42 protein-coding genes and 1 pseudogene are annotated in these 57078 nt (G+C 37.9%); 39 read left to right on the forward strand and 4 right to left on the reverse strand.

Annotation, left to right across the window (positions count from 1 at the left end):
- Positions 1-440 precede the first annotated feature (440 nt).
- Complete coding sequence (locus IW492_RS14775) at positions 441-1211, forward strand: MurR/RpiR family transcriptional regulator (protein WP_202068546.1); 771 nt, start codon at positions 441-443, stop codon at positions 1209-1211.
- 253 nt (positions 1212-1464) lie between these two features.
- Here IW492_RS14775 and IW492_RS14780 read toward each other — a convergent pair whose 3' ends face one another.
- Complete coding sequence (locus IW492_RS14780; protein ID WP_202068548.1) at positions 1465-2619, reverse strand: ROK family transcriptional regulator; 1155 nt, start codon at positions 2617-2619, stop codon at positions 1465-1467.
- A 285-nt stretch (positions 2620-2904) separates the two neighbouring features.
- Between IW492_RS14780 and xylA the strand changes: the two genes are divergently transcribed.
- The 14 genes from xylA to IW492_RS14850 all read left to right on the forward strand — a co-directional run bounded on the left by xylA (position 2905) and on the right by IW492_RS14850 (position 24295).
- Positions 2905-4212, forward strand: a complete 1308-nt coding sequence (gene xylA / locus IW492_RS14785) for a xylose isomerase (protein WP_202068550.1) — start codon at positions 2905-2907, stop codon at positions 4210-4212.
- A gap of 489 nt (positions 4213-4701) precedes the next feature.
- Positions 4702-6210, forward strand: coding sequence for a sugar ABC transporter ATP-binding protein (locus IW492_RS14790; protein WP_202068551.1), 1509 nt, complete (start codon positions 4702-4704; stop codon positions 6208-6210).
- Between the two features lie 341 nt (positions 6211-6551).
- Positions 6552-7520 carry an ABC transporter permease gene (locus IW492_RS14795; protein ID WP_202068552.1) on the forward strand — a complete coding sequence of 323 codons (969 nt, stop codon included), beginning with the start codon at positions 6552-6554 and terminating at the stop codon, positions 7518-7520.
- A gap of 57 nt (positions 7521-7577) precedes the next feature.
- Positions 7578-8600 carry a sugar ABC transporter substrate-binding protein gene (locus tag IW492_RS14800; RefSeq protein ID WP_202068553.1) on the forward strand — a complete coding sequence of 341 codons (1023 nt, stop codon included), beginning with the start codon at positions 7578-7580 and terminating at the stop codon, positions 8598-8600.
- 626 nt (positions 8601-9226) lie between these two features.
- On the forward strand, positions 9227-11179 hold the full coding sequence (locus tag IW492_RS14805) for an alpha-glucuronidase (RefSeq protein ID WP_202068554.1): 1953 nt from the start codon (positions 9227-9229) through the stop codon (positions 11177-11179).
- A gap of 12 nt (positions 11180-11191) precedes the next feature.
- Positions 11192-12358, forward strand: a complete 1167-nt coding sequence (locus IW492_RS14810; protein WP_202068555.1) for a GDSL-type esterase/lipase family protein — start codon at positions 11192-11194, stop codon at positions 12356-12358.
- Between the two features lie 18 nt (positions 12359-12376).
- On the forward strand, positions 12377-13702 hold the full coding sequence (locus tag IW492_RS14815; RefSeq protein WP_202068557.1) for an ABC transporter substrate-binding protein: 1326 nt from the start codon (positions 12377-12379) through the stop codon (positions 13700-13702).
- A 380-nt stretch (positions 13703-14082) separates the two neighbouring features.
- Entirely contained in the window at positions 14083-14967 is an 885-nt protein-coding gene (locus tag IW492_RS14820) for a carbohydrate ABC transporter permease (RefSeq protein ID WP_202068559.1), read from the forward strand.
- Positions 14968-15843, forward strand: a complete 876-nt coding sequence (locus tag IW492_RS14825; protein ID WP_202068561.1) for a carbohydrate ABC transporter permease — start codon at positions 14968-14970, stop codon at positions 15841-15843.
- 11 nt (positions 15844-15854) lie between these two features.
- Positions 15855-16538 carry a hypothetical protein gene (locus IW492_RS14830; RefSeq protein ID WP_202068563.1) on the forward strand — a complete coding sequence of 228 codons (684 nt, stop codon included), beginning with the start codon at positions 15855-15857 and terminating at the stop codon, positions 16536-16538.
- Between the two features lie 257 nt (positions 16539-16795).
- Positions 16796-18214: a glucuronate isomerase gene (gene uxaC / locus IW492_RS14835; RefSeq protein ID WP_202068568.1), complete on the forward strand. Its 1419-nt coding sequence runs from the start codon at positions 16796-16798 to the stop codon at positions 18212-18214.
- 241 nt (positions 18215-18455) lie between these two features.
- Positions 18456-19952, forward strand: a complete 1497-nt coding sequence (gene xylB / locus IW492_RS14840; protein WP_202068569.1) for a xylulokinase — start codon at positions 18456-18458, stop codon at positions 19950-19952.
- A gap of 234 nt (positions 19953-20186) precedes the next feature.
- The gene (locus IW492_RS14845; protein WP_236671940.1) at positions 20187-22310 is read left to right on the forward strand and encodes a glycoside hydrolase family 3 C-terminal domain-containing protein; all 2124 of its coding nucleotides are present in this window, start codon (positions 20187-20189) and stop codon (positions 22308-22310) included.
- Positions 22311-22657: 347 nt separating this feature from the next.
- Complete coding sequence (locus IW492_RS14850; protein WP_202068603.1) at positions 22658-24295, forward strand: glycoside hydrolase family 43 protein; 1638 nt, start codon at positions 22658-22660, stop codon at positions 24293-24295.
- Positions 24296-24742: 447 nt separating this feature from the next.
- Here IW492_RS14850 and IW492_RS14855 read toward each other — a convergent pair.
- Positions 24743-24838: pseudogene (locus tag IW492_RS14855) on the reverse strand (helix-turn-helix domain-containing protein); the annotation flags it as partial.
- Between the two features lie 228 nt (positions 24839-25066).
- Here IW492_RS14855 and IW492_RS14860 point away from each other — a divergent pair.
- A complete protein-coding gene (locus IW492_RS14860) occupies positions 25067-25486 on the forward strand; it encodes a YbaN family protein (protein WP_202068571.1) in 420 nt (139 codons plus the stop codon).
- A gap of 82 nt (positions 25487-25568) precedes the next feature.
- On the opposite strand, the gene IW492_RS14865 is transcribed toward IW492_RS14860, so the two are convergent.
- Together IW492_RS14865 and IW492_RS14870 are read right to left on the reverse strand one after the other, a co-directional pair.
- Positions 25569-26294: a LytR/AlgR family response regulator transcription factor gene (locus IW492_RS14865; protein WP_202068572.1), complete on the reverse strand. Its 726-nt coding sequence runs from the start codon at positions 26292-26294 to the stop codon at positions 25569-25571.
- Entirely contained in the window at positions 26295-27608 is a 1314-nt protein-coding gene (locus tag IW492_RS14870; protein WP_202068573.1) for a GHKL domain-containing protein, read from the reverse strand.
- 1195 nt (positions 27609-28803) lie between these two features.
- On the opposite strand from IW492_RS14870, the gene IW492_RS14875 reads away from it, so the two are divergent.
- From IW492_RS14875 to IW492_RS14985, 23 genes are all read left to right on the forward strand, one after another.
- A complete protein-coding gene (locus IW492_RS14875; protein ID WP_202068574.1) occupies positions 28804-30975 on the forward strand; it encodes a hypothetical protein in 2172 nt (723 codons plus the stop codon).
- A 63-nt stretch (positions 30976-31038) separates the two neighbouring features.
- On the forward strand, positions 31039-31464 hold the full coding sequence (locus tag IW492_RS14880; RefSeq protein WP_202068575.1) for a hypothetical protein: 426 nt from the start codon (positions 31039-31041) through the stop codon (positions 31462-31464).
- A 144-nt stretch (positions 31465-31608) separates the two neighbouring features.
- Positions 31609-32043 (forward strand): DnaJ domain-containing protein, encoded by a 435-nt coding sequence (locus IW492_RS18750; RefSeq protein WP_202068576.1) that lies wholly within the window; start codon positions 31609-31611, stop codon positions 32041-32043.
- Positions 32044-32046: 3 nt separating this feature from the next.
- Entirely contained in the window at positions 32047-32568 is a 522-nt protein-coding gene (locus tag IW492_RS14890; RefSeq protein ID WP_202068578.1) for an FHA domain-containing protein, read from the forward strand.
- Between the two features lie 31 nt (positions 32569-32599).
- On the forward strand, positions 32600-33127 hold the full coding sequence (locus tag IW492_RS14895) for an FHA domain-containing protein (protein WP_202068579.1): 528 nt from the start codon (positions 32600-32602) through the stop codon (positions 33125-33127).
- A 3-nt stretch (positions 33128-33130) separates the two neighbouring features.
- Entirely contained in the window at positions 33131-33946 is an 816-nt protein-coding gene (locus tag IW492_RS14900; protein WP_202068580.1) for a hypothetical protein, read from the forward strand.
- Between the two features lie 424 nt (positions 33947-34370).
- Positions 34371-36155: a PP2C family protein-serine/threonine phosphatase gene (locus IW492_RS14905; RefSeq protein WP_202068581.1), complete on the forward strand. Its 1785-nt coding sequence runs from the start codon at positions 34371-34373 to the stop codon at positions 36153-36155.
- Positions 36156-36244: 89 nt separating this feature from the next.
- The gene (locus tag IW492_RS14910; RefSeq protein ID WP_202068582.1) at positions 36245-37510 is read left to right on the forward strand and encodes a hypothetical protein; all 1266 of its coding nucleotides are present in this window, start codon (positions 36245-36247) and stop codon (positions 37508-37510) included.
- A complete protein-coding gene (locus tag IW492_RS14915) occupies positions 37507-38196 on the forward strand; it encodes a hypothetical protein (protein ID WP_202068583.1) in 690 nt (229 codons plus the stop codon). The genes IW492_RS14910 and IW492_RS14915 overlap by 4 nt, the downstream gene beginning before the upstream one ends.
- 428 nt (positions 38197-38624) lie before the next feature.
- The gene (locus IW492_RS14920; RefSeq protein WP_202068584.1) at positions 38625-41258 is read left to right on the forward strand and encodes a hypothetical protein; all 2634 of its coding nucleotides are present in this window, start codon (positions 38625-38627) and stop codon (positions 41256-41258) included.
- Between the two features lie 76 nt (positions 41259-41334).
- Positions 41335-41751 (forward strand): hypothetical protein, encoded by a 417-nt coding sequence (locus IW492_RS14925; protein ID WP_202068585.1) that lies wholly within the window; start codon positions 41335-41337, stop codon positions 41749-41751.
- Between the two features lie 89 nt (positions 41752-41840).
- Complete coding sequence (locus IW492_RS14930) at positions 41841-42251, forward strand: hypothetical protein (protein ID WP_202068587.1); 411 nt, start codon at positions 41841-41843, stop codon at positions 42249-42251.
- Positions 42252-42272: 21 nt separating this feature from the next.
- A complete protein-coding gene (locus IW492_RS14935) occupies positions 42273-42704 on the forward strand; it encodes a hypothetical protein (RefSeq protein ID WP_202068588.1) in 432 nt (143 codons plus the stop codon).
- Between the two features lie 125 nt (positions 42705-42829).
- Positions 42830-45439 (forward strand): hypothetical protein, encoded by a 2610-nt coding sequence (locus IW492_RS14940; protein WP_202068589.1) that lies wholly within the window; start codon positions 42830-42832, stop codon positions 45437-45439.
- Positions 45423-48614, forward strand: a complete 3192-nt coding sequence (locus tag IW492_RS14945) for a DUF6531 domain-containing protein (protein ID WP_330928216.1) — start codon at positions 45423-45425, stop codon at positions 48612-48614. Before IW492_RS14940 ends, IW492_RS14945 begins: the two co-directional genes overlap by 17 nt.
- A 79-nt stretch (positions 48615-48693) precedes the next feature.
- Positions 48694-49470, forward strand: coding sequence for a hypothetical protein (locus IW492_RS14950; protein WP_202068591.1), 777 nt, complete (start codon positions 48694-48696; stop codon positions 49468-49470).
- Between the two features lie 11 nt (positions 49471-49481).
- Positions 49482-50981 carry a vWA domain-containing protein gene (locus IW492_RS14955; protein ID WP_202068592.1) on the forward strand — a complete coding sequence of 500 codons (1500 nt, stop codon included), beginning with the start codon at positions 49482-49484 and terminating at the stop codon, positions 50979-50981.
- Positions 50982-51013: 32 nt separating this feature from the next.
- A complete protein-coding gene (locus tag IW492_RS14960; RefSeq protein WP_202068594.1) occupies positions 51014-51631 on the forward strand; it encodes a hypothetical protein in 618 nt (205 codons plus the stop codon).
- 1 nt (position 51632) lies between these two features.
- Complete coding sequence (locus tag IW492_RS14965; RefSeq protein WP_202068596.1) at positions 51633-53444, forward strand: hypothetical protein; 1812 nt, start codon at positions 51633-51635, stop codon at positions 53442-53444.
- A gap of 14 nt (positions 53445-53458) precedes the next feature.
- On the forward strand, positions 53459-54544 hold the full coding sequence (locus IW492_RS14970; protein WP_202068599.1) for a pentapeptide repeat-containing protein: 1086 nt from the start codon (positions 53459-53461) through the stop codon (positions 54542-54544).
- Positions 54541-55038 carry a hypothetical protein gene (locus IW492_RS14975; RefSeq protein ID WP_202068600.1) on the forward strand — a complete coding sequence of 166 codons (498 nt, stop codon included), beginning with the start codon at positions 54541-54543 and terminating at the stop codon, positions 55036-55038. Before IW492_RS14970 ends, IW492_RS14975 begins: the two co-directional genes overlap by 4 nt.
- Positions 55039-55099: 61 nt before the next feature.
- Entirely contained in the window at positions 55100-56428 is a 1329-nt protein-coding gene (locus IW492_RS14980) for a PAAR-like protein (RefSeq protein ID WP_202068601.1), read from the forward strand.
- Positions 56429-56448: 20 nt separating this feature from the next.
- The gene (locus IW492_RS14985; protein WP_202068602.1) at positions 56449-56865 is read left to right on the forward strand and encodes a hypothetical protein; all 417 of its coding nucleotides are present in this window, start codon (positions 56449-56451) and stop codon (positions 56863-56865) included.
- The last annotated feature ends 213 nt before the right edge of the window (positions 56866-57078 follow it).

Genomic DNA, 57078 nt, shown 5'->3' on the forward strand with positions numbered 1-57078 from the left:
TTCCTTTCTAGTTGGTTTTGTGGTGATTCTATTCTAGCGGAAATGTTGTGTGTCTTCCTTGTTTTTTAATGAGAAAATAGGACCGATAGATTTTTTTCTATCAGTCCAATAAATTATAGAGCCTTAACCTCTTGGGGGATCCTGATGTTCAAACAGTGAAAGTTATTGTAGATTTTGAGCAGTAAGACAGGGAAGATTTTGCAAGAAAGCATAAAAGTAATACTAATTTTTAAATCTAAATTAAGAATGGATGCCATTGGACCTTTCAGATTTGCTCCAGTCATTTTGTGTTATAAAAAATCGCATTTTAAAGCTAATTTTATTTTTCTTAGTCAGCATTTAGGGGGTGTCAAATCAATAAGTTTAACCATGTCGCTCCTATGATATATAATGAGTCTAAGCTTTATTGTCTAAAAACTCTTTTTGTTAGGGGAATTTATATGCAAACACTCATTGAACGTAAATTGGTTGAAATGTACCAAAAGCTATCTGATGGAGAACGCGAGCTGTTAAACGCACTTAATGAAGAATTAGAGATAATTCCAACGTCTAGTATTCAAAAACTAGCTGAAAAAAAGTTTGTTTCAGTTACTAGCTTGCATAGAACCATAAAAAAAATTGGTTTCCAAGGGTACTCCGATTTCAAATATCAAATTGCCAATGAATTGGCACAGAGTGAAATGGAAACGAAGGAACCACTGGCTTTTAGCGAAAAACTAATTGATGAGATGGTATGTACCCTGAAAATAAATCAAGAAAAACTAGAGAAAATTGGTCAACAAATTGCACAAACTACAGATTTATATTGTTTTGGAACTGGCTGGCGCCAAAAACAAATCTTAGACAATTTTGCTAATGACCTGCTTTATTACCGAAAACAAATAAAGATGTTACGTACAGCAGAAGATCTTTTGATTTCAACACATCATATGACTAAAAAGTCATTGGTTATTATTGCTTCGATTTATGGAAAAACAGACAATTACATAGAAGCACTAAAAAATTGTAAAGCTAAAAATGTTGCAATCATTAGTATTACGTTGGATCAAGAAAACAACCTGAGTGAAGAAGCAACACACTCGCTTTTTTTTAAAGATTCTTCGGTTGGTTCTAATAACAAACATTGGAATGCACTAACACTGTCCTTCTTGGTTGAGATGCTGATTCAGTCAATTTTAAATTTTATTCCAAATACAAAATTAGAAAAATAAAACAGAAACTATAACCTTCAGAACTGTTAAGCGGCTTTAGGGGGATCAGACATACTTATGTCACACTCCCGTTCATATGTCATGTCACTAGATATTCTTATACAGGTGAAACTGACAATCCCGCTGGTTATTCTTATACTATAGAAAATCCTTATATCTGCAAGTTTCACCTTATTTGATTCTAGATACAAACACATTTATTTAGAAAAGCGTTGACAACTCGTTTCCCCAAATAGTTTTCAGCCCGTCCTAGTTAATCAGTTAATTTTATCTGTTTTACATCTAGAAAGTGTTGCAAATTTAACACAAGTCCACCTAGAAGGGTGGACTTTTCGTTTAGCAAGGTGTTTCGGACGATTACCTTATTTGAAAATCGATTTTGCAAAATTTGTTTCAATTGTTGAATCATTTCAGGAATTTCACGATAAAGGGAACTATTTAATACTATTACTTCCGGATCATAATGAGCAATCAAATTGTTGATTCCAACACTTAAATAACGGATATTTTCTTGGACAACTTGAATAGCATCAGGATCATGATTTTGATAGTATTCTCTGAGGATAATTGCGTTGACGTAGTCCATTGATTTGGCTTGTGCAAATTTTTCAAAGCAAACTTTATTTGCTGCATACATTTCAAGACAACCGTGATTCCCGCAAAGACATTTTTTCCCATTAATCATAACAATTTGATGACCAATTTCCCCCGCAAAACCATGAGATCCTACCTGTAATAATCCATTTTGAACAATTCCGGCACCAATACCGCTATGCATATTAATACTGATTAGGCTTGAAGACTCAGAAGTAAACGTATATTCTCCTAATGCGGATAGATTTGCCTCATTCTCTAAATAAACTGGGTAGTCACTCAATTCTTCAGTGATTTTTCTAAAGGGAATTCGATCTAAATTATAATGAGGAGTAAATATGATATTTCCATCATAAACGGGTCCGTGAACAGCAACAACGATACCAATAACTCCATAATATGTTTGAGGCAAGCTTTCATTAAATGATTCGATAATTTCAGAAAAATGTTTTTTTATCGTCTCTTCATTCAATGCAATAGGTTTCTTTTGCAGAATGCTGATTTCTTCTCCGTCAAGATAGCTGAGTAAAGCATTAATATAATTGTAACCAACATCAATTGAAATCGAGAGTCCCGCTTTTCCATTGTACTGTAAATTGATGGGCTTCCGACCTCCTGCATTGCTGGATACCCCAATACCTGTTTCTAACACCAAATGATCCTCAAGCAGCTTTTTTACAATGACAGAGATCGTTGCTTTTGTAAGACCAGTCATAGTTGAAAGCTCTGCTCGAGAAAGGTCCTTATTGTTCATAATGAATTCTAAGCATAATGACTCGTTGGGTGTCCTTCTAGTGTAATTTGAATTCTCCATATATAAAAACACATCCTGTTAATTTATTTAATGAATATACTTAATAATAGTATATAGGAAACCCTAACCTTTTGCTAGTTTTTTTACATATAAAAGTTTGTTTGTAAAATAAACATATTAAATATTTATAAATTAAAAATATTTGAAAACTATAATTAATAAAGCTTTTTTTGTGAAAAAAAGCTTGACCATTAAAAGTGAAGCGTATACAATGTTATTAACATGTTAGTTTGTAAAAAGAACGAACTAACTATGAATTTATTATAATTTTAGGAGGAAACAATGATGAGCTATTTTCCACAAGTAGAAAAAATCAACTATGAAGGTATTAAAACAACTAATCCATTTGCTTTTAGACATTATAATCCAGAAGAAGTTGTGGCTGGTAAAACGATGAAAGAACATTTGCGTTTTGCAGTCGCCTACTGGCATACGATGACACAGGATGGCAGTGATCCGTTTGGTCTGCCAACGAATCAGCGAACATGGATTGGTTCTACTGAGATGGAGACAGCACGAAATCGAGTAGTTGCATTCTTTGAGATTTTAGAAAAATTAGGTGCAGAGTATTTTTGTTTTCATGATATAGATATTGCTCCGGAGGGAGACAGTTTAGAAGAATTCTATAATAATTTAGATGAGATTACTGATTTGATCAAAGATCAGATGGAGAGAACCGGAATCAAATTATTGTGGAACACAGCAAATATGTTCAGCCATCCAAGATATGTGAACGGAGCAGCTTCAACAAATAATGCAGATGTGTTTGCTTATGCGGCAGCACAAGTGAAAAAAGGATTGGATATTTCTAAAAAATTAAATGGTGAAAACTATGTTTTCTGGGGTGGACGTGAAGGTTACGAGACATTGTTGAATACAGATATGGCTTTTGAGCTGGACAATATTGCACGCTTATTCAAAATGGCAGTAGCTTACGGAGAGAAAATAGGGCATAAACCACAATTCCTAATTGAGCCTAAACCTAAAGAACCTAGCAAACATCAATATGATTTTGATTCAGCAACAGCATTGCAATTCATCCAAAAATATGGATTGGAGGGAGACTTCAAATTAAATCTGGAAGCGAACCATGCGACACTTGCTGGTCATACCTTTGAACATGAAATTGAAGTTGCTCGCATTAATAACGCATTAGGTTCATTGGACGCCAACCAAGGAGATGTTCTATTAGGCTGGGATACAGATGAATTTCCAACAAATGTATACGATGTGACGCTGGCAATGTATGGTGTATTAGAAAATGGCGGGATTGCACCTGGAGGCATTAATTTTGATTCAAAAGTACGTCGTTCAAGTTTTGAAATGGAAGATCTATTCTTGGCACATATTGCAGGTATGGATACTTTCGCAAGAGGGTTGAAAGCAGCTGCGAAATTGAAAGAAGACCGCTTCTTTGATGACTTGAAGGAAAAACGTTATGCGACATTCCAAAAAGGGATTGGTGCGTCAATTGTAGCGAATCAAGAAGATTTGGAAAGCTTGACAAATTATGCGTTGAAGTTAAAAGATATTAAGCTGGAATCAAGCCATATTGAATATGTGAAATCTTGCTTGAATGATTATTTAGTATAGCAGAGAAATAAATCTCTCTACAAAGAAATGAGAACAGGTTTGGGACATAAATAATTTCCAGAACAATACTATTTGGAAAATCCGAATAAGCGGTAGGAATAGAAGTAAGATGGTGCGTGTATCTACTTAGTGTTTAAAGCTGAGTGCTTCTGTCCCAACCGCGTTCTAGACACAAATAAACAATAGACGGAAGTAACTTGAAGCAGCCCAATCATTTACACATTTACTTTTTGGATGGGCTGCTTATTTTTAAAGAGGTGTATTTCCGGCTCGTTGCACGGTGAATGTTTTGAACATAAAAGATTGTCTAATTTTCTAGTTGTGGAGAGTGTGGTTTTTCTGTAAAATAAGAAATTCTGTTTTGAAAAGTTTTAATGCCGGTTCGTAACTTGTTCTTGAAGTTTTTTTTGACAAAGTTTTTCCTAAGACTGGTAGTATCTCTTGTTAGGAAGAGTAGACTTGTTTTTTAGTAAACAGAAGGAGGGTTCCATGGAAAATGAACTTTTATTTTCAATGACAGGTATTGAAAAAAGTTTTGGTCCTGTTCATGTTTTGAAAAAGGCAAAGCTGGAAGTTCGAAAAGGGGAGATTCATGCCTTTATGGGTGAAAATGGTGCTGGTAAATCCACTTTGATGAATATTTTAGCTGGTCTAATTGATAAAGATGCTGGAAAAATCATTTTTGAAGGAAAAGAAATTTCCAAGATGACGCCGGAGCTGGCAACAGAACTGGGAATCGGCTTTGTGCATCAAGAGTTAAATTTGGCAGAAGATTTGTCAGTGGCAGAAAATGTTTTTATTGGTCGTTTACCTTATAAGAATCAGTTTTTAGGAATCGTTGATTTTAAGAAGCTGCATGAAGAGACAGAGTACTGGTTAAATCTTGTAGGTGCAAAGGTAAGTCCTGATGCACATGTGGGGTCCCTTTCAACTGCGAATAAGCAATTGATCGAAATTGCAAAGGCATTAAGTTTAAATGCAAAGGTTATTATTTTCGATGAACCAACAACTGCTTTATCTGATAAAGATGTAGAAGTCTTGTTCATTATTATTCGACGGCTAAAAGAAAAAGGGTTTTCAAGCATTTATATCTCTCACAGAATGAAGGAAATTTTTGAGTTAGGTGAGCGAATCACAATTATGCGCGATGGTGAATATATTGCGACAGAAGAAGTCAGTCGATTATCTGAAGATCAGATTATTTCTATGCTGGTAGGTCGTGAAATCAAAGATCTATATCCGAAACAAGCAACTGAAATTGGCGCCCCATATTTGCAGGTTTGTCATTTGTACGATCGTTTTGGTCATGTAAAGGATGTCAGCTTTGAGGCTCGCCGCGGCGAGGTTCTGGGATTTTCAGGCTTAGTTGGCAGCGGTCGTACAGAGACAATGCGTTTAATTTTTGGTGCAGACCGAATGAAATCCGGTCAAATAAAAATAGGAGATCATACTGTATCTATCAAATCTCCAGAAGATGCAATTCGTAATGGTATAGGATTACTGACAGAAGATCGCAAACATCAAGGCTTGTTATTGGGACTGTCTATTAAGGATAATATCACGATGACTCATTTAGATCATTTTGTGCTGAATCATCAAGAATTGAAAGAGACCGCAAATCATTTTGTGAAAGAGGTAAACATCAAAATCAGTGATATTGAAAATCCTGTTTCCAGCCTTTCCGGCGGAAATCAACAAAAAGTAGTATTAGCAAAATGGCTAAATACAGATAATCAAGTGTATATTTTCGATGAACCGACTAAAGGAATTGATGTAGGGGCAAAATCGGAAATTTATTCAATTATCAATCAGTTGGCATTGCAGGGAAAAACAATTTTGATTGTTTCTTCTGAGATTCCTGAGCTTTTGGGAATTTGTGACCGTATTCATGTTTTTCATGAGGGCAGGATTACAGGAGAGCTGGATGTTTCGGCTTACTCAGATAAGAAAGATGAAGCACAGGAATTGATCATGAAGTATGCAACACTTGGTCAATGATGTTGAAGATTTGTTGGCAGTCCTTTGTAAGACTGTGTTTTGTAAAGAAGGCAATTCAAAATAATTTATGGAAAACTGACCGATTAAATAACTGATGCACTTGATAAAGAGCGTCCATCATTGCGTATTCCAGCGATAAAAAGGGCAGCAAAAAAGCGTGTCAGAACAACTATTACAGCTCAATACTGTTTATTGTAAAGTGTTCGATTTGCTATCTAAGATAACATAATGAGATTATTACAATAAGGGGCGAAAACAGGTTATGAATCCTTGTATATCAAGGATTTGGAGTTTTAGGTGAATATATTTTGAATTACCTAAAGAATGGGGGAGATAGAAATATGGAAAAAAGAACGAAAAGCATAGATATAAAATCTCTTTTTATGAATTATTCAGTCTATCTGGTATTGGTATCTCTGGTGATTTTTTTCTCAGTTGCGAATGGTGATTTTTTGAGTACATACAATGTTGAGAATTTTTTACAACAGATTCCGCCTGTAGGTATTTTGACTGTTGCTTATGCCATGATTTTGATTTGTGGTTATGTTGATTTATCAATTGGTTATGTGGGAATGGCTGCTGGAATGGTTGGTTTATATGCGTCTAACAGTGGCTTGCCGGCACCGGTTGTAATTTGTATTTCGCTGCTGGTTGGGGCGATATTAGGGACAATGAATGCTCTTTTGATTAAGAAATTTGATTTGCCGTCCTTTATTTTAACATTAGGGACAAGCTATGTGATTAAAGGGATGCTGGGCTTTTTTACGGATGAACAGTTCATCGGCTCGGATAAAGAATGGTTTAATAAATTAGCTAAAATGCCAATTGGTACAGAGATGGTTAAAAGTAATGCCCTAATCTTTGTTATCATTATTGTAGTTTTTGTTTTTGTAATGAAAAATACACGTCTTGGAAAATATACTTATGCTGTTGGGTCAAATCCGGAAGCTGCTCGATTATCGGGAATTAATACGGATTTGCATATTGTTAAAATTTTTATCATTGAAGGAATGTTAGCAGCGGTTGCAGGGCTGTTGATTGTTTCAAATCTAAATGGTGGCGCTTCAAAAGATGCAAATGGATTGGATCTCTTTGCAATGGCAGCCGCTATTATGGGGGGAACATCTTTTAGTGGTGGAATTGGGACAATCGGAGGTGCGGTTGCAGGTATTTTAACGTTACAGGTATTCAAAAACGGGTTAACACTTATGGGCGTTAATTCTTTCTTACAGGATACGGTGACAGGACTGGTGATCATTTTGGCTATTATCATAGATTACCTGAAACGCAGAGCAAGTCGACAATCTTAATTATAGCAATTAGTACTAGCTACTTTAAAAAATAGAAAATAAGGGAGATTGAAACGAATGTTTAAAAAAGGAAAAGTACTATTAACTGGGATGATGGTTGCAACATTGTTATTGGCTGCTGGGTGCGGCAAGGGAAGTTCTGCAAGCGAAGAAAGTGAAAAGACATTGTATTTTATTCCAATCGTTGATACAGGAGCTTACTGGAATCCAATGAAAAAAGGTGCAGAAGATGCAGCAAAAGAATTAGGCTATACATTGGTAACGAAAACTTCTCCATCAGCTGAGCCCAGTAAAAAAGAAAAGCATATTGGATTTGTTAAAGAAGCAACGGCAAAAAATGTTGCCGGAATTGCTATTGCACCGATTGAGAAAAAGGCCTTTGTTGATCCGATCAAAGCGGCTATGGATAAAGATATTCCTGTAATAACTTTTGACGCAGATTTGGAGAACCCAGAAGATCGAACTGCTTATGTTGGAACAGATAATGTATCTGCTGGGAAGGAATTAGGAAAACAAGCGGCAGAAGAGATGAAAGAAAAAGGGATTACAAGCGGTTCTATCGCTATCGTTTGTGTAGACGTCGCTCAGCCGACTATGATTGACCGTGAAAAAGGATTAAAAGAAGGCTTTGAAGAAGTTTACGGCTCAGATGCAAAGAATTTTAAATTTTTAGCTACTATCCAAGACAACGATCAACCTTCTGAATCTAAGAAACAGTTGGAAGGCTATATTTCTGCAAATAAGGATTTGGTGACAGTATTTTCATTGGGCTCTGAGGGTCCGGATGTAGGTGTGATGAGTGCTATTGAATCACAAAGTAAATCTGGAAAAATTCTTCATTATGGATTTGATTATACAGATACTTGGTTAAAAGGAATTGATGATGGTCGGATTACAGCAATTGTTGATCAGGATGCATATCAAATTGGATATCAGGTGATAGAAAATCTGGTGAAAACAATTGATGGCGAAACTATCGATCCAACTATTCCAATTGATGTGAAATATGTTCCAGCAGCAGAATTAGAGGCTTATGGAAAAGAAAAGAGTAATATAAAAACAGATTCTGTTGAAGATTAACTATAAATAGTACTATTAGCAGAATATGTTAAAGAAAAAGAATATTGAAAAGATACTTCCTAGATTTACAAGCTTTGGAAAATTGGAATAAATGGCGAGACAGAAGTAAAAAGCTTTTTGTTGTCTGCGATTACTTGGTGCAGTTAGGAACTTACCCGTGCACCGAGTAATTGCAGAGGCAACTTCTTTGATAATAAACCGAAATTGTTGAGAATCATTAGTATATAAAAATAGATGTTTCTTCGTGGGACATTCGTCACAGGCCAGGTTATATACAAGTACTTCTGCGACTGCTCGAAGCATAGCAGTTAGTCCCCTATGGACTATGATGAACAATACCTGCGTGGGTACTGAAAAGTTGTAAAGCTTCAAGTAGGAATAAACTCCCTCGCATCTGCGGTTCTCATACATTGCGATCCTCGATACATGCCGTCTAGTTCCTGCAAGGCATCCTACAAGGTATTCTCCGGAACTTTCTGCAATTCTTCTTGTCATTTTTGTAAATTTCGGTTTATTACTGAGAAATACAGTGAGGTACGAGCTGATCTTGAATAGTACCTGCTGGGTGTTTGAAGCTGAATGCTTCTGTCCCGACCTCTAGGAAAGAAGTGGAAGGTAAAGTTAATATGCGTGATAAGTGTTGGCTGCGAAAAAAAATAATGGATTCAACATTGACATCTTTTAAAATAGAAAGTAAAGACAAAATAACTGAAACAATTATTTATGAAATGAATGAATTGTTTCCAAACTGTAAACGAAGTGATCATCCGTCAGCTTCATTACAGTTTCAGTTGATAACGGACAACGCATTAGGCACAGAAGGATTTGAGATTTTAAGAAAAGAGAAGAGTCTCATCATTCAAGGAAATACAACGAAAGGATTGTTATATGGATTGTTTCGTCTGTATCAAGAATTCCTTGGAGGAAGTCGTTTAGATAAAGGGATTCGCTCAGTTCCAGATCAAGCGATTCGAATGCTGAATCATTGGGATAATTTTGATGGTTCAGTTGAACGTGGTTATGCTGGGAGATCCATCTTTTATGAGGATAATCAGTTCCGAAAGAATTTTGATACACTTCGAGAGTATGGACGACTTTTAGCATCAATTGGAATTAATGCGATATCTATTAATAATGTGAATGTCCATAAACGAGAAACTTATTTTATCACAGAAACACATTTAAGTGATATTAAAGAGATTGCTGATATTTTTCAGCAATATGGAATAAGTACGTATTTAAGTGTCAATTTTGCTGCACCGATCACAATTGGCGGCTTAAAGACTGCGGACCCTGTAGATAAAGCAGTTGAGAAGTTTTGGAAAGATACAGCACGTAGTATTTACTCCATTATTCCAGACTTCGGCGGATTTGTTGTGAAAGCGGATTCCGAAGGGGAGCCGGGACCATTTGTTTATGGTCGTGATCATGATGATGGTGCGAATATGTTGGCGCGTGCATTGAAACCTTATGGGGGCTTAGTTATTTGGCGTTGCTTTGTTTACAATTGTCTGCAGGACTGGCGTGATCGAAGTATTGACCGAGCTAAAGCAGCATATGATAACTTTATGAAGCTTGATGGAAAATTTGAGAGTAATGTCATTTTACAGATTAAAAATGGCCCCATTGACTTTCAAGTTCGAGAACCTGTTTCTCCGCTTTTTGGTGCATTAAAACAGACTAATCAAATTTTAGAGTTTCAGGTTACGCAGGAGTATACAGGCCAGCAGAAGCATCTTTGCTATTTATTGCCGATGTGGAAAGAAGTGCTTGATTTTGATACGAAATATCCGGTAAAACATTCGTTTGTTAAGAATATTTTATGTAATCAATCACCAAATACGAAATATTCTGGTGTTGCAGCTGTAGTGAATGTTGGCATAGATGATAATTGGACAGGACACAAATTGGCACAAGCAAATCTTTTTGGTTACGGTCGATTGATTTGGGATAATCAGCTTTCTTCTGAAACAATTGCAGATGAATGGTTGTCGTTGACATTTGATCTGGATACTGCCAAACAAGAAATGCTGGCAGACATTCTACTGACTTCATATCAAACATATGAAAATTACACAGCACCACTAGGTATCGGATTTATGGTCCGCCCAAATCATCATTATGGACCTGATGTTGATGGTTATGAATATGATCGATGGGGAACCTATCACTTTGCTGATCGTAATGGTATTGGGGTCAATCGTACATTAAAAGATGGAACCGGATACACACGCCAATACTCAGATAAACGATTTGAAGAATATGAAGATCTTGCTGCTTGCCCGGATGAGCTGGCACTGTTTTTCCATCATTTGCCATATGAACATGTTCTTCAAAGCGGCAAAACAGTTATTCAGCATATCTATGATACGCATTTTGAAGGCTATGAAAAAGTAGAGGAGTATATCAGAGTTTGGGAGCAGCTAAAACCTCATTTGGATGAAGCCAGCTATCAAAATGTTGCAGAGCGGCTGCAGGAGCAAAAGCGTTCGGCACGTGACTGGAAGGATCAAATTAACACTTATTTTTATCGTAAAAGCGGAGTACCGGATGATTTTAACCGGCAGATTTATTCTTAGAGAGGTTTATGTATGAAGTGGTCAAATGTCTGGAGCTACACTCAGCAGGATTATCGCTCATGGCCGTCAGAAATCGAGAATCAATTACAAGTCATACGTATTCGCTCAAATCATCATACAAAGAGTTTGAAGCTTCGTTTTTCTAATGAATACGGACAAGAAAATCTAATTTTAGAGCGGGTAAGCATTTGCCAAGTAGATTCAAAAACCTTGAAACGCGGGGAAAGAAAAATAGTTACAGTTAACTGTCAGGAAAAGATTTCTATTTTTCCAGCTGCTCAGTTAATTAGTGATGAAATTCAACTGGAGCTTAATCCAGGCACCATCCTTGAAATTGAGACGGTTGTTAAAGAGAGAACAATTTTACGGAGCGGAACGGTATCTTATTCCAGAAGAGAACTGGCAGTTTCTAATTACCGGCTGAAAGACGGTAAAAAAGAATATGTTGAACAACAAACGCTTTTCCGAATGGTGAAAGAAAATGAGCGAATGTTTTATATTTATGGAATTAGCGGACTCGATTTTTTGGTGGAAGATACAGCAAAGACAATTGTTGCTTTTGGTGATTCGCTGACTCAGCAGGGTTTTTGGGTGGATGCTCTTAAAACACGCTTTTTTCGGTCCGGCATGCATGAGCTTGCAGTATTGAATCGAGGAATTGGCGGAAGTCGTGTTCTCAAGGGACAAAATCCGGAAAACGATAGATATACACGTCATGGGAACGCTGGACTTTTTAGATTTGAAAGAGAAGTGTTTATGTATGGAGCAGTGGATGTCGTGATCTGTCTTCATGGAATTAATGACATCATCTCCCGACATGATGGAACAGGAGAATATTCTTATACCTTGGAAGAACTGAAAAGTGGAATAGGTCAATATGCGGCTTTTGCTCATCAGCATGGAGCTAAGGTAATCGTTGGGACATTAACACCGCTGGGCCAGTCACTGTTTTACAGTGATGATCTTGAAAAAGAACGACAAAAAATAAATACATGGATTCGACGAAATAAAGATTTTGATGGCATTGCAGATTTTGATTTTGCAGTGATGGATTTGGAACAAAATCATAGGCTCCAACTGACTTTTGATAGTGGTGATGGTCTTCATTTATCTGATCTGGGTGGACAGAAACTAGCTGAAACAATAGATTTATCTTATATCAATTCAATTATTAAATAATGAAAAGGAGTAAATAAAATGAGAAGATGGCAAAAAAGAGTACTTACGGTTATTTCATTGCTTTCAGTTGCTGTACTTGCAACAGGCTGTAATGCAGGGAAAAAAAAGGCAGATACGGAAAAAAAAGAAGGAGCAATTGAAATCAGTTTCAGCTGGTGGGGAAATGATGACCGGCATAAGGCAACTCAAGATATGATTGCAAATTTTGAGAAGGAACATCCTGACATCACCGTTAAAGGAGAACCAAGCGGATTTGGCGATTTAGATCAAGTATTTACAACACGTTATGCAGGAAATACTTTAGCAGATATTACTACGCTGATGTATAACTGGGTACCTCAATTTGGGCAAAATGACGGATTTTATGATTTAAGCACAATTGATAGTCTGGATTTATCAACATATGACGAAGAATTTTTGAAGTTTGGGCAAGTGGACGGCAAGCAAGTCGCTGTACCTTATGGAGAAAATACACTTGTGATGTATCTTAATAAGTCTGCATATGAGCGTAATGGTATTGATATTGAGACGCTTAAAACATGGGATGACTATGCCGAGGCAGCAAAAAAACTACCTGAAGGATCATTTTGTATTGCTTCGCCAACCTGGCGTTTCCCTGTAACGGTCTGGCTGCAGCAAAAAACAGGAAAAGCTGAATTTGATGAAAAAGGGAATATGAATTGGACAGAGCAGGATTATCTGGATGCTATGACTTGGTATAAAGAAATGGCTGATGCTCGTGTGTTTGTTTCCCGCAAAGATTATCTTGAAAATGTTGGAACTGAGCCTGTCTCTTTAGCTACAAATAAAAAATGGTTAGAGGGCGAATACGGCGGCGGTATTGGTTGGAATGCTGGTATTACATCAGATTATGAATCCTTGAAAGAGATTGGTGATGAACTGGTGATTGTTGATTATCCGATTGCCGAAGGCGGCAAAGAAGTAAATCTGTTATCAAAACCTTCTCTGCTGTTTTCAGTGAAAAAGGATGAAGAGAATCCTGAAGAGGTCGGAATATTCTTGAATGATTTTCTTAATGGAAAAAAAGCAAATGAAATTTTAGGCTTATCACGCGGGGTTCCGGCATCTAAAGCAGCAGTTGAAGAATTAATTGCAGATGGTCAATTAACTGGTTTTATGAAAGATGGTTACGAGTATGCACAGGAAGCTGTGAAAATCAGCGAAACACCTTTCTACGAAGATGGTACATTGACTACAATCTATACAAATGAGATTGAGGCAGTAGAGCTTGGAAAAACAGATTTAAAGACCGCTGCTAATAATGTGTATACGAAAACGAAAGAGCAAGCAGCTAAACTTGCTAAAGACTATAAACTGCAATAATTAAGTACAAGAAGAAACGAGGTTGGGACAAAAGCGATCAGCTCCGAGAATTAAGAAGGAATATCCGAAAATTGTCAAGGAACACTATTCATAGAATGAATAGCTGTGAATTGATACACTACGCTGTGCTTCGATCACATCAACTTCTACGTATGAAACATACTAGAGTTGAAGGACCTGGAGTTTCTCATATTTTTAGGATAGTTCGGCTTAATTCCGAAGGAGTTGCTCCTGCGGTTACTTGTCGCAAAAAGAATTTTTGCTTTTGTACCACCGTTTATTCGGGGTTAGATAGGAAGAAAGTTTGAAATTTTATTTCTGTCCCACTCTCGTTATATACAAATCTTTTTGAATCTCATAATATTGAAAGGAGTGCAAGTATGAAAAGGAAAAAAACGGGATTGCTCTATATAACACCTTGGCTGATTGGTTTTTTAATATTAACCATTTGGCCTATTATTTCTTCATTTTATTATGCATTAACTGATTATTCTCTTGCCAGAGTTGGACAAACACCTGAATTTTTAGGATTACAAAATTATATCAATCTATTCAGGGATCAAACCTTCATTGAATCATTGAAGGCTACGTTAATTTATACTGTTTTTACTGTACCATTCCAGTTAGGGTTCGCATTATTTGTTGCGTTTATTTTAAACTTCAAATTGAAAGGAATTAATTTTTATCGAACAGCATATTATATTCCTTCGATTTTAGGTGGAAATATTGCGATAGGAGTTCTTTGGCGATCTATGTTTCAACCTAAAGGACTGGTGAATATATTTTTAGGAACATTCGGTGTTCAGCCGATTGACTGGTTATCCACTCCTACGGGGGCAATGACGGTGTTGATTATTTTAAAAATTTGGCAATTTGGTTCCTCCATGCTGATTTTTTTAGCTGCGTTAAAGGAAATTCCTCAGGACTTATATGAATCAGCAGGACTTGATGGGGCTTCAAAATTTACTCAGTTCTATAAAATAACCATGCCGCTAATTACCCCAACTATTTTTTTCAACTTGGTCATGCAATTGAATAATGCATTTCAAGAATTTAATGGTCCATTTATTGTTACTGGGAGAGGACCTCTTAATTCAACCTATCTTACATCAATGTTCATTTATGATAAAGCCTTTAAAGAATTTGATATGGGATATGCAAGTGCTGCTAGTTGGGTCCTATTTGCACTCATTGTTTGCTCAACGATCATTGTATTCGCCAGTCAAAAGAAATGGGTCTATTACTCTGATGGAGGTGGAAAATAAATGGAGGTTACACCAAGTTTAGCAGAAAAGAAACGGGCGCAGAAACAGCTGATACAATCAATTGTCAGGTATGTTATTTTGACAACAGTAGCAATTGTCATGTTATATCCGATTCTTTGGATGATCGGGGCTACTTTTAAAACGAATAATGAAATATTTACTTCAATTGGATTTATTCCCAGAAGAATAGATTTCCAGGCATACATTGATGGATGGAACACAAAAGGGGATTATACCTTCACTTTATATTTTATCAATACATTTAAATATGTTATTCCTAAAATTTTGTTTACGTTGATCTCTGCAACAGTTACAGCCTATGGTTTTGCACGGTTTGATTTTCCTTTTAAAAAAGTTTTGTTTTCATTGTTGATGGCAACGATGTTTTTACCACAAGTAGTTACACGAATTCCTTTATATTTGTTTTGGAAAAATCTTGGCATGCTGGATACATACATTCCGCTTATTGCAAATTCATTTTTTGGACAAGAGCCATTTTTTGTTTTTATGATGATCCAGTTTTTCCGCTCAATTCCAAGGGATTTAGATGAAGCAGCGACTGTTGATGGCTGTAATTCTTTTGATATTCTTTGGCGAATATTAGTTCCGGCATTAAAACCAGCATTAATATCCTGTGTTATTTTTCAGTTTGTCTGGACGTTTAGTGATTTTCTTGGTCCTTTAATTTATATTACTTCTCAGGATAAGTACCCAGTATCGCTTGCTTTAAAACTAAATGTTGATCCATCAACGAATACGCCATGGAATCAGGTGTTTGCAATGTCTCTTATTTCATTATTGCCGGCAATTATCTTATTCTTCAGTGCACAGAAATATTTTGTTGAAGGTGTTACTTCGTCTGGAATTAAAGGATAGGAGATAAATCAATGTTTAATCATCAGTTTGATTTTATTACTGATTGGACCGTTTCAGCTGTTCAATTCAGTTATCGATTATTGGTTCAGAACACGTATTTCATACTCTCGAATAGCTTATTTTTAATTCTGTTGCTGTTTCTTCGTTTGACGATGAATAATTTTGTTTTTTTCATTGTTCCAATCTTTTTTTTGTTAGCTAGTTTTTCTGCTCAGTTTAAATCTATTCAAGAAAGCAAAGAGGACACAATTTCAATTGGAAGATACATCTCTTTGTATAAAGAAGTTTTAAAAAATGGTTGGCAAACTTTCTTGGTCTATACATTTTTTATCGTACTCATAGTGCTGGATCTGAGGATATTATTTGTTGCAAATTTAACAATGATGATGTATTTGTTGATCATTGTAGGCTGCTTCTTATTAAGCAGCATGTTCTTTGTCTTAGTTATTTCAACAGATACACGGGTAAAAGCAATTTCTTTAAAGCGAAGATTGGTCTGGTCATTGTTTATCAGCTGCCGATTGCCTCTGGTAACGTTAGTGAATTTTCTTTATGTACTGCTGGCTATTTTTTTCCTTCAAAACTTTTCATTGGCTTATCTATGTTTTTTAGGAGGAGCAGTAAACTATTATGTGTATTTAAATGTGAATCGACGCTTTTCAATAGACTTGTTTTTTGAACAAATGAATCGATAGCAGAAGCAGGGCACACAAAAGTTGAACTTGTTTTAACTGGTGCTGACGGGCGTGGTTTTTAGTCTGGGAAAAACAGATTTTTGTAATTTCAAAGGTGATCCGTGCTGAAGTTGGATTGGTTTTCAATAAGTTCAAATTGAAAAACAACGCTGTTTATTCGGATTTTAATAAGGTTGACGTACTGTCAATGTCTCTGAGTAATTGAGTTTTTAACGAAAGTATTTGTCGGAAGAAAGGGGAGAAGGAGTACGTCTGTTATGTTTATTCATCATGATTTTTTATTGCAAACAGAATTAGCAAAAAAGCTTTATCATGAAAGTGCTGAACATCTGCCGATTATTGATTATCATTGTCATTTGGAGCCTCAAATGATTGCAGAAAATACAAGGTTTCTTTCAATTACAGAATTATGGTTAGGTGGAGATCATTATAAGTGGCGCGCCATGCGCGCTTGCGGAATCGACGAGAGGTATATCACAGGAGACAGCAGCGACTGGGAAAAATTCCAAGCGTGGGCTCAGACAGTGGAGCGTTTGTTAGGCAATGCATTATATCATTGGACCCATTTGGAATTGAAGCAGTATTTTGGTATTACAGAGCTTTTAAATACACGAACAGCCGAACAGATATACAACAGTTGCAATGAGTATCTGGCTGCTCATGAAGTCACTGCGCAGTCTTTAATTATAGAGTCAAATGTTCAATATATTGGAACGACAGATGATATTTTAAGCGACTTGAGTTTTCATCAAGTAATTGCTGCATCCGATCTTCCTTGTACGGTAGCGCCAAGCTTTCGACCAGATCCGATCCTTGGGATTGAGAAAGCCGGATTTTCAAAATATATTCATAGGATAGACAAACAAACAAAGACACAGCTGACGACTTTTGAGGCAGTGGTGAAGTTTTTAGAAAAAAGGATTGACTATTTCCATAAGCATGGAGGCACGATTAGTGATCATGGGTTTACAGCATTCGTCTATGCTGAAGCAAGTGAGGAGGAACTGGATGCTATTTTGCAAAAAGCCTTGGCTGATCTGCCGTTATCTACCCTTGAAATTGCTCAATGGCAAGGACAGTTGCTGCATGCCTTAGGGAAAATCTATCATCGCTATGGTTGGGTCATGCAGCTGCATTTTGGGGCAGTACGTAGTGCAAATACCCGATTGTTTAATAGGGCAGGTCCAGATAGTGGCGGAGATTCTATTTATGATCAAGCGGAGCTTGCATGCCCATTAAACCAATTGTTGGACAGTCTGGATAAAACGAATCAACTGCCTAAAACAATTTTATATAATTTAAACCCCAATCAAAACGACCTTATTGCTGCAACAGCTGCTAATTTTCAAATGAATGATCATGGCATAAAAAGTCGAGTACAGTTTGGAGCTGGCTGGTGGTTTAATGACACCTATCGAGGAATGATCAATCAAATGGAGGCTTTGGCTGATGGAGGCATTCTAATGAACTTTCTTGGGATGCTGACGGATTCAAGAAGTTTCTTAAGCTATTCTCGGCATCATTATTTTCGGCGGATTTTAGCCAATTATTTAGCTGAAAAGGTTGAAGCAGGTATTTACCCAAATGATTATCATTTATTAACTCAAATGATTCAGGAAATTAGTTTTCTGAATGCAGAGACCTATTTTAATTTAAGAAAACGGATTGAAGACTGAATGGAATTACTAAGATAGATGTATAAAAGTAGTAGTATGGGTTCTGGAAGAGTACCCGGAAATAGTTTGGGAGATTTAGGAGACACCACTTAACGTGTTAAAATACTTGAATTTCACCACCTTCATAGGAAAAAAATACAATAATAAAAAATATAAAGCTCAGCTGAATGTGCAGAGTTACCCTTAGAGGCTTAAAAAGTGAAGGCTTTATAAAAAAATAAACATAGAGAAGGAGAGCCAAATGAGTTACGTACTAGGATTAGATTTAGGAACCAGTTCTATTAAAGGATTGTTAATGAATAAAGCAGGTCAGATAGTGACTTCAAAGGTGTGTGGTTATCCTTTGGAAACACCTAAACTGGGCTATAGTGAACAGGATCCAAAATGTTGGTTGGAAGCAACAAAGAGTGTTTTACAGGAAATGCTGCATGAGGTGCCTGATATGGCTGAAAAGCTGGAAGGAATCAGCTTTTCAGGACAAATGCACAGCTTGGTTTTAGTTGACGGGGCAGGTGAGGTCCTACGAAATGCCATTTTGTGGAATGATGTTCGAACAACAGAACAATGTCGGAAGATTATGACGAAAATGGGAGAAAAGGTTCTTAAAATCACAAAAAATATTGCTTTAGAAGGATTTACATTGCCAAAAATTCTTTGGGTTCAGGAAAATGAACCGGATATTTGGGCAAAGGCGAAAAAATTTATGCTGCCGAAGGATTATCTTGCTTATTATTTAACTGGGGCGATTCAAATGGATTATTCAGATGCAGCCGGTACTCTTTTACTGGATATTGAATCCAAAAATTGGTCAGAAGAAATGATGACTGCTTTCGGCTTATCTGCAGACTTTATGCCCGCTCTTATTTCTTCATCGGGCTTTCGAGGAAAGCTGTTGCCGGAGCTTCAAGAAACCTTTGGATTTAAGCAAGAGGTTAAAATTTTTGGCGGTGGAGCGGACAATGCTTGTGCAGCACTTGGTGCAGGAATTGTATCAGAGAATATCGGAATGGCCTCAATTGGTACTTCAGGTGTGTTTTTAAGCTATGAAAAGAATGCCGAAAAAGATTATCAGGGTAAGCTTCATTTATTCAACCATGTGATTGAGAATGCCTGCTACTCGATGGGTGTTACGTTAGCAGCAGGTGATAGCTTAAATTGGTTCAAAACAACATTTGCACCTGAGCTTTCGTTTGATGAACTTTTAAAGGAAGTTGATACTGTTGTGCCCGGGAGTGATGGCTTGCTGTTTACCCCATATATTGTTGGTGAGCGAACGCCGCATGTGGATAGTAAGATTCGCGGTAGTTTTATTGGCATTGACACCCACCATCAGTTGAAGCATTTTGCCCGTAGTGTTTTGGAGGGAATCACGTTCTCTCTACGTGATTCACAGAAGTTGATGGAGCATGTTGCAGGTAAAAACTTTACCAAAATTGTTTCTGTTGGCGGCGGGGCTAAAAATAAAGCTTGGTTGCAAATGCAGGCAGATGTCTTTAATACAACGGTTGTAAATCTAACTGCTGAACAAGGTCCCGGACTGGGCGCTGCAATGTTGGCAGCACTAGGCTGTAATTGGTTTGATACAGCGGAAGAGTGTGCAGCTGCTTTTGTTCACTATAAGGATGAATATCAGCCAATTCCAGAAAATGTTCAAAAATACAAGAAAGTCTATGCTATTTATAAGGATGTTTATAATGCAACAGCCGATTTAACGCATCGTTTACAGACAATCTTATAATATTTTTAAATGAATAAATAAAATTTTTGAAGAAGCTGTTCACTAGGGCGTGTCTGAAAAGTTAGTGGGATTCGAATTTTTCAGTGATTTTTGTTGAAATCAAGGAAGAAAACACAGCTTATGTGGTTCATAAGCGAGTATTTATGACGAGGAGTTCGATAAAAATCATCAAACTATTCGCCGCTTGAGTTTTCAGACACACCCTAATAATATAGGATGAAGGAGGCAAATTTTTTGATCCCACGAGAAGATGCACGAGTGCTTGCAAAAGAAATTGTGCAGGAAATGACGATTGCAGAAAAAATAGATCAGATAAATTTTCGAGCACCAGCTATTCCTCGCTTATCTATTAAAGAGTACAATTATTGGAATGAAGGGCTTCACGGTGTTGCCAGAGCAGGTGTGGCAACTGTTTTTCCTCAAGCGATCGGGCTGGCTGCCGCTTTTGATGAGAAGCTGTTGCAGGATGTTGCAGAAGTTATTTCTATTGAAGGTCGTGCGAAATATAATGAATTCGCCGCTTTAGAGGATCGAGATATCTATAAAGGGCTGACGTACTGGTCGCCTAACCTTAATTTATTTCGCGATCCACGCTGGGGGAGAGGGCAGGAGACCTATGGTGAGGATCCTTTATTAATTGCCCGATTAGGCAAAGCATTTATTCAAGGGTTGCAAGGAGACGGTGCTTATTTACGTTTGGCAGCGTGTGCTAAGCATTTTGCTGTGCATAGCGGACCAGAGAAAGATCGTCACTCCTTTAATGCTGAAGCAAGTTTGAAGGATTTGAATGAATTCTATTTACCGGCATTCCAAGCAGCAGTTGAGGAAGCTGACGTTGAAAGTGTCATGGGAAGCTACAATGCGATTAATGGTATACCTGCATGTGTCAATCAGACCTTTCTTCAGAAAATTTTGCGCCAGCAATGGCATTTTGACGGACATGTTGTGTCAGATTATGCTGCGTTGGAGGATGTGCACGAACAGCATCATTACACAAAATCAGCCAGTGAAACAATGGCTTTGGCAATAAAAGCAGGCTGTCATTTATGTGCAGGAGAAATATCAGATGCGCTGTTTGAAGCGCTGAGCCGTGGTTTGGTTACAGAAGAGGAGATTACACAAGCGGTTGTTTCCTTGTATACAACACGTGTGCGTTTGGGTATGTTTGATGAGGACTGTGAATTTAATGCTGTCCCATATGAAATCAATGACTCTCCCAAGCATCAGGAAGTAAATCTTGAAGCAGCGCAGCGGGCGATGGTTTTATTAAAAAATGATCATTTTCTGCCAATGGACAAAAAGGAATTGACAAGTGTTGCAGTGATTGGTCCAAATGCAGCCAATCAGCTTGTTTTGAGCGGTAATTATTTTGGTACAGCTTCTAAATACCATACATTTTTATCGGGTATTCAAGACGAATTAGCGGACTCAGCACGTGTTTATTATGCTTTAGGCAGTCATTTATTTAGAGACCATGCAGAATCAGGACTTTCAAAACCGAATGAACGTGAATCAGAGGCGTTAATCGCAGCCAAATACTCAGATGCAGCCATCCTTTGCTTAGGATTAGATCCAACGATCGAAGGCGAACAGGGAGATAGCGGGAATGTTTATGGAGCTGGCGATAAAGATAGTTTATCTTTGCCTCCTCCGCAAAAACGGTTATTAACCCGTGTTTTAGAACAAGGTAAGCCTGTGGTAGTTGTTTTGTCTTCAGGCAGTGCGTTAAGTTTGGATGGTCTGGAGGAGCATCCACTAGTCAAAGCCGTAATTCAAACGTGGTATCCGGGTAGTTTTGGCGGCAAAGCATTGGCCGATATTCTATTTGGTCATATCAGTCCAAGCGGCAAGCTGCCCGTTACGTTTTATCAGGACAGCTGTGAACTGCCGGATTTTAAAGATTATGCAATGGACAATCGAACGTATCAAAATACTGAAGCACGGGTGAACTATCCTTTTGGCTATGGTTTAAATTACGGAAATAGTCAAATAACAAATGTTGAGCTGACAATATCTGATCGTATTCAGTTGACGATGGAGCTTGAAAATAACTCTGATTGGAGCATTGAAGAGGTTTTACAGATTTATGTTCAAATTCATGGTTCTTCATATGCTCCAAGGCATTGGAAATTAGTAGATTTTAAACGAATTCAACTGGCTGGTAGCGCCAATCATACATTGGTTGTTGAGCTGGAAAAAAATTGTTTGCAGGTTGTGAATGAACAGGGGCAACGGATTTTTGATGGTGAGCGTGTGACTTTCCATATTGGATTTTCGCAGCCGGATGAGCATTCTCAACGTCTGACAGGGAAAAAAGTAATCAGTCAAACAATCTTGTTATCAGAAATAACAGGCTAAGAATGGAATGAACCTGTGTCAATTATTGCTATTTGTAGGCAATTTATCGGAAATAACGGTTTCTTTCGATGGAAAAGTCATTTTGTTAACGCTGCCCGTTAGTTAATGAAACGTGAATGGATAGAAATGATCGGAATAATCAACAGATTTAAAAATATCATACCGCATAATTATCATTACAGAAATTTTTAAAGAGTCAGTTGATTGAGACCTGCCAACAAATGGAAAATTATTCTGTGCTATCTGATCTGCTGCTAAAGGATGAACGGCATTTCTTTTTGGGAGAGGATCAATTACTGGTCTCATTGATGATTTCGGAAATACTTACTCAAGGAGCTGAACTTATTATGAAAATTAAAAATCCTGTTCTGCCAGGCTTCAATGCTGATCCATCTATTATCCGTGTTGAGGACACTTATTATATTGCAAATTCAACGTTTGAATGGTTTCCTGGTGTTCGTTTGCACGAATCCAAGGACTTGGTTCATTGGAATTTATTGCCATCCCCTCTTTCGACAACCACGTTATTGGATATGAAGGGCAACCCTTCATCTGGTGGTATTTGGGCACCTGATTTATCATATGCTGATGGGAAATTTTGGCTTGTTTATACAGATGTTAAGGTTGTTGAAGGTGCCTTTAAGGATATGACGAATTATTTAACGACGGCAACAGATATCAGAGGACCGTGGTCTGATCCGATTAAGCTGAATGGTGTTGGTTTTGATGCATCACTGTTCCATGATGACAATGGTCGAAAATATCTGGTTCAGCAAACATGGGATCATCGTGAGTACCGTCATCCTTTTGACGGCATCACCTTAACAGAATTTGATGTAACGGCGATGAAATTAGAACCCAAGACAGCTCGAACGATTTATCAGGGAACAGAGGTGAAGCTTGTTGAAGGACCTCATATCTATAAAATTAATGGCTACTATTATCTTTTTGCTGCAGAAGGAGGGACAGTATTTACCCATCAGGAAGTTGTGGCACGTTCTAAAACATTGGATGCTCTTTCTTTTGAAACAGAGCCGAATGGTCCATTTATTACGAATTTCGATACACCAGCCTCTTATTTACAAAAACAAGGACATGGTGCTTTAGTAGACACACCAAGTGGAGAATGGTATTATGCTTCGCTTGTTTCACGTCCATGGCATCACCCGAATGAATCAGTAACCGATCCTCGCGGCTGGTCAACATTAGGTAGAGAAACATCCATTCAAAAAGTGGAATGGGACAGTGATGGATGGCCGCGAATTGTGGGCGGACATGGCGGAACAACCTATGTAGACGCACCAAAGGACGCACAACTGACCGAAGCACCAAAGGATCACTCACAGTATGACACGTTTGAGCAGTCAACGCTGGATTTGAACTGGAATACTTTGCGGGTACCCTTTTCAAAAGAGATGGGAACCATTGGAAACGGTGAACTGCAGCTGATTGGGCGAGGAAGTCTGACAAACAGCCACGAAACTTCCATGATTGCTCGTCGCTGGCAGGCCTTTTATTTTGATGCAACAACCAAGGTGAAATTTGAGCCATTTTCTTACCAGCAAATGGCAGGCATGACTAATTACTATAACCATAATCATTGGTCATTTGTTTTTGTAACATGGAATGAAATCAATGGTGCAGTTATAGAGGTTGCTGAAAATAATCGCGGACACTATACCTCATATTTGAAAGAGGCGGCGGTTAAAATTCCGGAAGGTACGCAGTATGTTTGGTTCAAGACAAAAGTTCGTAAGGAAAGTTACAGCTATGCGTACTCCTTTGATGGACAAAATTGGCAAGATCTGCCGGTCACATTGGATGCAGCTGTTTTATCAGATGATTATGTTTTACAAACGTATGGCGGGTTCTTTACCGGAGCGTTTGTTGGACTGGCAGCAGTTGATTATTCCGGCTATGAAACGACAGCTGTCTTTGATTATTTTGATTATCAGGAATATGGTGATGAGGCAAGCTCTGTTTAATAATAAAGGCTGAAGAGAAGATTCTCTATTATTACAGAAAATTATTTGGCTAATCCAGATGGATGTTAAATAAAAGTACTGAACTATAATCATTCAGAGAAGCACGATAGAATAACCCGAATGAGTTCATTTTGGAGGAGGAAATTTTTTCATGTACAAGCAGCTCAGGATTTATTAGATGCAGGTGAAATGAAAATAGGGATTATATGTGGTAGAGATTTTTGGCTAGAATTTAATTGATGAGTTATATTATGAATTAGAGAACCGATTACTCATCGTGATGATAAAAATAGATGGTCATTTGACGAAGGAATTAGAGGTTGTGCCAAAGCTTCTTCCTGCGATTACTCATCGTAGGAAGAAGCTTTGGCACGATTTCTTTTCATCATAATTACTAATCATTAAATGATAGTTTATTCAGGTTGGGTATCATAAATCAAATAATAATTATTTCACATCAATATAACTGTATAAGGTATATTTTGAGATATTGAAAAAGTCGGCGATTTTATCGTCTGATTTTGTAACTAAGAAAGCCCCCTTTTTCATTTAGAAAGTCGTTGTCTGAAGAATAACTTTTATTCGGTTATGCGACTGTATTCCTTTTTGTTCTTATATGCTATACTGGACAGGCGGTTAACTGGAAGTTGAATTGTATAGGACAACATGAAGAAAAAATTGGGAGAAGCTGCCGGAGGTATCAATAGAGGCAGACCATTCTGATTTTATTTTTCATGTTTTGATTTCAGGGAAGATAAGGAGTATCATTTTATGAAGAAGACACTTTTCATTGGCTTGGGAGCTATGACTTTAGGGCTGGGAACTCTGGGAATAGTTGTTCCGTTTTTACCGACAGCTGTTTTTTATTTACTAACAGCATTTTTTTGGATGAGGAGTTCAGAAAAATTATATGGGCGATTTATTCAGTCTGAACGGTATAAGCAGTATGTGCAGGAGCCGATTGTTAAAAAGAACATTTCTACAAAGAATATGCTTCGTATGTTTATCGCTATTTTTATTGTTTTTTTGATTCCATGTATTTTTGTGGATAGTATAGTGATGCGCATAACCATGGCTTGTGTTTATATTGTCCATGTTGTCGGGTTAACCTGGTATTTAAAGGGGAAGAAAAATAGAAAGACAGATATGAAAACGAATCTGATTAAGATTGATGAGAGGAATAAAAAATAGTAAGCTGTCTCATAGAGTAAATGAAATGCTGCCTGAAGTGAACCTTTGTTAAAGGTCATTTCGGGCAGTATTTATAATAGTATTAGTACATTTGTGAAATTTTCTTATACTGCTGTCTTGAAACCGGACAGGTACAATTGTTTTTCAAATGAAGAATCCGCTGTGATTTATCCAGATAAATCACGTTCAGCCAGTTTACTAAATAAGCTTTATGGCAGCGTATAAATAAAGGTTCTGTTTTTTCAAGATTATTTAAAGTGGAACTGAAATTGAAGGCACCATCTTTTGTATACAATCGGATTCGATGTTTGCCGGGGAGTGTTTCAAAATAAAGGATATCGCTTTTTTTAACATTCAGTGTGGTGAAACGATTTGAAAAACGGATATTTTCATCTGCGCTTTTTTCATTTCGGGTATTCTGAGCATGGAGAATACAGGAAATTAACTGTTCAATAATTTTTTCTTCTGAAGAACTTTTTTCAATAAAATCCAGCGCAAAGGTCCGATAGGAAAATGCTTCTTTTGCCATAGCACCATGTGCAGTAAAAAAAATAATTGTTGCCATTTTGAACTCATGTCGAATTCTTGAGGCTAAAACAAGACCAGCCCGTTCATCTCCGAGTATATTGATGTCCAATAAAAAGATATCTTCCTCTGTAAAAAGCATTTTACTTGCTAGAAGTGATTCAGCAGAATCATAATAGTTCAGACTGGAAAACATCAGACCCATTTGATGCTGCAGTTTACTCAGGATATTGGCAATCCTGTTATGATGATAAAGTTCATCTTCCAAAACAAAAACATTCATTTAACATTTCTCCCCAGATAATATAAATAGAGTCTGTACAAATTTATTGTCAGAAACTGATGTTTTTAAAGTAATATTTGGATAAGCTTCCAAAAGATTATCCACGATAGACAAGCCTAAACCGGAATGTCCGTTTTTCCCTGAAACATACGGATTAGAAAGCTCCTGTACAGCTTCAATTTGAGTATGCAGACTATTTCCTATACTGATTATATGACCGTTTTCCGTTTCAAGAAAACTAATTTCGATAGTAGAATTATCCATTTTTTCTGCTTCTTCTATCGCATTATCAGTTAAAATTGAAAGCATTCGAATCAAATCAAGCGAAAGGATAGCTGCTGTCTCCATATCTGTTTTTACGTGAAGCTTAAGAGTGATATTTTTGTGAATAATTTCTGTAATTTTACTTGAAAGAAGTGATTTAAATTCTGGCTTTAAACAGTTTAGCTTGAAGAATACCGCATGGTTATCGGTCAACTGCTTTTTTGAAGGCAAAATGACTCTTTGATAGACTGTTTTTATTCCGGTAATGTTTTCTTCGTTGATTACCTGCTCTAAGCTTGTAAGAATATTCAGGTAATCGTGGCGAAAGCCTTGAAGGTTAAATAATGACTTTTCCAATTCCATGGTGTATTGTTTCAGCCCTTGTAACTCTATATCGTGAAATTCTTGTTGTTGCTGTTTTTTTAAACTGTTTACTGCCAAATCATGGAGGAATGACAGCAGGACAAATAGAAAGTAAGCTAAAACCAGTATTCCTGTTCGTTCTATTCCCAATTGAGTGAGTGTCAGATAAAGGTAGAAGCTGACAAAAAGCAAGCTAAATAGGAACAGAGAAAGGTACAGCAGCTGAACTTTAAGAGCAGCCTTTTTAATATCAATGTTTCTTTTCTTCAACCCATCCAGCAATCCGCTATATCTAAAATTATTTTTGAACAAAAATAAGCCTATCTGACAGGATATAAAACAAACGAATCCATATACCATAAGACTTGGGATGAAAGAAAGTACCTCAATCGATTGTGATACTGACACGGAAAAAAGTAAAAACAAGAGCAAACCTGAATGCAGCATAGATATTGACTGTACATTTGTATTATTCAGCCAGAACAACTGATACAACAAAAGCGACAGAATAATTAATACAAATGACAGACACTTATCCAACAGAGAGCCAGGCATCATCGACAGTAAAATCAACCCATACAACAGCAGCAGTAATTGAAACAGGCGAAAGGCAGTTTTGTTCAGTGAAGTAACAAAACTGCTTAAGAGAAAAATTATTATAAATAAAGTTCCCAAAAATAGTTTCATCGACTTACCGCTTCAAATTGTCAACAGACAATTCATCCATTCTGGAAAGTTGCCAATAGATATTTCCTGATTGTTTTTCATTTCCCGGCAAATACAACACTAAACCTCGTAAATCTTTTTTCATACTATTTCTCCTTTTTAATTCATAGTTATATATGAAGTTACTGCACCAACAGTAATCCAGATACCTTATTTCTTTTGCTGACGCTGAACGCTTAAATGTAACATTTATTCCAAATGAAGACAACAAAGACTAGGTTTGAATTTACCGATTTTTCACTAAAAATCGTATTATATCAGTAGTTACAGAAGCTGTTTTTTAAACAAATGAAATACGCTTTGAAATACTGTCAGTTCAATAATTTTCAGTATTCGTTTCAAAAATTTTAGGTAAATTCAAAAGACTAGGGTGTGTCTGAAAAGTTAGTGGCATTCGAATTTTTCAGTGATTTTTATTGAAATCAAGGAAGAAAATACAGCTTATGCGGTTCATAAGCGAGTATTTATGATGATGAGTTCTATAAAAATCATCAAACTATTTGCGCTTGAGTTTTCAGACACAGTCTAAATTGCGGACTGAAAATCCAGCTCTTTTTTCAGCATGACATTGTGAATCAAACGAATTTTTTTTATATAAAATAACAGAGCTGAAAATTTTTCTTCTGTTAATTTTCGGATAATTTCTCAAGGGATGTAAGAGTTATTAATACGTTACGGAAAATTTGAAATAAATCCGATAAAAATTAGTGACTTTTTATTTGATCGAAAATTGCGCATTTTCTAATAGAATTGAAGAAATTTTCAATGTTAAAAAGTAGTCCAAAATAAAATTATTTCAATTATTCGTTCAATCAGTTAAATAAAAACAGGAATAATTATTTTAATTTAGAATAATTATTTCGCTGTTTATATTATTATAAATGACATTATATAAAAAATAAACCCAAAAAAAGTGCATTTAAGGGTGCTAAAAAGGCACTTAAGGAATTTGGTGATTTTTTTGAAATTTAAAGCGTTGGATTAACAGCTTTTTCAAAGAAAAAAATCAGCCATTTTTTTCGAAAAAACTTTTTAGGGTATTTGAAATACCTGTTGGGAAATAATGAACATTTTTTGTAATAAATATGATAACCTTCATATATCAAGAGAATAAAGCTGTATATTAGAGACAGTTTTATTGATTTGGAGGATAGAAATGAAGATTATTGAACAGACAAATCGAACAATTGATTTTCAGGAGATTAATCCGGAAAAGGCAGATCTGCTGACGCTGGTAGGCGAAGTAAAAGGGATGGACAGCTTGAGTGATGACAAGGTAAAGGAAATAAATGAGAAGCTGGTTGTAAACAGCTTTGATGAGTTTATGGGTAAGTTTTCACCAACCGTTTATTCGTTTTTTAACAGCGCAAACAGTAAAATTATTTATACGCTGAAAAAACCGGAAGGCGTGCCTGAGGATAGTGTGACAGAAATTCCGATTAATGAAGAAAATGACTTTGTCAAAATGATTATTACAATGCTTGATGCTAAAAATGCGAATGGTCTGAAGAACAGTGATTTCAACTTTGAGAATATTACCACTATGATTTCACCGAAAAAAGTGATGGACGATATCCGGCAGGTACGAAAAGAAATTCATTATCTTTATGATCAGTATGAAAATCTGGAAGAAGAAGATCCAAAAAAACTGGATGTTGGGGACAAACTGAATGAGAAGTTTGAAATGGCTTCAAACAACTACAACAACGTGATGGCGATGCTGCCGTTGGCAATTGAAGATATTAAAACCCGTCTGCTTTTGGGACAGCCGGAGGACGGCAGCGAACCGGAACAGGTAACATTGGGTAAACTATCAATGGGCGAAAACGGTGAACTGAAAATCATTGAAGCGCCAAAAGAGCAGATAACGGAACTGGCTCTTACTGATGGAAGCAATAATCAGGAACTATCTTTATTTTTTACAGAGGACTATGAAGCTGTTTCCGAAGACAGCAGTGAGTATGTGAGAGAGTTGGTTGTCCGCACATTCTGTCCTCTACCTTTAGATGCACAGACAGAAATCAATTATGAGCTTGAAGTAAACAACTTTAACAACTATTTGAACTTCTACAAAGAATCAAAATCTGATTTCGTGAAAGTAGTCAAACCGCTGATTGAAAAAATAATCGGTGTGAAGCTGTATTTCGATCAGTACCAGTCCAAAGCAAAACAAATGCAGCCAAGTCTGCTGGTTACGAATACAAAACTGGATATGCTGACTAAATCAAGCAATATTATTCGCCTGGAAAAATATTTAAATACGGTGAACAATAAAAATGATTTTGCTAATACCGTTTGGCTGGGGATTGCGACGAACGTTGCCCTGTCGGATATAAGCGAAGTGAAGCTGTCCCGTCGGCGCTTTAAAGGAAATACAAAGGTGGAAAAGAACAGCGAGAACTCAATGGAATCCATTGCGATTTTGCTTAATCTGCTGAAAGACTATAACGTTCAGCTGTATTTCAGCTTTGAAACAAGCGAGGAAACGACCTTTGATGATCTGGCGACAAACGGTGTCAGCAAATATATCGATCACTGCAAGCCTTTAATGAAAAAGGACTACAGCGCTTTTGCAGTTCCATGTTATCCGAACTTTACGATCATTCCTAAAAATAAATCAGGTGTTTTACTTGACAGCAAGATGGTAATAGCAGGAGAAAATGCGGCAATGCTTTCCAAAGAGAAAGAGGACATGATGAAGCTTTGGCTGGAAGGCGTCTATATTGGTGCCGCATACGTGGCTGCCGGTATTACAGCTGCCTGCCAGTGTCCATCTTATCTGTCCACACACTTTGAACGCGTGTTGAAGGATGGGCCGGGTATTCGATACGATATTGAAGCGAAGGACTACTCGCTCCATACCCTGACAACCCTGACAAAAGAAATCAGCGGCTTTACAAATAATGTGAAGAATGAAATTAACCGCACGAATTTTGGTTTTTGTTTTGCTTCAGAAAATGCCAGCTACAAAAATAAAGAAATTAACAATGTAATGGTTTATAAAGCCAGAAGCCTGAATGAAGGTGCAAATGGCTTTGAAGAAACATACAAAACTTTGGTAAGCAGTTATATTGAGCGCCTGCTCAGATTCCAGAGTAATGACTTTAAAATGGATAATATTATGCATTTCTTCAGTAACAATCCAGAGAGTACCAGAAGCCGCTGGATGGGACAGAAGGGCTTTGTGAATTCCATTATCCAAGAGGGTGACGACATTGATTATGTGATCAATGAAGAAACCAATCGCTGTCATGTTAATCTGATGTTCAATGGAAATGTGAAAAACCTTGAAGTTGAAGTCAACAAAACAGTTAACATGGCTATTTAGTTCCGGTTACTTTAAGAGAGCGATCTCAATAATGTAATAATAAAATAGAAGGAGTTGAAACAAATGGGTTTCAAACTAACGGTCGATGGACCAGACAAAATTGATTTGGGTATTGAGCACATTTTATCCGTTCAATTTGAAATGGATACACCAAATGATTCAAATGCACGCAGTACAGATGTGGGAACAACATTAGTGATTCGCGGCAAAATTCTTACGGCAATTGGCGGTGAAGCTGCTGACAGTACATTAAGCTTGGCTAAATGGTCAGTAGTACCGGCTGAAGCAGCGGATTCTTATCGTAACCTGGTTGTCTCAGTCATCAGTGCAGAGCAGGTAGTACGTCAAATCAATTTCCCAAATGCTTTTGTGGTTGATTACATGGAAGACTTTGGAAATACAGAGGGAATCGGTGAATTCACTTTGCGTGTGAAACAGAAGAAAGATAAGATCAGCAGCGTAAAATTAGAAGGCGGCTACGGAATGTAATCCAGATCGAAATTCAGAGTCATAAAGAAAGCAGTCAGCTTTCCATACACTGATTATCTGATGATCGAAGATGAACGAAGTTTAGAGTCTGGGATTTTATTCTGATCCCAGACTTGTTTTGATTGTTGAAAGGATGAACAGCGATTGAACCATTATCAGATACTTAATCTCTCCCCGCAGGCCAGTCAGGACGAAATCAAGCAGCAGTACAGAAAGCTGGCAAAAAAACTTCATCCTGACCGAAATCCGGATGACAGAGAAGCGGAGAAAAAATTTTTACAGATTTCAGAGGCCTATCAGGTATTGGGAGATGAAGAAAAGAGAAAAACATATGATCAGCAGCTTCTCCGATCAGGAAAAAGCAGTCATTCGTCCGCTGCCGAACAGAAGACAGCCAGCCAAACCGCAGCAGGCTTTTCCGGAACAGACAAAGAAAGCCTGTTCCAGGCTGCAGCAAATTTTGAGCAGTTTTTTGGATTTAAGGAGAACGGCAGAAAAATCAACAAGAATTCATCTGAAAAGATGTCGGATGCTTCGATGCTGTTTGAACAATATTTTACAGGAAAAAAGAAAGGGTAGCGCATGAATAAGAATTTATTTTTGGAGCTCAGTCTGCTTGCTTTACTTCTGGCAGCTTCTGTCATGGCTTTTTTTGGAGAATATGAAGTATGGCTCAAATTTTCACTATACGGCTGTACAGCAGGTGCACTTATTCTTTTTATTTATTGGTATGGGGTTAAAACGCAAAAACTATTCCCAAAAAAAGCAGCGATTAATCATTTGCTTTTGGTCAATGATTCCGGCGAGGTTCAGAAGAACTGGCATATTCTGGGCGAACAGTCACTGATCCTCGGAAAAAGCTATAAAAGTCAGTCAGTGGATATTGATCTCAGCGAAACAGAGTACGCAGTTCTGGTTGCCAAAGAGCATGCCCTCATGAATCTGGTTGATGGTGAATGGTATCTGGAAGATCTGGGCAGCCGAAATGGGACCGGTGTGAAATCTGAACATGCACAGACCATTTATAAGCTGAAAGACAAACCTTATAAATTAAAGAAGAATGATTGGATTTATATTGCAAAAACAAAATTAATTGTTCAGTGAGCAGATACTAAGTGAATGGAGTTGGATAGGAATGGGTGGATTGATTCGTTGTGGAAACGGCCACATTTTCAGTTCTAGAAGGTATGGGAATATTTGTCCCTACTGCAATATGCATGTAAAGGAAGAGACAGCTCAAAAAAATGCAGCAGGAGCAGATACTACATTTGATGAAGACAGCGAGTATATCGAGGAGCTTGAATTAATCGATCCGGTTGTCGGCTGGCTGGTGTGTATCAAAGGGCCGCAGCTGGGCAGAGACTACCGTATTATGGCTGAAAAAAATTTTATCGGACGTTCTGATGACATGCAGATTCAAATTTTAGGCGATAATCGGATCGCCAGGAGAAATCATGCGATTGTTGCGTATGATCCGCTGAAACGAAGCACACTGATTCTTCCCGGAGACTCTCAGGGACTGGTTTATCTGAATAATGAAGCCGTCTATACACCTGTCGAACTAAATCCGTATGATGTAATTCAGCTGGGGAACAGCCAATTCCTGTTTATTCCTTTATGCGGGGAACATTTCGAGTGGGAAAGTTTGAAATCAGGAGAGTAAAGGATGAATGAATGGAACGATCCGCTGGTGATCCTGCTTCTATTGATCGGCATATTACTTTGCGCAAGAATTTTTTCAAGCTATTTACAAAGAAAAAATTGTCAGGCAGCCGGTTTGATTTTTGCCGATCAGGAAATGGAGAAAGTCACGACAACTCTTTGGAAGGACCAGGAATTTCTGGGAATTTTAACTTCAGGCGTGGGCCCTGTTAAAGTCGGGGAAGAAGCCTGCAGAATCACAGACACGATAATTTCGGATTATTTTTCCAGAAAAGAAGCCTTTGAATCTGAGCAGGATTTTATCAAACGTTGTCTTTTGGATAGTCATAAAAAAGTAAGCGAGCATGGCAATACTCAAAGCGGAGGCTGTTCCATTGCTCTTGTGTATGTGAAGAATCAGCACCTGTATTGGGCTAGCTCTGGCAATATTTCTATTTACCTGAATCGTGAAAGGTTGATGCGGCTCAATCAGAGAGACTTGTATAAATTTCGTTTGAGAGAAAAAATACTGGATGGTCAGATTTCTGAAAAGCGGGTAATTTCCAATACATTAAGAAATGAGCTCACCAGCTATTTGGGATTTGAAAATCTAAGAAGATTTGAGAGTAATCAACAGCCCGTCAAATTAAGAAAAAGAGATCAGCTGTTTTTGTGCAATCAGGAATTTGACACGCTGTTTTGTCAAATTGAAAAGGAGTCTATTCTAAATCAGCGAAAACCCGTTGCAGAGAAAGCTGCTGATTTTCAGGACAGACTTAGTCAGGCAGCTGCTTTGAATGGAAAACTGAAATTTTTACTGATCGAAAAATTTAGAGCATAGGGTTTCGGATTAGTTGTGTCATTTGTATACCCAGTCTTCTAAGACCAAATAAACGGTGTTCCAGTCTCTGTATACCTCTGTGATTACTTGAGGAAAACAATGACTGCTCCGAGGATTGGAACACAGCTCTTCAATTCTTAATGGCTTTGCCATTTAGAAATTAATGAGATCGAAACAGTGTGTAGTGAGAGCTGTAGATACGTGCCGGCTAGTTCCTGCATGCTTGATTGATGTCCTTTTTATTGCGTTGAATCACGAAGAGCGAAGAAATTTGATGTTTTTTTGCCTAAATGTTTGTCATAGTTTAGAGCTTACAAATGGTGAACGTACCTGTTCTTGGTTTTCGAAGCTGAATGCTTTTATCACAACCTCAAGAGAGAAACCAGGCAAAATCTGCTGCAGAGCGAGATGAAGGAGTACAGTAGTGAGGAAAGAAAATAGTAATTTTAATACCTGTTATTTATCTGAATCAGGAAGACGTCTCGACAATAAGGACTATTTTGCTTTTGTGGAAGAAGATGACTTTGCCTGTTGGGTGATGGCTTCCGGAATTGACGACAGTGAAGCCGGCAGTGCAGAGCTGGCTGTAAAGACTGTTCTGGATTCTTTTATTATCAAACCGGGAATGACCAGAAAAATACTCTCTGACCTGATTAAGGAAGCACATGACACACTGATTGCGGAGAGTGTCCGTGACCATCTGCAGGCAAGTATTATGATCGTTGTTTCTGATTATATGAATATTCGCTGGGCCAGTGCAGGGAATGTCCATCTGCAGTGTGTCTATAACGGGAAGCTGCGTTTTTCCAGCAAAGACCAAAGCTATTATCAGGAAATGCTGGATACAGGGGTGTTTCCGCTGGACCGCTCTCTGGGGTTTGAGGAACGGAATAATCTGACCAGCTATCTGGGGATGGCACGGCGGCTGAAGCCGTTTATTTCTGAAAAAAGAAAGCTTCACGAGCTGGATACGCTGGTGATGACAACCGTGGGAATGTGGGAGTATATCACAGATATAGAAATTCTGGATGCTCTTCATGAAGCAAAAAGCCCTCAGGAAGTAATTGATAATCTTGAAGACCTGTTATTGAGTAAACAGCCGGAGCACCTGGGTAATTACTCTGTATCGATTGTCATGATTAACAAACTTTTCGTAAAAAGCAAAGACGGCTGGAAAAAAGCGAAAAGAATCCTGCTGATTGCCATACCGATTGTATTGATTATCAGCATTGTCCTCTTTGTCAATTACCGCAATCGGGTAGAACGGGAGGAACAGATTCAAAGCGTTCTGGCCATTGAGAAAAAGGCTGATGATTATGTGTTGGAGGAAAATTATAAGCGGGCCTTGGAAAGCTATACAGCGGCAATCAAGGAACGGGCAAAAATCAAAAATTATCCACTGAAGCGGCTGGACAAAAAAGAAAAAATGTCTCAGTTAATTGTTGACGGCAATGCCAGCTCCGAAAAAGAAGACATTGAAATGGCTAAAAAGCGTTTTACTGCTGCCAGAGATTATCTGGTGGATCATGAAAACGCCCTGTCCATCTTTGATCCTAATTATATCAACTATCAGCTGGAATATTTTAAAGATAAGGCTTACGTCAACGAGCTTGAAAAACTTGGCGATACTCAGCTTGAGGCAGAGCAGTACGATTCTGCCATTGATTCGTATCAGAAGGCGAAGCTGGCTGCTGTAGATTTGGGTGATCAGGATAAAGTGAAGGACTTAAATGTCAAGCTGGATACAGCGAAATCAAAGAAGGATCTGGCGAATAAAGATGCAACAAAAGCAGAAGCAGATCAGGCGGCAAGTGAAGCAGATCAGGCAGCAGAAGCCGGTGAAACGGAGAATTTGGCAGATCGTTATGATGGAATTGCAGACCAGTATGATGCCGCTGGTTTTACCGATAAAGCCAGCCAAATGCGTGCCCAGGCAGAAAAAATCCGTGCTGAACAGGATAAAGCTGCAAACACCAAGCAGGAGGATGTGGCTATCAGTCTGGAAACCAGCGGAGACGAAGCTCTGGTTGTCTACGATTATGATTTGGCAGTGGAATTTTACAGAGGTGCACAGCTGATTTATCAGGAAATTAATAATTCCGCACGAGTAGCACAGGTGGAACGAAAAATTGAAACAGCCTTAAATCTGAAAACTGCTTCTCAGCAAAGTCTGGCAGCACAGCTGAATCAACAAGTCGTTCCAAACTAATCTGTGTCTGTACATCGTCAGGCTGAAAATGAAAGAAGCGGAGAATCTGCTGAGAAAAAGGATGAACAACGAAAGAAGGTAGCTGCGCTATGAAAGAGCTGTTAAAAAGTCGACTGGATCGAATTGACGATTTAAATGACCGTCTGCTTCTGAAGCAGATTATCAACGGTGTGTTCAGCGGTTTGGCCGATTATACGGACACCCAGCTGCAGGAAATTCGGAATCAGGTATTTGATGAAATTCAAGACGATTTTGACCAATTTGATATTTATTATCATTTTCTCCCAAAGGATGAAGTGGACCCGATTTCTGATTTTTTCTTTCCTGTTGATGAAAAGGATTTAGAGGAGCTGGAAGAAATGAAGGAGCTGTCTGAGCTTGTTTCAGCCGCTCCGGAGGTCTTTCTTTCAAAAGTCTATCTAGACTGTGACTATCTGAACTATCAGACCTTCATGCAGAAAAGTGAAAATAGATTGTTCAAGGGAGAAATAGAAACAAACAACCAAACGTATAATGTAAAATTCAGAGTCAGACCCTATACAGGGTATATAGAAAAGCTGAAGCATTTGTATATTAATTTTGCAGATAACGGCTTGCCATGGAAAACAGTTCTTCATCCGTATCTTTACAAATTTATCAGTATTCATCTGGCTGATCCGCTGCCTTTGGAAGAGCAGGAAATCATCCGCAGAATCAGCTTCAATCTGGAAGAGATGGAACCTTATCAGCGAATTAATCACGTGCCCTTATGGAATGTTCGGCAGCTGGAAATACGAAATGAAAGTTTTGCAGTTCCAGCGCTGGATCACATTAATTTTCAGCACACAGTTAATATTGAGAAATTCGGCCTTGCCCATGGGTATTTAGTTGATACGAGTAAAGCTGAAATCAGCTATGTTAAAAAAACGGAGGGTGCGATTACGATTATTTCTCCCAATGAACGAGTGCTGAACTGGCAGATTTACCAGTTTATTCAACCGGAAGCTCAAAATAATCCGTTAACACTTCAAAGCAATCATAGAAATGATTTCTTCACGGACCGATTTGCCCGCAGAGAAAATTTTACTATTCGCTCCATGTGTGAAATTTCTAGAATTATCAATACCTATCAGATGATGGAGCGGTTTTCTCTTGAAGAAATCCGATTGCTGGAGCAGCTGCCTACTGTTAGGGAAACCTATGAGGTAAACAGTTTTCTGGAGGATTATCTGCGGGAGGAGATGGATCGAACGCCGATGCTGCTTTCCTTTAAAAGCAAGAGCAGCATAACGACGGTGAGAGACGAACTCAGTTTTTTGGTCTCTGAAATTCAACTTCATTTTCCTGAGTTTACTTGTATCGGAGAGCTGTTATGAATTACTTATGGGAATTTATGGTGAAAGCCAATCAGCTGGAGGCAGCAAAAGAAAATATTGTCTTTCAGTATCCCAAACGCTATTCGCCTTATCTGGAGCTGAACTTTGAAAATCTGAATGAACAGAAGCTTGCGGACGAGGTTGAAATTAATCCCTATTACCGCTTTTATTCCATTTTTTATGAGATGTTTCCCCCTGACGATGAGGAGAATCAGCAGTTGAAAACGACACTGTTTGATTTGTTTATCCATTATATCGGCGAAATTGATGTCAATCGTGGGAACAACAAACGGGACTATCAGGTGAGCTTTGTTCAGGAGGATATGAAACATGGGCTGTTTGGTCGATTTGTTCAGGAAAACTATAACCGGTTTTCATTTAGCGAAAAGAAGCAGCTGGCACACAATCTGCTGCGGCTGTATCAAACCAATCAGGGCGTACTGATATTCAAAGAAACGATTCAATTCATCTATCCGAAAGCAATTCAATTTGTTCACTTGGGAGACAAGTATGAACTAACTGTTTTTTTACAGACAAAAAAAACAGAAGAGGAAGAAAAAAAGGTTGCTGTTTTAAAAGAATTGTTTTTACCATTTAAGTTTTCGTTGGATATTTATTATGAACATATGATTGGAATTTTAGAAGAAGAAGCCTTTATGAAAATGGAGCAGTTTGTGATTTTCTAGGGTGTATCTGAAAACATAAGACTGATTTTATGAAATAAAATCAATGGATTGAATCGAAAGTAAGGTCATACAGGGACTTGTGCCTACGCTTTACCGAATGCTCATCGTATGTCTGAGTGTTGTGTAAGGACGAGTTTAGGACAGAAATAAAGTTTCAAACTCTCTTCATACTCTAAACCCGAATAAACGGCGGTACAAGACATGACAACGCTTTTCTAAATAATGTGTTTGATGAGAACCGAACAAGGTGAGATGCGCAGATATAAGGTTTTTCTGCAGTATAAGGATTGGTATGCGAAATAAGGATTTTATAAAAGTGAAAGCATTCATCCAATGTTTAGCGTTTGTTTATTTCAACTTTTTCGAAAATAGTAATCACTGGAGTTTTTCAGATATGTTCTAAGCAATAAATAAATGAGGTGTAGTCAATGAGTCTGTATCAGTCACGTTTAGAAAAAAGCTACCAGAAACGAAATATGAATCGATACTCCCGGCCGGCGTTGGAACGCTTAACGACCCTGCAGCTGAGGGATATTTGTTATAAGGAAAAGCTTGTTAAAGGGATTGCCAATTCATTGGACCGGGACCGGTTTATTGAAACGATTCTGCATTTTCGCGGGCTTAATGAGGATACGCTGATTCAGAATTATGACAGCGCCGGCTTTTCCAGAGTGGAAAAATTGGTGGACAATCATTTGGGTGAAGAACTAAGTTCACGGGAAATGATTCTCAATCCGGCAAAGCTGACTGTCTACAAAGGGCTGAGTGTAGAGCCGAGAGATCAATATATTGTAGAAACATCAGCCCCTTTTCTGCAAACCTCAAATGTTCTTTTAGTGAACGATCAAAAGCAGCTTTGCGGTATTTTTACATTGCGGGCCATTGACGATACGAACCAGACATTTGTTTTATGTATGGATAAAAGCATGCCTGTTACACCGTCCAACAATAAAGTTTATCATCTGCTGTACTTTAAAGCGTTGGAGTCTGAATATCTATTTGACATTTATACGGGAAATGAGCGGCTGCTGAATGCACTGGTGGATTACTATGATGTACCGCTGTTGGATTTGGAAATTGCAGAGCTGCCTGTAACTAAACAGATTCTGGCGATTGATTTCGGGACCAGCAATTCGACGGCTGGTGTTTATATGGGCAGCGAATATGAAGAGCTGATGAATGCTCATGAGCTGTTAAACGGCAGTCTGCAGAAGGATCAAATTAATTATGTGCAATTTGAAACCGGCAATCAGCTGCCGGGAGAGTGGTCGTCTTTGCTGCCATCAGCAGTCAGTGTGGAAAGCTGTCATCCAGATCAGCCAATTTCCTATTGCTTTGGTTATCAGGCCTTAAGCGATAGTCAGTTTTCCCGAATCGATGATCATTTTGGAACAACCTTTTATGAGCTGAAGCGTTGGGTTCATTCCTATGATCAGAAAGAACAGCTTGTGGATTTACTGGGAAATAAAGCCGAGGTTACTCGAGGTTCAATTATTCAAGCCTTTATCGAATACATGATTCAACATGCCGAACAGCAGTTCAAATGCCGCTTTGTTCACCTGCATGTTTCCAGTCCGGTTAAAATGAAGCATCAGTTTATTTCCATGTTTCAGGAACTGTTTCCGGCGTATCACATCGATCAGCAGCATGCCCTGGATGAAGGGATTTCTGTTCTCTATAATACGATTTCCAGTCAAATCGATCAAAGAAATTTTCTTCACGGAGAAGAGTATCAGGCACTGATTTTTGACTGCGGCGGCGGAACAACCGACATGTCTTCCTGTGTGTTCAAAATTGAGGACAGTCGGGTTTCCTACCGTGTGACTATCCAGACAACCTTTGAAAATGGTGATGTTAATTTTGGTGGAAACAATTTAACCTATCGTATTCTTCAATTTTTGAAAATCCGCTTTGCCGCTTTTTATATGAAAGAGCCATATGTAAGCGTGGATGAATGGTTTCCGGGCGGCGCAGACGATGGTTACAGAGCCATTGATGAATTTGGCGTTCAGGCATTCTATCAGCGGTTTGAGACGCTTTATGAAGAAGCGGAGGAAATCTTGCCGACCCAATTTTGCAGATATAAGAATCAAAATTACGATACTTATAAACGTGTTCAAAACAATTACTATTTCCTGTGGAAGCTGGCTGAAGCGGTCAAACATCGCTTCTATGATTATTCTGACAGCTGGCAGTTAAGTATTGGAGCATCAGGACTGGAGCAAGAAGAGATGCTGCTGGGCGAGCTGAAAGGCTTTAAGTTGTCCGTCCGTAAAAATAATCTGCTGGATTATGTCTATCAGATTCCAGAGCTGCACATTAACCGCAATGAAATGAACAGCCTGATTAAAGGGGATATCTATTCGATTGTGAAGAAATTCTTCGAGGATCTGTATGAAAATCAGCAGCTGCAGGATTTTTCAATCATTAAGATGACCGGTCAATCCTGCAAGATTCCATTGTTTAGAGAAGCCCTAAAGGAATTTATAGCCGGTAAAAATATCGAGTTTCGACAGAAGAAAGACAATGCGCTGATGGAGCTGAAGCTGTCCTGCCTAAATGGTTCAATTCGTTACCTGGAGGATTGTAAAACAGCAATTATACGACCGAAGCTGATTAATGCGGTACCTGAAATTCCCTATACGGTTTATGCGGCGGATCATCATGGCGAGACAGTTCAGCTTTTGCTGCGCAATGACAAGATTACACAGGTCAGCGGGTTCATTTCCAAAGATCATACTGTCAGGGAAGTTCGTTTCTTCCTGCGCAGCGAGGAGCAGGAGGAGCATACCAGCTTCCTCTATCAGAATGAGTTGACAGCATATGTTCCTGTTGCTTATCAGGAGATTAACAGCAGCTATACCCGCTATATTCGACAGGATGATGTGGATAATATCGAGGATGAAGAAGTGAAATTCTTTGTGTATGCCAATGAAAATAACTGGGGCTTTTATGTCTTGCCGATTACCCGCCGCAATGGCAATCTGCTGCGGGGAGAAGAACAGTATTTTCCGTTCGAGAATGAAAGCTGGGAAATCAATTTCTTTGATGGAATGAAATAAGGAATGAGAAATAAAAGGGAAGTTATAAATAAAGGAATTACAGAAAAATAAAAATAGAGTTAGGGAGTTTGTTGAAATGGAAGAAATGAATAAAGAAGTAACGAACAAAGAGGCAACATTGCCGGTAGGTGTAAAGTGGGTTAGTTGGATTTGGTTGCTTAATGGAGGGATAACAGCAATTATGCTGATTCTTTTAATTATAGAATCTATGAGTTTTGGTGCATTTTTTGGGTTTGGATTAGTGATGGGCTTGTTGTCTGTGGTAATAAAAATCGGTCCTTTTATTTGTATCTATAAAAGAACACCGAAAATGTATGACAATTTAAAGATTTTTTTCTGGTTAAATGTTGTTCTGTTTGTTATAACCACGATAATGTCTTTTAAAGTAAAGGTTATCGTTTCAATCTTTTTACTTTTCTGGTTTTGGTCAGATCTGAAAACAGAGAGAACAAAGGCGTATTTTGGCTATGGAGAAGCAGCCAAAGCAGAATAAAAGAGAATCTGCTGCAATGATTTACAAAAAGAGTGAGATGACTCAGTGCTAAAGTTAACTAGAGTATTAAAAAAATGGAGTTGGATGGAATGGAAAAAAAGAAAAACGAAATTATTTTACCTCTTGGGATACAGCTGATCAGTTTTATGTGGCTGTTATATGGGGTTTTTACAACAATTATTATTGTTATGACCATTTCAGCAGCTTTGAATGGACGAGAGATTCTTATTGGAGAAATTCTGGGAGAAGTGTTTACTGCTGTAATAAAAATTGCTCCTTTCATTTGCATATATAAAAAGGTGCCAGGTAAGTACAATCATTTAAGGCTTTTGCTTGGGCTAAATGCTGTACAGCTGATTATAAGCAATATCATCGATTTAAAAGGGCAGGCTTTCTTCTCAGCGTATTTCCTTATCTGGTTTTGGGTTGATTTGAGATCCGAGAAAACGAGGGCCTATTTTGGTTATGGAAAATCTGTGACAACAGAGAAAGAAAGGTAAATTTGATTGGGGGAAATAAAAATGGAGGCGTTAAAGCCAAAGATAAAGAAGAAACTGCCGAAGCGGATTCGCTGGATAAGCCTCTTTTGGGCGCTGGATGCCGTATTAACAGTGTTGTCAATGATTGGTTTTATAGGAATTATGTTGTCAGATGATCTCTTTTTAATGGAAATAGTGATTTTTTATCTGTTGTGTATCACAGTAAGGCTAGGGACTGAAGTGAGTATTTTTATTGGGACGCCGAAAATGTACCCTCTTATGAAAGTCTTTTTTGGTCTAAATATTGTCGTTTCTATCCTTAATTTTTCTCCCTTAGTCCCACTTAGAACGATACTGCTGGTGACAAGTCTGATTATATTTTGGAGCGGCTTATCGCAGGAACAGACAAAAGACTATTTTGGTGTTTGGATCTCCGGGCAATCAAACTTGGAGAAGAGTGAAGAAAATAAATAAAGGCAGGGATGAGGGGAATTCTTTCGTTCTTAAATGTGCAAAGAATTCCCTAAGCTGCTTGTACATAATAAAAGAAAATAAAAAGTTGGAGCCGTTCAAGTATAAAGAAGCTTAGGAGTGAGAATATGGATCAGGCAATTACGTTTTCGAATATGAAGCTGGTGTGCAGCTTTTCTTATCTGCATATTGAGCAGCTTTCGTTTGTGCATAGTCTAAACAATCATGGTATTATGCATCTTTGTGTCAGCATAGAAGAAAAAGTGGCGAAAAGGCTGCTAAGTCAATCTTTATCGAATGAAACTATCCAACTTGTTACAAGTGAAAATAAAAAAATTTTGTTTTCTGGAATGATAGAAAAGATGATCATTTCTTGTATCAAACAAGTTTGGCAAGTTGAAATTGTGATTGTTACTTCAACTAAAAATATGGATATTAAAAAAAGAAGGAAATCCTTTCAAGACATTTCAAAGTCTTATGTACAATTGATTTCTGAAATTTCAGGAGACTACCCTGCCAGCCAATTTATTGATGTGAATACGTTGTCAAAGAATCTTGAAACGATGATTCTTCAGTATGACGAAACAGATTGGCAGTTGATTAAACGTCTTGCAGCAATTAATAATACATTTTTAGTTGCAGATATTATTGACACACGACCAAAATTTTGGGTTGGCTTAAAAGAAGGATGCAGAATTGAATTCTCAAAAACAAAATATACATTTGGTAGGAATTATCAACAAATTCGGCAGGTTCAGGAAAATCCTCTGGGAAGACCAACGACAAATAAGGTAAACCAGCTGATTATTGAGACCGTAGCGAACTATGATTTAGGAGATTATCTGCTCAAGGATCAGGAAAAATATTTTATTATCAAAAAAAAATGTACACTTGTCAACGGGCAATTGGAATTTGAATATAAAGTAATGATAAAACAAGGCTTTAATTATTGGGTGCCGCAACAAAAAGAAAATATTGGTATTACGCTGGAAGGAACTGTTATTGCTGTAAGCGGAACGAATGTTAAAGTACATCTTGATATTGACAAGAAGCAAGGTATTCAAAATGCGACTTGGTTTCCATATCTTACTGAAGGGAGTAACATCACCTATTACATGCCTGAAATTGGTTCACGTGTAAAGGTATATTTCCCTCAGGAAAATGAAAAGAAGGCAACTGCAACACTTGGAATTCGCAGTAACATTTCTTCTTATCGAGATGAAATGAACGATCCGACAACCAAGATACTCAGTAATCCACAGGGAAAAAGAATTTCTTTATCTTCTAATGATTTGTCAATTATTTCCAGCGATAGGCTTTCGATTACCCTAACTGATGGAAGCAATATTGCAATTAACAGTAACAGCAGTATAAATATACACTCAGCGGCAGATGTCAGTTTTTCAAGCCGTAAATCTATTTCAGTTACCAGTGACAGCAGTATTACTTTGCAAGGGAAAAGTACCAGCTCTATTCTAATAGCAGCGGATATTCAGTTGTCCAGTCCTGATTTACAGTACTCAGGAGGCTCTGGAGTGAAGGCGATTCATAAAACTCTTGAGGGCAGCAGTCAAACCAAACGTAAAAAACGAGCTGCTTCAACACAGGCAATACAGGATCTGAATAAAATGGAGATCAGTCAAAAGGCAATTTCGAGTATTCCCATTATTGATAACTTATCAAAAAAACTTGGAGTGATTGAGAGAGTAGCTGCTACAGCAGTTAATACCATTCCTTTTACAACGAATCAGCGAATCATTCAAAAGGAACCGGAAGCTATTATAGATGATATTTCGCAAAAACAGGATTATCGTGCAAAGGTTTCATTTGGTACTTTACCCATAGAAGGAAGCAAAATTGTCCCTCTTAGATTAGAGACAACGGGTTTACAAACGATGAGGGTTAAACCAAATGGAAATCTAAATAAACAACCTGATACGAATGTGGCAAATCAGATGTTTTCTCAGAAAAATACAAAAATTGAAAAGATAGTATCACAGAATCAAATGAACCAGGAGCATGGAAAAGCAGCTGATTCAAAAATGAAAATTAAGACAATTGATTTAAATCAATTAGCAGCTAAGTCAGTGCAGTTGCCTGAGACCAATACACTATCTACGGGAAGTATTAACAAAAAAGAAAAAAGGTTACATGATGCGAATCAACCAACTGCTGACAGAGAACAGAAAGAACATCACTCGGTTAATCCAACCAGCAAGAATCAGAAAATGGTGTCTGCTACAGAAAATCAGAGTGGAAAAACACAAACTGCTGGTGGTAAGACCAATCCGGGAACCGCAGGAAGCAGTTCAGGAAACAGCGCATCTGGTGGTGGTTTTGGAGTTGTCAATAAAGGTGCTGTTTCTGCAATTAGCCCGGTAGCATTTATTAATGCTCAAACCAACGCGATGATAAAAAGTGCTAACCGAAAAGTGACGAATAAGTTATTGCAGAGTATGAGTATTCGACAAATTACATCCGGATCGGTCTTGAAAATTGCAAATTTAAATAAAGTATCTACTTCAACACCAGCAGATGATGGGCAAACTGGAACGATAATTTCTGAAAGAAAAGTGTTCTCAGGAATATCGCTTCAAAATAGACTTAATCTGAAGCCGGTTGTGGTCAGACCATTGATTCTAAATAGTGACTCTTCAACTAAACTTCAGAGTACAGTAGTGATTGATTCATTCAGGAAGGTGGAAACAACGCTTGGATTTAGTGAACGGAACACATAAGTATAAGCAGGTTGACTTTAAAACTTATGGACAAATCCCTATAAACTGGGAATGGTGCTGGTCAAGTAATCATAGCATGACTGGTTCCTTAGGGAATAGAATTCATTTTTCTTATGATAGCCAGTTAACTCTTGACCGTCAATATGGAGAGCTGTTTTATAGGGATTTTAATGGGAATGAGTACCTGTTTCCGTGGATATTCGAAGGAGAAGAGTCTCTGGATAGAATGAATAAGTTACTTCTGACTGCGGAAAAAGACAGTTTTACGGTGGAGGATTTGAGTTCTGGATTTTATTATAGCTATTCTCGAAGTCAGTTAAATAGAGATTGTTTTCTTCTAAACAACATCCGTAATGCAGCTGGCTATGTTCTGACAATCACTAGAAATGAGCTGGAGCAGCTGCTGCAATTGACTGATTCCAATCAAGTCTGTTTGGAAGTTGAGTACAATCATCAGGGGTTCATTCAATCATTGACCTTAAATAAGAGTCAGATTGTCGGTTACAGTTATTCTTCGGAAGGAGATTTATTGGAAGTAACTGATTCACTGGGGATAAGTGATCAATTCGTCTATGATGTGAATCATTTAATGAAAGAACGAAAAATAAGGAATGGAGCTACACATCATTGGGACTATGATCAGGATGGCCGGCTAATTCATCAATGGGTAGACGGTGGTTTGGACGAATGTTGGTTTGAGTATGATGAGCTGCAGCAGAAAAACTGCATGAGGGATTTTTATGGTAATGAAACCAGCTATCATTACAATGATTTCGGTTTGATTGAACGGATTAACCATTATCAGGGGGGAACAGAACGCTTCTTTTACAATGAACAGCTTCAACTGATAGAAGAACGAGCAGTAGATGGGCAGGTTACTCAATATGTATATGATCAAAATGGCCTGCTGACTAACAAGATATATAATGATGGAACTACCGAGCAGTTTGACTACAATCTTTTTGGGAAAAAAATTCAAGTGGCTGATCGAAAGGGATCCATCTCAACCTACGAATACAATGAAGAAAACCTGCTGACCCGTGCCATAGAAAATGATATAGAGATATTCAATGCTGTTTATAAAAAAAACAACAATTTGATGGAGAGTTCCATTATCAAAGGTCAAACGAATCAGTATTTTTATGATCAGTATGGGCGTATTATCCGCAAAATATCTTCAGAAGGCAAAGAGGAGTATTTATGGGAATATAATCAATTTGGTCAGTGTATCCATTTCACAAAGATACAAAGTCAAAAAAACATAGAGTATTTCTGTAGTTATGATAGCAAGCAACGTCTGATTTCAATCAGACAAGGGGAAAAAATAATCAGAGAATATACGTATAATTTGGCTGGACTTATCAGTATGTTTTCTGTAAATGGGCAAAGATTAAACCTTGAGTATGATGCCGGGAATAGGATTATTTCATTACAAACACCAGTAAAAGATCGGTATGATTTTTATTACAATCGTTTAGGAGATATTTTAGAGGTTAAAAGAAACAACAAGCAAATTTACTTTGCAGAACGTAATCAGGCAAGGCAGATAGTCAAAGAAGTCTACGAGAAAGAATTTGAAAAAAGATTTGATTATGACCAAATAGGACGAGTCCATAAAGTTACCTTGGGAAATGGAATCTGGACCAAAGTTAACTATGATTCAAATGGCTACATTGATAAGATGCTCAGTAAGGATAAGACATGGGAAATTTATGAATATGATTCCTTCGGCAACATCATTATTGCAAAAAATTTCTGCAGTGAGCTTCATTTATCTTACAACAGTCAGAATCAATTAATTCAGGAAAAGGTGGTTGCTTCTGATGATAACCTGCCGGATACAATGGTAAATTATGACTACTTCAGAGACAATATGCTAAAAAATCGATCTATTTTAGGGATACTGACTGAAAGCTATGAAAGAACAGCTGCAGGTTATAAAAGAACAATAAATCTGATTGATAAACAACAAGTGGAGTGTGAACTTTATAAAACGGAAAATGAAACAACCATTCAGGTGGGGGATATCCAGTTTAAATCAAAATATGATCCTGAAGCAAATCGGACCACTAAGACTGTAATTAGTAAAGAGTCTGCTAATCATTTTGACTATGAATATATAGGTTCTAAGCAGCTTAAACGTGTTAGAAATGAGCTCGAAAATCAGATTACTGTTTTTGACTATGATGAAAAGCAACGCCTGATAAACGTCTCTGAAAATGGTTCGGAATTGCTTCGACGATTCTATGACCAAAGTGGTATGAGACAAATCCAGGAAGGATATAATCTGAAAACGGACTCTGTTGGTCGAGTAATTGAAAAGAATCAAACACGCTATGTCTACGATGTTCAAGGGAATTTGGTAGAAAAGAGAATTGGAGACAAGCTGGAAGTTTTTTCCTATACAGCTTCAGGTCAACTTATTGTAATAGATTCGACTGAGTCGGGAAAATCACTTTTTTTCTATGACTGTTTGGGACGGCTGTTTCTCATATTAAGAGAAGATTCAGTACAGCATTTTATCTGGAGTAAGGATCAGCTGTGTTTGGAGATTTATTCATTGAATAAACAGCCTACTCAGATTACTCAATGGCTCTATGGCAGTTACGAGGATAGCGGACTCATTTTGGCAGTTGATAATGCCGGGAATAAAAACTGTTACTTCGAACATGATGGACAAGGATATCTGTCTTTAAACAGTGATAAAAGAGCTGTTTCTCAAGAAAAGAGTTCAAGTAAAGGACGATTCCAGTTGAAAAGAATTAGACAGACTGGATTGGCTTACAGGCGTTTTCGACTACTGGATGAAGAAACAAATCGCTTTATTCAACGCAGTCCGTTGCATCAGTTTTCGATTTTTTCAGATAATTATGAGACAAATACTAATCAGAAAGTTGGTTTCAGTTTGGAAGAAAATCAGGCTTTTGAAAATCAGCTGCTTCAGGAATCTGGTATGAACGCACGAATGAAATTAATCCGATTGATGGTTAAGGATAGACATTGCTTTGCTTCTGACAAACATGAATCTTGGGAAACAGATGTTTTTGATGTGGAAAATTTGGTGGAAAACGAATTGTTGGGACTTGATGAGTTCGGCATTCTTACTGTTGAACAACTTATTAATTCAACAATACAGCAACGTCTGGATAATTATCTGAATAGAGATAGAGGGTAATAGTAATAAATAAGAAAAGTCAAGACTCCGGATTTTCGGTATCTGACAGGTAATCATTATGTGAGTGCAGGAGGAAATTATGCTTCAATCCAACTATCCGGTTTTTGAAAAGGGCAGAATATTAAAAATAGAGATGCTTGAGGCTTTGCGGGATATGCCGCTTTCCATTATTCATACCAAATATAACAATTTTAAAGATGGGATACTTCAAGGATTTCACTTATCAATAAATGAAAATAAAATTTGCGTTACACCTGGCTTGTTAAAAGTATGCAATCAGATTTTAGTAATGGAGCAACCTGTTTTTATTCCCTATCAGGCTGCGGATGAGTTAACGAGACTTGTTATCTCCATAGATGCTCCTGAAGAAACTCCTGATATGAAACAATACAGTGCGAGTATCCAATTCATTAGCGAACAACCAAAGAAAGAAAATCAATGGGAATTGATGCGTTTTAAGCTGAAAAAGGGTGCTTATTTGCGGACAGCTTATCAGAGCTTTGAAGATATGATAACAGAATACAATACGGTAAATCCAATGTATCGTAAAAATGCATTGGACAACCAATATGGCGTTTCGGCTGAAATGCTGGAACTATTTTGTTTCTATGCTGGAAAATCGAAAAGCGACCTTCCTATTGATCAGATGTTTTGTCTGCAAGTATTTCAAAATAGCAGTGGTATTACTTTAGACACTATTCAGTACTATATATCGCAGCGATTAAAAGAGGAGTTTAACAGTACTGATCCCTTAAAAATTCACCAGAAACTGTCCGAAATTCTGAGGATAATCAGAATGAATCAGCAGGAAGTGAATCCAAAAGGAACTAGAAACAGAAAACTAATTGTCGATTAGGAGGAGCTTACATGAAAAAAAAGTTTGTACTTCTAGTGATACTTCTACTTGGAGGCTTGTTTGTTAACAATCAGTCTGCAGATGCTTCAGAAAAGGAAGGACTTGATGTTGTAGTGGTTATTGATGCCAGCTATTCAATGGCCTTTCATGATCCGGAGAAAAATGTTTATGATGCGATTCGAACGGTGTCTGAAGCCAGTCTTGGCAGCGAAAACAGGGTCGGGTATGTGCTTTACAATGACAGTATTGTCAAAGACAAAGAGCTGACAACTGTGTCATCTCGGGACGAGATAGAAAGCTGGGTTCAGGATGCAAAATCAGTTACCCCTGTGAAGGGAACAGATGTTGGATTAGGATTAAAAACTGCACAAAGAATGTTGAAGGCAGCTAATCCAAAAGCAGACTATGGAATGATCTTGGTTATTTCTGATGGAGATACAGAGAGTGATACATCCAATCCCAATCGGACACAGGAAGCAGTAAATGCTGATGTAGAAGCAGTTCTGCATAACAGTGAAGTTCCTATTTACTTTATTCAATACAGTCAGCAGGAATACAGAAATAGAGAACCCATGAACCAATGGAGTTCACGCACCGGTGGACAAAGTCATTCAGTTCAACACCGAGAAGAACTTCTGTCAGTTGTAGCCCAATGTTTTAAACATGAAGAAAAACGTATGAACGAAGCTGTCACAGCTGAAAAGGCTCTGAAAAAAGAAGAACAATTTACCTTATCAATACCTGTTAAACATACTGCTGATAAACAAGTTAAAAAGCTGATTGTCACCATGACTTCTGAAAGCTTCATCAAAGAAGTTGTTTACGACGAAACAAATGAGCTGTCAGTCCAAGAAAATGGCAACCAAGTCATTGTAACGATTAAAAACCCTAAAAAAGAAAATTATGTTCTGAAATATAAAACAGAAAATAATCAACAGGCAACTACATCTACTTATACAAAGATGACAGATCTGCCAAAAGAAAAGGATAAAAAGAAAACTGTAAAAACAATAAATCAGATAATGTATTTGGCGGCAGGTGTAATTCTACTGGGAGGGATAATTATTGTAATGTTTGGATTTTTTAATAAAAAGAAAATATTAGTTCCTATTCAGACCGTGGTGCCCGAAAAACATTTCTTTTCTGACTCCCTTGAAGGCTGTTTTATTAAGACACCTGACGATCAGGAAATTCCAATTCAAAACTGGCCGGGCAGTCTTTTTCAGAACAGTCAAACTATTACTCTCTATGAATTATTCGCCGGGACCGATATAAACCTGGAACTATCACTAATGAAAAAGGTTTATTTTCGTGTAGGTAAACAAAATACTTTGCAGATGAAACTGAAATCCGGTGTTTCCGGAATTCAAAATGGTCAACCTATCTCAACTGGAACATGGGCTGTTCTAAGTATTCAACAGGGAGCGTATTTAATTTTTAAGGAAGATGAATTAGAACTGGATATTCATATTCGGAAAAAAAGCGGACGTGGTGAAATGATTCTTGGTTAATTACCACTAAAGATAGAAGGAGTGAGTGACAAATGGAGAAAGATCAGGAAATTGCTTTGATGGAGCATCAGATGCTGTATGAGGCAAATAAAGGTCACTGGCAAAAGGATTTGAAGGTAGATCGAATTATTGATGCGATCAAACAGGGTGTTTTAGAGATTGAAGGAAAGTATCACCTGTTTATAAAATATCTAGCCGGTACCTTTGGAGTGATTGTTCCGGAAGAATTTGTACTTCTTGATCAAAGGATGCTTGACTATAAATATCCGTATACTCAAAGAGCGCAATATATTTTTTCAGATGAGGATACCACCCATGTGATTAGTTTAGATCCTCTGGGAACTGCCATAGAAGAAGAGCAATTTAAGGGATTTGTTACAGGTGTAGTCAGTTCAATGCGGAAATTGAGACCGGAATTATCATTCCTTCATGAAGCTTCTGTATTTAAAGAAGAGCAAAGCTACAGCTACTTTGATAGCCTGATTTCAACTCTGGATGAAAAAATATATTTCTTTTTCGGCATCACAATGCTGGATCAGGAATTGGCTTTCTTTTCCTGCACGGTCCCTGAAATGGAAAAAGATTTTTGGTTTCCGCTGTGTGTAGGGATGCTGGATACTATTACATTGGAAAATAAGGAGGATCAATGACATGACGAATAAACCGAGTAGTGAAAAGAAAGTTTGGAAGAAGTTTCAGCCTGATCAGAAGCTGACACCCATGAATAAGATGATTCAGCCTGCTGACCTGTTAAATGAAACACAAGATAGCCACTCAGGTTCTTTATCTGAGATCAATCAACAGACTAATCCAAAGAATACAGGTTCTCAGAGAGCAGTATTTAGTTTATCGGCTTCACAAAGAATTAATCTAAGGCAGTTGGCAGCCGCAAGTAAACCGATACCTTTGTCAGCCAAAATTTCTCAATCTAAAGAAAATACAATTGGAATGGCGCCAAGTGAAGTCAAACGTTCAGCGTGGAACAGATCAGATGGCGTCAATGTAACGGATTCTTCTCCAGTACCTTATCAGCGCGAATATTACACATATCGTATAACGACTAAGGGAGAACAAATCCGAAGTGAAAATATCCAAATCACTCCTTTTAAAATTCTCTCTCTGCTGGAGCTAACGATCGAACAAAAACAAGGAGACCATTCCTATGCTTCTTTTCATGGTGTTGTTTCAGAGGAAGAAGGCAAAAGAATAGTGCGAATGAATGAAGCACAATTACCGATCAGTATTTCAAAGCGTAATGAAAAGGGAGAAAGCTATTCATTTTATGAAGGACTTGCTTTGGAAATCGAAATAACAATGGATGGCAACGTCTATTATGTGAGCGGAAAAGCAGCTTCGTATACATATTTAATGGATATTAAACGGGTAAAACGCTCATTTCAGCATAAAACCAGCAGTTACCAGCAACTCGTCAATCAGATTGTCACAAACTATCAGGAGAGTGCTTTTTTAGATACCCTATCAAATGGAAAAAAAGTCAATCAGTTTTTGACGCAGCATAACGAAACAGATTGGGCGTTTATTCAACGGCTGGCTTCACATTTCCATCAATTGCCGGTTGCGATTGATCAATATAAAAATCCGCGCTTTTATTTTGGTCTCCCTGATTCCTCAATTGCGGGTGAGATAGAAGCATATAATTTTCAGGCGGAACGCGATCTTAATTCATACCGCAGCCTTACAGAAAATCAATCAATTTCAACAACAGAAGCTGATTTTTTTCGCTATCAGGTAGAAACGACGCAGCTCTTTACTCTGGGTGATAGGGTGAAATTTCTTGAAGAAGAGTGGCATGTGGTACATTCACAAAGAAAATTAGAGAAGGGAGCGCTGCTTAATCACTATCTGCTCTCTAAGTCTCAGGGGATTCTACAAGAGAAAAAATACAATGAAGAGCTAACCGGCAGTTCATTAATTGGTACAGTGAAAGCGGTTCAGTCAGATAAGGTGCTGCTTGATTTGGAGATTGATAGCGCAAACAGTCAGCCGGCTTATTGGTTTCCCTATGCAACGAATTACACCTCAGATGACAATGTGGGGTGGTATATGATGCCCGAGATTGGAGAAAAGGTGCGCCTATATTATCCAACGAAAGATGAAAAGGACGCAGTAGCTATTTCAACGGTTCGAACAGCTGATGATTCTGACGGTTCACTAAATCCGGCAATCAAGACACTTCGAAACAAATTTGGAAAAACAATTACATTAGAGCCTGATCGAATCACTATCACTGGAAATGGGGTAGAAATTATTCTGAATGACAGCAGCGGGATAAATATTACCAGTACTGGCAATGTTAGTGTCACAGCAGAAGGGGCACTGAGTCTGAAAGGGCGAAACGTGGTAATGGATGCTTCTGAAAGCGTGAATATCAGTTCTCACGGCAATACCGTTTCAGTCAACGAGAAAATTGTATTGAACGGGAGCGAGATCAAAATGAATTAAAGGAAGCGAAGGATATGATTCAAACAAAACAGATCAAAGTATTTCAAAGAGACTATGTAGAACCGCTTTTGCAGCACTTGATTCAGAAGCTGGATGCTGATTTCAGAGAGCACAAAGAGCAGCTGAAGATTGAGTTGAAGGAACAACTTTGTGCGCTCCTTTCCAAAGAACCGTTCACTGCTAAAGATGGTGAAATAGGATTTCTGGTTGTTTCCTGGCTGCGAAGCAGTTACCTGTTTCAAGAGAAATTAATCTACGATGTACATATCTATAATTCAAACTGGTACTATGACCCAACTCAAGTTCAAGGAATGTTTCGCTTTTCCTGGCTGGAAGAGTATTTTGACCGCTTTTCATCTGGGATCCAAAAGATGATAGGTGAGCAATCTGCTGTGGCACTTTTGGGTCAGGAAGATTATTACCTAAAAATTTATTTTGACGTTTTTCACAACTATTTTATAGAATTATTGCGCTATGTTTGGAAAACAGATAGGAATGAATTGTTGAAAAAGCATCAAACTGCGACGTCATTTTACGTATTTGCAGGCGAATACAAAGGAGAAAGTGTCCCTGTTTTTCAGCAGCTTCCCAGACTTACTCAATACGAATTTCAAGGTTTATGGGACAATCAGCTGTTGGATTTTGATGAATCTAAAAATCTTGGACATCTGAATTTGATGGGAATAGATTTTTCCGGAAAAGCAATAACCTCACTGACCTTTGACTATTCACAGCTTAATGAAGGTAAACTTTCAGACTGTCTGCTTGTTAACAGCAGTTTTAACCATGCCTGTCTTGATGGAGCTGCTTTTGATCGTTCGAAGCTTCAGGACGCCAGCTTTGTTTCAGCAAGCTGCATTGGGACGTCTTTTCGTGCAGCGATAGGGAATCAAGCCAGCTTGCTGGAGGCGTTACCGTGTTATTTTGGCGTGAACTTTATGAATGCAAATTTGAGCCAAGCAGATTTTCTTGGGGCGAATATGTTGGGTGCTTGTTTTGAAAATGCGAGCATGAAAGGGACACGATTTTTTGAGACGGAAAGACAGCGATTGGTGTTATCGGAACAACAGAAGCGTGATATTGAGTGGGTGAAAGAATGAAGTTCTATCAGATAAAAGGAAAAATGATTCGTGAGCAGGTAGTAACACTGAACAGTCTGCCTAAAGATTATAGGAGTATCGATCGTCAACAAGGAATTGAGGGCTGCTTAAATACATTGTTTCCAGAAATGTTGACGGACTATGTGGCAGATCCCTATCCTATAATTTCTGATGAATTTCTGAAGGTAATTCAAATCTATCAGCCTAAACTAAGTCATAAATTTGTAACATTAAAAAGTCGGAAGAATGAAGAAATTCCTCACTATTGGGCTTTACAGCCTAAGTTGATTGATTGCCTTCATACTGAAACGAAGCTGAATGACAAGCGGGGAATTGAGGAACTTGTACTTAAAATAGAGCCTATACGCTATCATCATTTTTTTGCAGTTAGAGGACTAAAAGAAGGACAGTGGATCGCAAGCTTAGAAGTAATGGAAAGTCTGTTGCGAAGAGGACTGAACGGTTTTACCGGAAAAGCAGTTATTGTGAAGTAAAGGGAGAAAATACAAAAAATTAGTAGCGTGAAAAAGCAAAAAAGGGAGTAGGTGAAAGAACATGGGGTCGTCAAGCTACGAAATGCAGGCAGCGTATGCGAGCAGTCAGGCAACCAAGACCAAAGTGACAAGCACTGCACAGGAATGCAGCAATTGGATCACCGAGGCGGATATCTCAGATAGTCAGAAAGAAATCTACCTGAATAACCTATCCAGAAATACCCATGGCAGTATGCCAAGTCGATCATTAGATGAACTGTCCAAGGATACCAGTCTGCATCTGTCCAGTAGTGCAGTTGAGTCCATGCAGGTGGTTGAAGGAGCTCAAGTCAGTTGTATGAAAGGAATGACAAGAGACATGCTGGTTTCCACCTCATCGGGTGGACCAAAGGTTGGAGGAAAGCCGGGATTAACAATTAAGGATACAGAAACAGTCCTCGGCACATTTGGTACCTGCAAGAAGCAAACAAAGGATGCGGAGAAAAAAGCAAAAAACGAAGGAAAAGACGCACCAGATCCAGTCCCTTGTGAACCAGATTTTGAAGATGAATGGTATAATGGAGATGTTGCGACAAAGTTTGTGGACGAAGGAGCATTGCATAAGCTGTGTATGTTGACCTGTAAACATGCGGGGGAAAAGGGCAGCGTAATCATAGAAACAAATGGGCAGGGCTCCAGTGCGGATATAATGTTGCAGACAATGGATTTGATGGCAGAGCTTTTCCTGTCGGATGCGTACCAATTTTTTACAGGGAGGAATTTTAATACCTACGGGAAACTGACTATAGGAGAACGAGCGTTTTCAGGGTTTATGATGGCACTGGATTTTGTCCCGTTTGGCAAAGTAGTGGATGTGTTGAAGCTGGGAAAATACACAGATGAAGCCATGGACCTGATGCGCAGATATGGAGATAATTTCACAGACCTGATGCGAAAGTACGGGGATGAGTTTTCGGAAATGTTGGGGAAATATAGTGAGGAAATGCTGGAGCTGGCAGGTATCCCATCGAGTTATCTTGATGATGCAGCCAGATATGGCGATGACTTAGTGATAAGCGCCAGTAAGCATGGGGATGAAGCGGCAAGTGCTGGTAAGAAAGCCAGTGGTGCTAATAACTTAGGAAATCCTGTAGATGTAGTTGGAAAAGGGAATACGGGACGATTTGAACCTGATAACCTAATTGAACAAATAGCGATGAGTGAAGTACAATCCAATCCGTTGAAAAATGCTACAGAATTACCATTTAAAATGTCCGATACTAGATGGCCATCTGACGATGGTTGGGTAAAAATGCAAAATAATGTAACATTATCGAATGGAGATAAAATATCAATTCATTACGTTTATAATAAAGTAACTGGACTATTTGATGATTTCAAGTTTAAATAGTTAACAAAGAAAGGAAAATTATGAATAATATTAAGATTATAAAGAATTGGGAAGACAATGGTCTCTTGGAGCTGAAAGTAGAAGCTATATCAGAATATGTTTCTGTTAACCAATTATGCTATATTCAAGATACAGATTTAGAAGAAAATGCCATAAGGATTAAGGCGTTTTCATATAATTTTACCAGTCCTTGTTATGTGGAATTTGGTAAGAAAGTGGGAAACTATACACCAGCATTTTCGTTAGAATTTTTACCATCAGATAAAAGAGGAAAAATAAAAATAGAAATAGACATGGAGATAGCAGATAATGAGGAAAGGAAACACAGATGTTGTTTTTATATATATAGTGAAATAGGTCTTGTTGAGCAATTTGGAGTAAAACTATTTCAAATTGCTACACAAAACGCATTAGAAGAATCAGAGTTAAACATCTAAAATAAAAAAGGCACTTTACTATCTGAGTGGCGTCGGATAGCAAAGCCTTGACTAGTAAGGGTAAATTCACTAATCAAGTTGCCGATAGCTAACAAAAGCAAGTTACTAAAATAAATCATATTTTTAGAGTTGAGGATTGTGTAAAACACTGAATAGTGAAAAACTTCAATAATAATATCTTATTGTTATTGGGGTTTATTCAGTGTGCCTACA

This window comes from Enterococcus sp. BWB1-3, assembly GCF_016745275.1.
Taxonomy (GTDB): domain Bacteria; phylum Bacillota; class Bacilli; order Lactobacillales; family Enterococcaceae; genus Enterococcus_L.

Coding starts and splice junctions, on each gene's coding strand:
- IW492_RS14775 (WP_202068546.1), top strand. CDS start 441: ATGCAAACACTCATTGAACGTAAATTGGTTGAAATGTACCAAAAGCTA.
- IW492_RS14780 (WP_202068548.1), bottom strand. CDS start 2,619: ATGGAGAATTCAAATTACACTAGAAGGACACCCAACGAGTCATTATGC.
- xylA (WP_202068550.1), top strand. CDS start 2,905: ATGAGCTATTTTCCACAAGTAGAAAAAATCAACTATGAAGGTATTAAA.
- IW492_RS14790 (WP_202068551.1), top strand. CDS start 4,702: ATGGAAAATGAACTTTTATTTTCAATGACAGGTATTGAAAAAAGTTTT.
- IW492_RS14795 (WP_202068552.1), top strand. CDS start 6,552: ATGGAAAAAAGAACGAAAAGCATAGATATAAAATCTCTTTTTATGAAT.
- IW492_RS14800 (WP_202068553.1), top strand. CDS start 7,578: ATGTTTAAAAAAGGAAAAGTACTATTAACTGGGATGATGGTTGCAACA.
- IW492_RS14805 (WP_202068554.1), top strand. CDS start 9,227: ATGCGTGATAAGTGTTGGCTGCGAAAAAAAATAATGGATTCAACATTG.
- IW492_RS14810 (WP_202068555.1), top strand. CDS start 11,192: ATGAAGTGGTCAAATGTCTGGAGCTACACTCAGCAGGATTATCGCTCA.
- IW492_RS14815 (WP_202068557.1), top strand. CDS start 12,377: ATGAGAAGATGGCAAAAAAGAGTACTTACGGTTATTTCATTGCTTTCA.
- IW492_RS14820 (WP_202068559.1), top strand. CDS start 14,083: ATGAAAAGGAAAAAAACGGGATTGCTCTATATAACACCTTGGCTGATT.
- IW492_RS14825 (WP_202068561.1), top strand. CDS start 14,968: ATGGAGGTTACACCAAGTTTAGCAGAAAAGAAACGGGCGCAGAAACAG.
- IW492_RS14830 (WP_202068563.1), top strand. CDS start 15,855: ATGTTTAATCATCAGTTTGATTTTATTACTGATTGGACCGTTTCAGCT.
- uxaC (WP_202068568.1), top strand. CDS start 16,796: ATGTTTATTCATCATGATTTTTTATTGCAAACAGAATTAGCAAAAAAG.
- xylB (WP_202068569.1), top strand. CDS start 18,456: ATGAGTTACGTACTAGGATTAGATTTAGGAACCAGTTCTATTAAAGGA.
- IW492_RS14850 (WP_202068603.1), top strand. CDS start 22,658: ATGAAAATTAAAAATCCTGTTCTGCCAGGCTTCAATGCTGATCCATCT.
- IW492_RS14860 (WP_202068571.1), top strand. CDS start 25,067: ATGAAGAAGACACTTTTCATTGGCTTGGGAGCTATGACTTTAGGGCTG.
- IW492_RS14865 (WP_202068572.1), bottom strand. CDS start 26,294: ATGAATGTTTTTGTTTTGGAAGATGAACTTTATCATCATAACAGGATT.
- IW492_RS14870 (WP_202068573.1), bottom strand. CDS start 27,608: ATGAAACTATTTTTGGGAACTTTATTTATAATAATTTTTCTCTTAAGC.
- IW492_RS14875 (WP_202068574.1), top strand. CDS start 28,804: ATGAAGATTATTGAACAGACAAATCGAACAATTGATTTTCAGGAGATT.
- IW492_RS14880 (WP_202068575.1), top strand. CDS start 31,039: ATGGGTTTCAAACTAACGGTCGATGGACCAGACAAAATTGATTTGGGT.
- IW492_RS14890 (WP_202068578.1), top strand. CDS start 32,047: ATGAATAAGAATTTATTTTTGGAGCTCAGTCTGCTTGCTTTACTTCTG.
- IW492_RS14895 (WP_202068579.1), top strand. CDS start 32,600: ATGGGTGGATTGATTCGTTGTGGAAACGGCCACATTTTCAGTTCTAGA.
- IW492_RS14900 (WP_202068580.1), top strand. CDS start 33,131: ATGAATGAATGGAACGATCCGCTGGTGATCCTGCTTCTATTGATCGGC.
- IW492_RS14910 (WP_202068582.1), top strand. CDS start 36,245: ATGAAAGAGCTGTTAAAAAGTCGACTGGATCGAATTGACGATTTAAAT.
- IW492_RS14915 (WP_202068583.1), top strand. CDS start 37,507: ATGAATTACTTATGGGAATTTATGGTGAAAGCCAATCAGCTGGAGGCA.
- IW492_RS14920 (WP_202068584.1), top strand. CDS start 38,625: ATGAGTCTGTATCAGTCACGTTTAGAAAAAAGCTACCAGAAACGAAAT.
- IW492_RS14925 (WP_202068585.1), top strand. CDS start 41,335: ATGGAAGAAATGAATAAAGAAGTAACGAACAAAGAGGCAACATTGCCG.
- IW492_RS14930 (WP_202068587.1), top strand. CDS start 41,841: ATGGAAAAAAAGAAAAACGAAATTATTTTACCTCTTGGGATACAGCTG.
- IW492_RS14935 (WP_202068588.1), top strand. CDS start 42,273: ATGGAGGCGTTAAAGCCAAAGATAAAGAAGAAACTGCCGAAGCGGATT.
- IW492_RS14940 (WP_202068589.1), top strand. CDS start 42,830: ATGGATCAGGCAATTACGTTTTCGAATATGAAGCTGGTGTGCAGCTTT.
- IW492_RS14950 (WP_202068591.1), top strand. CDS start 48,694: ATGCTTCAATCCAACTATCCGGTTTTTGAAAAGGGCAGAATATTAAAA.
- IW492_RS14955 (WP_202068592.1), top strand. CDS start 49,482: ATGAAAAAAAAGTTTGTACTTCTAGTGATACTTCTACTTGGAGGCTTG.
- IW492_RS14960 (WP_202068594.1), top strand. CDS start 51,014: ATGGAGAAAGATCAGGAAATTGCTTTGATGGAGCATCAGATGCTGTAT.
- IW492_RS14965 (WP_202068596.1), top strand. CDS start 51,633: ATGACGAATAAACCGAGTAGTGAAAAGAAAGTTTGGAAGAAGTTTCAG.
- IW492_RS14970 (WP_202068599.1), top strand. CDS start 53,459: ATGATTCAAACAAAACAGATCAAAGTATTTCAAAGAGACTATGTAGAA.
- IW492_RS14975 (WP_202068600.1), top strand. CDS start 54,541: ATGAAGTTCTATCAGATAAAAGGAAAAATGATTCGTGAGCAGGTAGTA.
- IW492_RS14980 (WP_202068601.1), top strand. CDS start 55,100: ATGGGGTCGTCAAGCTACGAAATGCAGGCAGCGTATGCGAGCAGTCAG.
- IW492_RS14985 (WP_202068602.1), top strand. CDS start 56,449: ATGAATAATATTAAGATTATAAAGAATTGGGAAGACAATGGTCTCTTG.